General features: G+C 62.1%; 49 protein-coding genes and 1 pseudogene. 23 read left to right on the top strand and 27 right to left on the bottom strand.

Annotated features, from left to right (window positions below; all coding sequences use genetic code 11):
* Together H7C86_RS30050 and H7C86_RS30055 are read left to right on the top strand one after the other, a co-directional pair.
* A partial coding sequence (locus tag H7C86_RS30050; protein ID WP_182262773.1) for a hypothetical protein occupies positions 1 to 330 on the top strand: 330 nt, incomplete at its 5' end.
* A 46-nt stretch (positions 331 to 376) separates the two neighbouring features.
* The gene (locus H7C86_RS30055) at positions 377 to 1,288 is read left to right on the top strand and encodes a nucleotidyl transferase AbiEii/AbiGii toxin family protein (protein ID WP_021334574.1); all 912 of its coding nucleotides are present in this window, start codon (positions 377 to 379) and stop codon (positions 1,286 to 1,288) included.
* Positions 1,289 to 1,422: 134 nt separating this feature from the next.
* On the opposite strand, the gene H7C86_RS30060 is transcribed toward H7C86_RS30055, so the two are convergent.
* The 20 genes from H7C86_RS30060 to H7C86_RS30155 form a co-directional block, all read right to left on the bottom strand.
* A complete protein-coding gene (locus H7C86_RS30060; RefSeq protein ID WP_182262774.1) occupies positions 1,423 to 2,235 on the bottom strand; it encodes a hypothetical protein in 813 nt (270 codons plus the stop codon).
* Positions 2,235 to 3,008 (bottom strand): DUF4913 domain-containing protein, encoded by a 774-nt coding sequence (locus H7C86_RS30065; protein ID WP_182262775.1) that lies wholly within the window; start codon positions 3,006 to 3,008, stop codon positions 2,235 to 2,237. Before H7C86_RS30065 ends, H7C86_RS30060 begins: the two co-directional genes overlap by 1 nt.
* Positions 3,005 to 4,831: a type IV secretory system conjugative DNA transfer family protein gene (locus H7C86_RS30070; RefSeq protein WP_182262776.1), complete on the bottom strand. Its 1,827-nt coding sequence runs from the start codon at positions 4,829 to 4,831 to the stop codon at positions 3,005 to 3,007. The genes H7C86_RS30065 and H7C86_RS30070 overlap by 4 nt, the downstream gene beginning before the upstream one ends.
* Before the next feature lie 88 nt (positions 4,832 to 4,919).
* Positions 4,920 to 5,075 (bottom strand): hypothetical protein, encoded by a 156-nt coding sequence (locus H7C86_RS30075; RefSeq protein ID WP_182262777.1) that lies wholly within the window; start codon positions 5,073 to 5,075, stop codon positions 4,920 to 4,922.
* 130 nt (positions 5,076 to 5,205) lie between these two features.
* A complete protein-coding gene (locus tag H7C86_RS30080; RefSeq protein ID WP_182262778.1) occupies positions 5,206 to 5,457 on the bottom strand; it encodes a hypothetical protein in 252 nt (83 codons plus the stop codon).
* The gene (locus H7C86_RS30085) at positions 5,458 to 5,760 is read right to left on the bottom strand and encodes a hypothetical protein (RefSeq protein ID WP_182262779.1); all 303 of its coding nucleotides are present in this window, start codon (positions 5,758 to 5,760) and stop codon (positions 5,458 to 5,460) included.
* Positions 5,757 to 7,487: a hypothetical protein gene (locus tag H7C86_RS30090; RefSeq protein WP_051649727.1), complete on the bottom strand. Its 1,731-nt coding sequence runs from the start codon at positions 7,485 to 7,487 to the stop codon at positions 5,757 to 5,759. The genes H7C86_RS30085 and H7C86_RS30090 overlap by 4 nt, the downstream gene beginning before the upstream one ends.
* 32 nt (positions 7,488 to 7,519) lie before the next feature.
* Positions 7,520 to 9,010, bottom strand: coding sequence for an SCO6880 family protein (locus H7C86_RS30095; protein WP_182262780.1), 1,491 nt, complete (start codon positions 9,008 to 9,010; stop codon positions 7,520 to 7,522).
* Positions 9,011 to 9,065: 55 nt separating this feature from the next.
* A complete protein-coding gene (locus tag H7C86_RS30100) occupies positions 9,066 to 10,583 on the bottom strand; it encodes a hypothetical protein (protein WP_182262781.1) in 1,518 nt (505 codons plus the stop codon).
* Complete coding sequence (locus H7C86_RS30105) at positions 10,580 to 11,434, bottom strand: hypothetical protein (RefSeq protein WP_182262782.1); 855 nt, start codon at positions 11,432 to 11,434, stop codon at positions 10,580 to 10,582. The genes H7C86_RS30100 and H7C86_RS30105 overlap by 4 nt, the downstream gene beginning before the upstream one ends.
* A gap of 28 nt (positions 11,435 to 11,462) precedes the next feature.
* On the bottom strand, positions 11,463 to 12,116 hold the full coding sequence (locus H7C86_RS30110) for a hypothetical protein (protein ID WP_182262783.1): 654 nt from the start codon (positions 12,114 to 12,116) through the stop codon (positions 11,463 to 11,465).
* A gap of 44 nt (positions 12,117 to 12,160) precedes the next feature.
* Entirely contained in the window at positions 12,161 to 12,427 is a 267-nt protein-coding gene (locus H7C86_RS30115) for a hypothetical protein (RefSeq protein WP_019750044.1), read from the bottom strand.
* Positions 12,424 to 12,747 carry a hypothetical protein gene (locus tag H7C86_RS30120; protein WP_182262784.1) on the bottom strand — a complete coding sequence of 108 codons (324 nt, stop codon included), beginning with the start codon at positions 12,745 to 12,747 and terminating at the stop codon, positions 12,424 to 12,426. The genes H7C86_RS30115 and H7C86_RS30120 overlap by 4 nt, the downstream gene beginning before the upstream one ends.
* An 18-nt stretch (positions 12,748 to 12,765) precedes the next feature.
* Entirely contained in the window at positions 12,766 to 13,455 is a 690-nt protein-coding gene (locus H7C86_RS30125) for a hypothetical protein (RefSeq protein WP_182262785.1), read from the bottom strand.
* Positions 13,452 to 14,039 carry a hypothetical protein gene (locus tag H7C86_RS30130; RefSeq protein WP_259349328.1) on the bottom strand — a complete coding sequence of 196 codons (588 nt, stop codon included), beginning with the start codon at positions 14,037 to 14,039 and terminating at the stop codon, positions 13,452 to 13,454. Before H7C86_RS30130 ends, H7C86_RS30125 begins: the two co-directional genes overlap by 4 nt.
* Positions 14,036 to 15,733 (bottom strand): peptidoglycan DD-metalloendopeptidase family protein, encoded by a 1,698-nt coding sequence (locus tag H7C86_RS30135; protein WP_182262786.1) that lies wholly within the window; start codon positions 15,731 to 15,733, stop codon positions 14,036 to 14,038. The genes H7C86_RS30130 and H7C86_RS30135 overlap by 4 nt, the downstream gene beginning before the upstream one ends.
* Positions 15,734 to 15,827: 94 nt before the next feature.
* A complete protein-coding gene (locus H7C86_RS30140; RefSeq protein WP_182262787.1) occupies positions 15,828 to 17,441 on the bottom strand; it encodes a cutinase family protein in 1,614 nt (537 codons plus the stop codon).
* A gap of 26 nt (positions 17,442 to 17,467) precedes the next feature.
* A complete protein-coding gene (locus tag H7C86_RS30145) occupies positions 17,468 to 18,325 on the bottom strand; it encodes a hypothetical protein (protein WP_182262788.1) in 858 nt (285 codons plus the stop codon).
* The gene (locus H7C86_RS30150; protein WP_182262789.1) at positions 18,322 to 19,395 is read right to left on the bottom strand and encodes a hypothetical protein; all 1,074 of its coding nucleotides are present in this window, start codon (positions 19,393 to 19,395) and stop codon (positions 18,322 to 18,324) included. Before H7C86_RS30150 ends, H7C86_RS30145 begins: the two co-directional genes overlap by 4 nt.
* Before the next feature lie 83 nt (positions 19,396 to 19,478).
* The gene (locus H7C86_RS30155; RefSeq protein WP_182262790.1) at positions 19,479 to 20,690 is read right to left on the bottom strand and encodes an insoluble domain protein; all 1,212 of its coding nucleotides are present in this window, start codon (positions 20,688 to 20,690) and stop codon (positions 19,479 to 19,481) included.
* A 695-nt stretch (positions 20,691 to 21,385) separates the two neighbouring features.
* Between H7C86_RS30155 and H7C86_RS30160 the strand changes: the two genes are divergently transcribed.
* The 12 genes from H7C86_RS30160 (at position 21,386) to H7C86_RS30215 (ending at position 31,752) form a co-directional block, all read left to right on the top strand.
* Complete coding sequence (locus H7C86_RS30160; protein ID WP_099698589.1) at positions 21,386 to 21,832, top strand: helix-turn-helix transcriptional regulator; 447 nt, start codon at positions 21,386 to 21,388, stop codon at positions 21,830 to 21,832.
* A gap of 172 nt (positions 21,833 to 22,004) precedes the next feature.
* Positions 22,005 to 22,445 (top strand): helix-turn-helix domain-containing protein, encoded by a 441-nt coding sequence (locus H7C86_RS30165; RefSeq protein ID WP_182262791.1) that lies wholly within the window; start codon positions 22,005 to 22,007, stop codon positions 22,443 to 22,445.
* Positions 22,446 to 22,466: 21 nt separating this feature from the next.
* The gene (locus H7C86_RS30170; protein WP_099698587.1) at positions 22,467 to 23,006 is read left to right on the top strand and encodes a hypothetical protein; all 540 of its coding nucleotides are present in this window, start codon (positions 22,467 to 22,469) and stop codon (positions 23,004 to 23,006) included.
* Positions 23,003 to 24,115: an MAB_1171c family putative transporter gene (locus H7C86_RS30175; RefSeq protein ID WP_182262792.1), complete on the top strand. Its 1,113-nt coding sequence runs from the start codon at positions 23,003 to 23,005 to the stop codon at positions 24,113 to 24,115. Before H7C86_RS30170 ends, H7C86_RS30175 begins: the two co-directional genes overlap by 4 nt.
* On the top strand, positions 24,112 to 25,164 hold the full coding sequence (locus H7C86_RS30180) for an NAD(P)/FAD-dependent oxidoreductase (RefSeq protein ID WP_182262793.1): 1,053 nt from the start codon (positions 24,112 to 24,114) through the stop codon (positions 25,162 to 25,164). The genes H7C86_RS30175 and H7C86_RS30180 overlap by 4 nt, the downstream gene beginning before the upstream one ends.
* A 159-nt stretch (positions 25,165 to 25,323) precedes the next feature.
* Positions 25,324 to 25,518, top strand: a complete 195-nt coding sequence (locus H7C86_RS30185) for a hypothetical protein (RefSeq protein WP_042925531.1) — start codon at positions 25,324 to 25,326, stop codon at positions 25,516 to 25,518.
* Positions 25,519 to 25,710: 192 nt separating this feature from the next.
* The gene (locus H7C86_RS30190; protein ID WP_259349329.1) at positions 25,711 to 27,594 is read left to right on the top strand and encodes a hypothetical protein; all 1,884 of its coding nucleotides are present in this window, start codon (positions 25,711 to 25,713) and stop codon (positions 27,592 to 27,594) included.
* A gap of 313 nt (positions 27,595 to 27,907) precedes the next feature.
* Entirely contained in the window at positions 27,908 to 28,681 is a 774-nt protein-coding gene (locus tag H7C86_RS30195; RefSeq protein ID WP_182262794.1) for a ParA family protein, read from the top strand.
* A gap of 129 nt (positions 28,682 to 28,810) precedes the next feature.
* Positions 28,811 to 29,098 (top strand): hypothetical protein, encoded by a 288-nt coding sequence (locus H7C86_RS30200; RefSeq protein WP_099698583.1) that lies wholly within the window; start codon positions 28,811 to 28,813, stop codon positions 29,096 to 29,098.
* 97 nt (positions 29,099 to 29,195) lie between these two features.
* Complete coding sequence (locus H7C86_RS30205; RefSeq protein WP_182262795.1) at positions 29,196 to 30,290, top strand: DUF2637 domain-containing protein; 1,095 nt, start codon at positions 29,196 to 29,198, stop codon at positions 30,288 to 30,290.
* Positions 30,291 to 30,373: 83 nt separating this feature from the next.
* Positions 30,374 to 31,030: a TetR/AcrR family transcriptional regulator gene (locus H7C86_RS30210; RefSeq protein WP_182262796.1), complete on the top strand. Its 657-nt coding sequence runs from the start codon at positions 30,374 to 30,376 to the stop codon at positions 31,028 to 31,030.
* A complete protein-coding gene (locus H7C86_RS30215) occupies positions 31,027 to 31,752 on the top strand; it encodes a TetR/AcrR family transcriptional regulator (RefSeq protein ID WP_182262797.1) in 726 nt (241 codons plus the stop codon). Before H7C86_RS30210 ends, H7C86_RS30215 begins: the two co-directional genes overlap by 4 nt.
* Before the next feature lie 374 nt (positions 31,753 to 32,126).
* On the opposite strand, the gene H7C86_RS30220 is transcribed toward H7C86_RS30215, so the two are convergent.
* The gene (locus tag H7C86_RS30220; RefSeq protein ID WP_182262798.1) at positions 32,127 to 32,585 is read right to left on the bottom strand and encodes a hypothetical protein; all 459 of its coding nucleotides are present in this window, start codon (positions 32,583 to 32,585) and stop codon (positions 32,127 to 32,129) included.
* Positions 32,586 to 32,801: 216 nt separating this feature from the next.
* Entirely contained in the window at positions 32,802 to 33,083 is a 282-nt protein-coding gene (locus H7C86_RS30225; RefSeq protein ID WP_182262799.1) for a DUF6290 family protein, read from the bottom strand.
* Between the two features lie 351 nt (positions 33,084 to 33,434).
* Here H7C86_RS30225 and H7C86_RS30230 point away from each other — a divergent pair, with 351 nt between their 5' ends.
* The 6 genes from H7C86_RS30230 (at position 33,435) to H7C86_RS30255 (ending at position 37,790) form a co-directional block, all read left to right on the top strand.
* Positions 33,435 to 33,785 carry a hypothetical protein gene (locus H7C86_RS30230; RefSeq protein WP_182262800.1) on the top strand — a complete coding sequence of 117 codons (351 nt, stop codon included), beginning with the start codon at positions 33,435 to 33,437 and terminating at the stop codon, positions 33,783 to 33,785.
* A gap of 328 nt (positions 33,786 to 34,113) precedes the next feature.
* Positions 34,114 to 34,800 (top strand): transposase, encoded by a 687-nt coding sequence (locus H7C86_RS30235; RefSeq protein ID WP_182262801.1) that lies wholly within the window; start codon positions 34,114 to 34,116, stop codon positions 34,798 to 34,800.
* Between the two features lie 2 nt (positions 34,801 to 34,802).
* Positions 34,803 to 35,414, top strand: a complete 612-nt coding sequence (locus H7C86_RS30240; protein WP_182262802.1) for a hypothetical protein — start codon at positions 34,803 to 34,805, stop codon at positions 35,412 to 35,414.
* A gap of 483 nt (positions 35,415 to 35,897) precedes the next feature.
* Complete coding sequence (locus tag H7C86_RS30245) at positions 35,898 to 36,065, top strand: hypothetical protein (RefSeq protein ID WP_220463481.1); 168 nt, start codon at positions 35,898 to 35,900, stop codon at positions 36,063 to 36,065.
* Complete coding sequence (locus tag H7C86_RS30250) at positions 36,017 to 37,174, top strand: hypothetical protein (RefSeq protein ID WP_182262804.1); 1,158 nt, start codon at positions 36,017 to 36,019, stop codon at positions 37,172 to 37,174. Before H7C86_RS30245 ends, H7C86_RS30250 begins: the two co-directional genes overlap by 49 nt.
* A gap of 4 nt (positions 37,175 to 37,178) precedes the next feature.
* Positions 37,179 to 37,790, top strand: coding sequence for a class F sortase (locus H7C86_RS30255; protein WP_182262805.1), 612 nt, complete (start codon positions 37,179 to 37,181; stop codon positions 37,788 to 37,790).
* Positions 37,791 to 38,019: 229 nt separating this feature from the next.
* Here H7C86_RS30255 and H7C86_RS30260 read toward each other — a convergent pair whose 3' ends face one another.
* Complete coding sequence (locus tag H7C86_RS30260; protein ID WP_182262806.1) at positions 38,020 to 38,316, bottom strand: hypothetical protein; 297 nt, start codon at positions 38,314 to 38,316, stop codon at positions 38,020 to 38,022.
* A 35-nt stretch (positions 38,317 to 38,351) separates the two neighbouring features.
* On the opposite strand from H7C86_RS30260, the gene H7C86_RS30265 reads away from it, so the two are divergent.
* Positions 38,352 to 38,636 carry a Fic family protein gene (locus tag H7C86_RS30265; RefSeq protein WP_259349330.1) on the top strand — a complete coding sequence of 95 codons (285 nt, stop codon included), beginning with the start codon at positions 38,352 to 38,354 and terminating at the stop codon, positions 38,634 to 38,636.
* A 124-nt stretch (positions 38,637 to 38,760) separates the two neighbouring features.
* On the opposite strand, the gene H7C86_RS30270 is transcribed toward H7C86_RS30265, so the two are convergent.
* The 3 genes and pseudogenes from H7C86_RS30270 to H7C86_RS30280 all read right to left on the bottom strand — a co-directional run bounded on the left by H7C86_RS30270 (position 38,761) and on the right by H7C86_RS30280 (position 40,431).
* A complete protein-coding gene (locus H7C86_RS30270; RefSeq protein ID WP_182262808.1) occupies positions 38,761 to 39,117 on the bottom strand; it encodes a hypothetical protein in 357 nt (118 codons plus the stop codon).
* A 77-nt stretch (positions 39,118 to 39,194) separates the two neighbouring features.
* A pseudogene (locus H7C86_RS30275) lies at positions 39,195 to 39,742 on the bottom strand (recombinase family protein).
* A 92-nt stretch (positions 39,743 to 39,834) separates the two neighbouring features.
* Complete coding sequence (locus H7C86_RS30280) at positions 39,835 to 40,431, bottom strand: recombinase family protein (RefSeq protein ID WP_182262809.1); 597 nt, start codon at positions 40,429 to 40,431, stop codon at positions 39,835 to 39,837.
* Positions 40,432 to 40,777: 346 nt separating this feature from the next.
* Between H7C86_RS30280 and H7C86_RS30285 the strand changes: the two genes are divergently transcribed.
* Positions 40,778 to 41,386 carry an HNH endonuclease gene (locus H7C86_RS30285; RefSeq protein WP_259349331.1) on the top strand — a complete coding sequence of 203 codons (609 nt, stop codon included), beginning with the start codon at positions 40,778 to 40,780 and terminating at the stop codon, positions 41,384 to 41,386.
* Between the two features lie 800 nt (positions 41,387 to 42,186).
* Positions 42,187 to 42,546: an Lsr2 family protein gene (locus H7C86_RS30290; protein WP_182262810.1), complete on the top strand. Its 360-nt coding sequence runs from the start codon at positions 42,187 to 42,189 to the stop codon at positions 42,544 to 42,546.
* Positions 42,547 to 42,577: 31 nt separating this feature from the next.
* Here H7C86_RS30290 and H7C86_RS30295 read toward each other — a convergent pair whose 3' ends face one another.
* Positions 42,578 to 42,826, bottom strand: coding sequence for a hypothetical protein (locus H7C86_RS30295; RefSeq protein ID WP_182262811.1), 249 nt, complete (start codon positions 42,824 to 42,826; stop codon positions 42,578 to 42,580).
* Positions 42,827 to 42,951: the final 125 nt, after the last annotated feature.

Raw genomic sequence — 42,951 nt, forward strand, 5'->3', positions numbered from 1 at the left:
GTCAACCAGAGTGCGGCGTTCCGGGAAACTAAAGATGTCCTCGCCCGACTCAGTGGGAGCACGGCGTTCAGGGAGGCACTGGTCAACCAGAGTGCGGCGTTCCGGGAAACTAAAGATGTCCTCGCCCGACTCAGTGAGAACACGGCGTTCAGGGAGGCACTGGCCAGCCAGAACGTGTTCGCTCAAGATGCCCTAGTCGGCCCTGTGCAGTCTATGCAGAAGATCGCCCCCGAAAGGGTCAACTGCGGTGGCGAGGAGAAGCAACTTGAAGACTCGGATCTCAACAGTAAGGTCAACCCGCTCAACGGTGACAGCGACAGTCTCAGTTAATCGGGGCGAGATCAATGTCCACTTCACCGGCTGATCGGAAGGCACTATGACCAACGACAGACCCTCGCCAAACAACACGGCCGCGTTCATTCGCTCCTTCAAGGATCGTCTCCGAAACCAGTCCACGCTGCGCGGCCGAACGATCGAACAACTGCGTCGTGAGTTTTTCCTACAACGATTCCTCGCGCGAGTTTTTTCCGCTCCAGGGGATCGGTGGATGCTCAAGGGTGGGGCTTCGCTACTGGTGCGACGACCGGATGCACGGTACAGCCAGGACATCGACCTTCTACACACCTCAGCATCTGTCGCCGATGCGCTCAAGGAACTTGAAGCAATCGCGCAGATCCCCACCGACCTCGACTTCTTCCGGTTTGTATTTGACCCTCCTCGGCTGATGACAGGCGGTGTCGCGGGAGCCAGCGTGAAAGTGAGGGTCTACCTCGGCGTCACAGAACTCGCCGACTTTCCGATTGATCTGTCCACGGAACTTGATCCAGTAGGAATCGTGGATTACCACCCTCCGCTCCCAGTCCTTGAGTGGGAGGGGCTGGGGGCGATGCCTAAGTTTGCGTTATACCCACTACCGCAACAGATCTCAGACAAAACCTGTGCGATGTACGAACGGTATGGCGAGCTGAGACAACCCTCGACGCGCTACCACGACCTCGTCGACCTCACACTTATCGTCACTGCCTGGTCGATCGATGCCGCCATAACCCGTACCGCGCTTGAATGCGAGGCCGCTCGACGCTCGTTGGAACTGCCATTCGCACTGACGTCGCCTGCTCCGCCCTGGCCTGTCGGGTACAACAAAATCGCCAAGACGGTTGCTGGGCTGCCAGAGGAAGCGAAGAGTATTGATGGCGCCCTCAGCATTGTTGGCGCATGCCTTAATCCACTGCTCAGTAAGCATCTCGATGCTGGATCGTGGGATCCGATCGAGGCGAGATGGTCGTAACGGCGGGCACAGATTAACTCTCTGGCTCGGCTCGGTTCGGCTCCGCTTGGTTCGTCATTGACTTGTTCTGGGAGGATCTGAAACGCAGTTGAGTGTTCGGGCAATTAACACGGTTGCGATGATCCGATGCACTGCTAACGGCCAGTGTGTTGGCGTTCTTGGCTGCGGCCTTTGCCCGGACGTCCTTTCCTTGCGGCCGGTGGTTTACCTGTCCCGGTCTGCACCGCTCCTCGGGGATGCTTGGCCTGGTCGAGGTCGGCCGTCATCCGGGCCCCGATCGTTTCCTTGTCCACTCCTCCGGCGTTCATGTCGGCGGCGAGTGCATCGCGCCGTTCAGCCGAGTCGTACTCGGCTTCCGCGGCCGCCCGATGAGCGTCTGCGTCTTCGGCGATTTCAGTTTCGGCCGGCGTGCCTTCGGCTTCTGTTGCCGTCTTGTCGAGCCGATCGGCTTCGGCCATCAGCTCGGAGGCCTTCACGTTCTCGCGTTCGGCGAGTTCCTGTTCGTCGGTAGCGGCCCGCTTGGCTTCTTCGGCTGCCTGGAGCAGGTTCTCGATTTCTCGCGGGTCGATCCCGGGGGCGGCCGCATCTATTCCGTACCGTGTCTGGACTTGCGTGCGGATGCGATCTGCGGCGTCGGCTGCGGGCTGCGAGTGGTCTTGCCAGCCGCGGGCCTGCTGCCAGCTGTCGGCGATCTGCGCGTGGGAGGCGTCCTCCCACCAGCGGTCCGTCATCACCGGACGTAGCTGTGCCTCGATCACGCTGCGCTCGGCGACGAGCCGTTCGCGCAGTTCCCGGGCCGCTTGCACGCTTTTGGCTTCGGCGTCGCGGATCTGCTTCTCCCGTGCGCGGCCCATCTGTTCTGCGAGACGGGACGCAGACTGCAAGCCGACCCGGAACATGCGCGTGAGTTCTTGATTGACCTCACCGATTTCGTCGTGCTCTGACATCAGTTGTTGCCTTCCTTGTGGGGTGACGCCTCTGTGGGCGTGGGTTCGGGGGAAAGACGCATGTCGGGGAACATCGACGACGGTGCGGGTTCAATCGGCAAGGGCACGATCGCGAAGTCGCCGCCGGCATGACCGCTGCGGACCGAGCACGCTTTGAACGTGCCCTCTGGATCGAAAAGCTGTGCCATGTGGTGGTCAGCGTGATCGCGCCACCACACACTCATCCCGGTCGAAGGATCCAGGCGCAGCCGCTCCCATGCTCGCCACAGGGCTTCCAACCGGGAGATAGCTTCGGCGTGTTTCCACCACTGCGTGCACCAGTTCCTTGACGTCCCCTCGATCACCTCACGCCGATAGACAGGGGCGATGCGTTCGCGCACGAACTCTTCTACCGATCCGAACACCAGTTCCGGTTCTGCCGGCTGCTCCGGCTCCGGCTCCGGTTCCGGATTGGCGAGTGAAATCTCGAGCTGCGCCAGCAACCGGGCCGCCGCCGCGGCTTCGAGTCGCGCGTACAGCTCTGGAGTGAGGATTTCCGCCCACTTCGCTTCGGCGATCGCGTCGGCTTCCTTCTGGATGCGTTTGAGAACTGCCTTGCCGACCATCGCCTCGAGGTTCTCGCTCAGCGGCGCTTCGACGTTCGGTTCATCTCCTCCGCTGAGGGGCGTGTACGCGGATGGGGGTGGATAGTCCTCATCATCATCGGGCGGCAGATAGTCAGCCTCACCCGGATCGAAATCGCCGGCCGGTGGTGGCTCGAACGGCGCGGTCACAGCGGCACCGCCTCACGCGCAGCCCCCGCGTGGTCTGGCTTGAGCCATTCGGACAGGCCTTCTTCTGCTTCCGCCAACGTCGCCGGGGCTGCCGGATCGTGGGCTTCGATTGACGCCCTGATCTGGTCGGCGTGCGGGCCGGCCATCCACGGCGCCGTCCGTACGATCACAGGCCGGTTACCAGAGGAACGTACGATCGCCCGGCCACGTGGCAGTGCTTCGAGTTCGGATTCGGTGAACGTACGAACTTTGGTGCGCTGCTTGGAAGTGGATCGGCCTTGCGAGGAGGCTGTGACCGACCCGGTGATCTCCCAATGGTCACCGATCGCGGTGGACATGTCCCGAAGGAACACCCCGTCATCGACGGCGACACCACCGCCGTAGACCTTGACGTTCGCCGCCGACCACAGTTTCTTCATCCCGCGTTCGCCCCACACCTCCACACCCTGTGACCAGGACTGCAAGATCGCCATGATGATGATTCCGCGTGAACCGTAGTGGCTGTAGAGGCTAGGCAGCTTGGACCAGCGCACGACGTTGGCCACCTCGTCGAGAGGAGCGACGAGAGGAACAGGCAGACGTCCCTTCGGCGAGGTGGTCGCGATTTCTTCGGCTGCGTCGATCACGGCGACGGTCAACGCCGTAACCAGTGGGCCGGCCGAACCGTTGCCCTCGCGGGAGAGGCTGTAGAGCGTGCCTCCGGAACGGACGAATTCGCGAGGATCGAAATGCGGCCGCGGATCGGACGAACCGTCCGACGTCACCCAGGGATGAATCGTCCTGATCTTGAGCGAGCGGATCATCTTCTTGGCAGTACCGAACACACCGCCGCGTTGTTTGTCGGGTGCGTTGTACTGCCCGGCCAGGCCGTCGGCCTGCAATCCGTACCCATGTTGGCGAAGGATCTTCACCGCTTCCTGGTTCTGCACGTCCGTGACCCACGTATATGCCTGTGTGATCGGGCGGCGATCGAGGGCGGCAGCCAGGAACAGTGCCGCCAACAGGTCCTTTCCTTCCGGATCGAAGAATGCGTCCGTCTTCGCTTCGAGTCCGTCGTCACCGGAGGCGAAATGATCGGCCAGGTCGGCGGCCCTGACTTCGTCGGTCACCCACGTGAGCGGATTCCACCACCAGCTCGGTTCCTCATTGGCGACCCTCTGCGGATCGAACACCCAGACTTGCGAGCCCATTGCCGCTCGAACGTCGCGGGTCGCGTCGACGACATCGCGCTTGTTCGAGGTGGTCAGGACTGCGCCGGGAGCATCGAGAACTGCGGGGATGACGCGACTGGTCGACTTACCGGTGCGAGGACCCCAAATATCGACGTGCAGGTCCTCCCAGCTGCCGCGCAACATCGGGGCCGACCCGAACACCGGCTTGCTCGGCAGCAACAGGTACCCGAGCTGGATGCCGACAACGTCGTCGGGACGGAGCCGCACCTGCAAGGATTCGGCTTTCGCCCGGCATGCCTGTTCCGTCAACGAAGCGATGTCGCGACCGCGGCCCATGTACTTGGCCAGCTCGTCGACGCGGGTGCTGTCCCGCTTGCGCAGGATCAACAACCACATGCCTACCGCAACCAACACGATCAACGCCAAGGCGAAGGCAATCGCCACTACGCTCGCGCCGGACTCCCACACGAGATCGCCCTTGATCAGGCCCGCGACCATCGCCATCGGATTGACCGGAACATCCTGCTCGGTGCCGAACTGCATCGCGACGGAGGCGCCGACGACGCCGGCAACCGCGATCCCGGCGCACACACCGAGCACCTCGAACGCCACGTCACCTTGACTGGGATCACGCACGGAACCCTTACTCATGATTTACCTCCTGCGGTGTCGGAAACTGTTTACAGAGAAGAACTTCGGCGGAAAATTGTTGGGCACAGCTGTGGGTTGATTACTTCGGTCAGGACATGAGGCGCAGAAGGACGACGAGGGCGACTGCGGTCAGTGAAAAGACGATCAGGCGGAGGCCGTTGACGTTCGGTGATATGCGCGGTTTCCGGCCGGTCTTGCGGACGTACGCGGCGTCGGTGATCGCGGCTAGTCCGAACCAGCACACTGACTGCTGCGATCACGAAAACGGCTATGGTCAGGCCGGTGATGACGCTCTCCAAATGCACACCAGCTTGCCCGTCACTCGGGCCACTCGCGGATCGTCCAAACATGATGTTGTTTCCCAACTGTCGGATTTACGTGTTGTCCGTCGGTATCTCGACGACGGTGGTCAACGTGACGGCGTAACCGGCACGTGGTCTGCTTGTCAACGATGTTCCCGTTACTTGAGCGGGGATGACGGTGTGTGAATGTCCTTGTACTGCAACGAATCGGTGTTTCGTTTCGAGGTCGGCGACCAGGTCGTGCATCTTCTGTACTGCACTCTGCAATGCGGCCGACGGCTCACCGGCTTCGGTGGCGGTGCTGTAGAGGAAGATATGCGTCATTTACAGGCCTCTGTTCGCGGCGATCAGTTCACGGTTCACTTCGCGTAGTGCTTCGAGTTCGACGCGGAGGGAATGTATTTCGGAATTCGGGGCGCACGGTTGTGGTTTCACGGCGTCCGCGCCTTCCCGCTGCCGTAGCCACGCCCGCACGGTGGAGGTGTGGATTCCGGTATCGGCGGAGACACGCTCGATAGTTGCCCACAGAGACGGATACTGAGGGCGCAGCTTGTCGACCAAAATTACTGTGGCACTGCGCACCTCTGCTCCGTAGCGGTTGCCGCGGGTGCTGCGTTTGCCGCTCATGCCGCGTTGTCCTTCGCTGTCTGTGCCGCGTGTCCGGCGTCGGTGGCGTCGACGAACCGGCTGTCGGTGTCGTGCCACTGGTATTTCAGTTCCGTGGGGGTCAGGACGGTCTCGAAACGGTGCCCCGGGATGCGTTCGGTGCCCTGTTTGAGCAGGAAAAACCCTCGGCCTGGGGGTGGGCCGGGCTTTTCGAGTTGGGCGTCGTACCCGGCTGGGGACGACAGCGCGGAGACCCATGCCTTGTCTGCGCGGGTGAACGGAATGATGGAGTCGAGTTTGTCCATTTCGTCCGAGGTCAGGGCTCCCACGATCAACGCTCCGGCGCGTTCGATGAAGCCCTTGGCTTTCATGATGTCGAAGTCCATTTCGAGCGATTCGAGGTCCTTGACGGTGTGGGTGATCATCACCAGCGCCGTTCCGACGGTGCGGGTCAGGCGGGTGAGGGCGTCGACGCGGCTGACCATTCCGGGGCCGGCGAGGACTCGCCAGAATTCGTCGAGCACGGCCAGGAAGAGCAACCGGTCGCGAAGTCCGCAATCGGCGAGGACGTGTGCGGCTTCGATGGCGCCGAAGCCGTCCTCCCAGCATGCGGCCATCACCGCAGCTTCGAGCTTGGTGTCACCGTGGCTGAGCGCTGAAATGTCCACGCACACACCGGTCGGTCGATCCTCGCCGGTGAAGTCGATCGGGGTGGTCGTCTGCTGGGAGAACACCTCACCGAGATCGCCGTCGAGCAGCGCGGACAATGTCTCGAGGAGGGATTCGACCTTGGCGAGGTACTTGTCTTTGTCGCGGGTGTACGCCTTGCGCATCAACTCTTCCGGCGGGTTCTCGATCAACGTGAGCAGGTCGGAGATCAGCGGCGGGTTGTCGTATCCGAAACGGGGGTCCTTTTCGAGTAGGCGCAGCGCCGCGGTGATGATGTTGCGTTCGGCCTGTGTCAGCGCTGTTCCGCGCTCGATTTCGCACAGCGACTGCATCACGCGCTTGCGGCGTTGGTGAACCTGTTTGATCACTTTCTTCTGCAAGTCGGGGAAGTCCGCGAGCAGCGGAATCACCGATCCGAGAGCTCCGATCGCGAGCGGGTTGAGGTACCCCTCGCCGTGTCCCAGGCGCACGATCTTGCCGCGATCGCCGCAGATGATTTCGATTTCTTTGGTGAAGTCGGGTTTGGTGTCGGCGAACACGAACGGGATGTGACCTTGGGCGATGCCGCCGCTGACGAGTTTGCGGCCCACCGTGGACTTGCCGTTACTGGGGAGGGCGAGCATGAACACGCTGGGGGTGTTCTGTCGGCGTGAACGGTAGGTGGCGGTGATCGGGTCGTAGTGGAACGAGATGCCGTCGGGATCTTTCCCGAGCGGGGTTCCGACCATTGGATAGGTGCTGCCTACTACCCACGGGGAGAGCCCACATGCCTGCACACTGGTGCCGCGGAACTCCGGCGGCTTGGGTACGACGCCCATCTTGCCGCCGCCGTGGCCGGCGAAACCGCGGTCGGTGAGTTTGGGGGCGCGGCGCCATTTCGGTTCGGTTCGGGAAGGGTCGCGTGCGAGTTCGGCGGCTTTCGCTGCTGCCTTCTCGTCTGCGATGCGTTGTTTTTCCTCTGCCTGGCGGCGTTTGCGTGCCGCTGCCATCGGATCGCGTAGGGAAGCATTCTGCTTCTTGCGTCCGGGTTCGTACGTGCCGGTCAGGTCTGCGATACGGCGGCGCAACATCAAACTCATCGTTTTCTCCTTCTCGGTGGTGGTCGGCCGGTTCAGGCCTGCAAGGTTTTCGCCGTCGTTGCGTGGTCTTGGAGATAGACCCCGACTCCGACGCCGGAGAGAAATGCCGCTGCCTGGTATCGCCATGCGGGCCGTACTTTCGTCGAGCACCCGGCGACCAGGGATTCGATCGTGTCGGCCTGAATGTCGAGCTGGGCTTCGGTACTTGCCGACGCGGTGACGATCAGCGAGACCGCTGTCGCGCCGGCACCGTTGCCGACCTCGACGCGAGTACGGTCTGCTGCCTTGACCTTGAGGTCTGCGCGGACCGACCCGATACCGCGTTGGGCATTGCGTTCACCGACTGCGTAGACGTAGCCGCTCTCGACTGCGTTCACGGCGTCGGCCGGGGACATCGGCCGGTGAATCAGTGTCACGCGCTTGCGCGGGACGTCGCCGTGACCTTCGAGAAGTGCTTTGAGAATCCGTTCGTTGCGGGCACCGGACGGGGGTGCGTTCATCACCCAGGTCCGCGAGGCCGCGCCTTCGTGGAAGTAGGTGTTTTTGGTTTCCTCGGCCGTCATCGGGCCGGCATCGAGCCAGTCGACGTACATCTCTCCGCTGCGCAGTGACGATTCCACCTCGGCTTCGACAACCGGGCGGGGATCGTATGCGCGGCGCACGACTGCGGAGATTTCGTGATCGGACATCGGGACAGCGGTCACGCGGAAGGTGCCGAGGTTCGCGCAGATCGACGGAAGACGTTCTGCTAGATCGGCAATCATCGCCATCGGATCCTTGCGTTTGGCTTCCGTGTTCGCGGTGAAGGTGAGCGCCATGTGGGTGTGCAACTGGATTCCGTGACGTACGCCGGTGCCCGATTCGCGGACCACCGCTTGTGCGAGTTCCGAGGTGCCGGGTTTGCACAGTCGCGTGATTTCCGCGTCTTGCCGCGCGCCTGTCTCTGGGAGGGTTTCGATGATGGTGGCGATCGCTTCGATGTCCGGCGTCTGTCCGCTGAGGTTGATGAACTCGCCCCAGTTGGCGACGTCGAGGTCGACCTGCCCCTGTTCGACACCTTTGTATCCGGGCGCAGAGCAGCGCAGCCTGATCGTGTACTGATGCAGTTTCGGTAGATGACTCATTCCGAATCGTCGGCCCAGTTTGTCTATGCCCCACCACATTTCGATCGGAGCGCCGATTCCCGGGACTCGGGTTCGGCCTCCGGGCGCGTTCGAGAGAGAACCAGCGCGCAGGATGTGCTGGCCGCGCCGACGCTGCTTGCTCCACCCGGTGAGTTCAGTGGCGAATTCGTACCCTGACTTGCCGCCGATGCGTGCAGCGAGCGGCGCCCAGGTCAGCACCACTACGCCGAGGATCACCGCTCCGGAGATGAAGAACCCGGCGAGCAGTGCAACGATGCCGGCCACGATGCCCGAGGCGAAGACGTGGAACATTTTCTTCGACACACCGAACAGGTACGTCGAAGGGGCTTCGTGAAGACCGCCGTAGGTGTTGGGGCGGGCCGGTGCTTCGGTGCTCATAGCTGCTCCTTGAGGATGGAATCAATGAGGTCAAACGGTGCGGTGCGGTGTGCGCTCATCCGGACCGCCCACCTTGCGGCTCGTCCGGAACGTCCGCTCCCCCACTTGCTCCGGAGGCGCTGTCGCCGATCGTCGATGCGACGGCGCCCATAGCGCTGCCGATCCGGTCGGAGACTTCCTGCCCGACGGCGACGGCCGCGCCGACCGGACCAGCGGCCGCGGCCGCGCCGGAAGCTGCACCGCCGGATGCTGCTCCGGACGCGCCGCCGGACGCTGCTCCGGACGAACCGCTCGATGCGGCTTCTGTGCCACCGCCCGAGGGCGCCGGTGAGCTCGATCCCGATGAGGGCGTGCTGGAGCCGGTCGGTTCCGTACTCGGGCCGCCTTGAACGCTCGACGACGAGGAGGACCCGGAATCCTGTTCAGCCGAGGAGGACATCGACTGGATCATCGAAGCGCCCATACTCGCGCCGGTCGCGGCGAGCATGCCGCCCAGCACCGCGCCGCCGTTGCCGCCGGCCATCGAACCCATCGCCGGAACGATCAGTCTCGCCAACGCCGGCATCGTCAGGCACGAGAGTGTCAGCAGGATCATTCCGGCGAAGACACCTTGTGCGTCGGTAGCACCGGCGGCCGAGAGGAAAGCGATCCCGTACACGCTGGAAGCGACGAACGGGAACAGTGCGAACACCACCGCCCAATTCCGTAGCTTGGTCCAGGCCTGCATTCCGGCGCTGCCGATTCCTGATGCGGCGGCCGCGATCGGTGCCCATCCGAGGACGAGGCGCAGCATCGCGATCTGCATCATGATGAACACCGCTTGCACGGCGGTTCCGACGATGCCCAAGATTGCGAAGACGAAAATCAAGCCCGGACCCAGGAGAGGGCCGACTTCGGCGACGGCGAGGAGTTTGTTCGCTGCTTCGTCGATGTTCTCTCCGACCATCGCCTGAACCAGCCACACACCCGCTGCTCGGGAGAGTTCGTCGCCGGCGAGGATGAGCGGAACCAGAGTCCAGGACGCGAACACTGTGCGGGTCAACATCATTGCCGTTTCTTCGGCATGTTGCTGTGCCAGACGCGATTTGGCCCAGGCGAGTTTGAGTGCGGAGATCCCGACCGAGATCATGAACGCCGCTATCTGGAATATTCGCAAGAATTGGTGCACTTGCCAGACTGTGTTCTCGGTGTCACTGTTTCCGACCGCGCCGGTGACCGAGTTGGTCATCCACCACGTCAGCATGAAAGTGATGCCCTTTTTCCAACCGTCGAGGAACACTTCGGCGGCCTTGCCGACGCCCGATTTCCACATCCCGTCGGCGAACTCGCCGGCCGCGTCCTGTGGATTGGCAACAGCAGTGCCCAAGTCGCAGAACCGCTCGAGGAACCCACCGACGACCGGTACGGAATCACCGACGTCGCGGCAACCGGCATACATGTCGTCGTCAGCCGGCGGTTGTCCGGTTTCCGAAGTGCCCGGATCATCTGCCGGGGGCTGGGCATGCCCGAGCGCGACCGGCCCGAAGACCAGCACAGCCAGGAGCAGAGCCGCGATCGCAGACAGACGCTTCACCACCCCGTCCACCCCGTCAGCGAAGTGATTGTCTGCGGCGGAAGCTGGGTGGACGGTCGGCGGATCTTCCAGTCACCGTCCTGCCAGACGACCTCGAAGCGAGTGGTGAACCAGGAGCCGGGTGTCTTGTCGCGGGCCGCGACCTCCACGACTGCGAACGAGTTGTCAGCGCTCCAACCGGAAATCTTGAATGCCGCCGGGATGTACTGAGGGGGCAACTGGCTCCAGTCGATCCACTTCTTCGGCGCCCACGACGCCTTGTTCCCCCGTGTCGAGGGTTCGATCTGGTTGTCGAAGACCGCATCGAGTGATTCCTGGTCGATGACCGTCCGCATGCTGATCTGCCAGGCAGCGAGCGCAGCGCCCTGAGGGGTGCGAGCGAAACCCGTGGCCAATGGGCCATCTACTCGAGTGGGACCGTCGGAGGTCGAGAACGGCAGGATGAACGGACCAACTTGCTGCCACATCAACCCCTCCGGAGCGGGGACCGGGTCACCTTCCTTGAACGAGGGGCGATCTGCCGACGACTGCGGCAACGCCTGACCACGCGGGTTGACGGGGTTGGCGATCACGCGGCCGAACAGATCCGCCGACGGAACGCCGAATGCAGTGCCGCTGTCGGGTTTTGCTGGTGCCGTCGCGGGCGGCTGGGTGGCAGTGGGGGCGCCGCTGCCGGCGGAATCGTCGTCGCGGGTGACGGCGATGAACACGGCGACGGCCACGACCACCGCGAGAAGCGCGCAGAACACGGCAGCGGCGATCCCGGTCGTGCGGCTGGTCGCCAACCACTCGCCGGTGCGGCGAAGGCGCGATCCTTCTGTGGTCTCGCGGGGTTCGGTGCGGTTACTCACGGATGGCTCCTGAAAAGTCGGGGGAAGATCAGTCGGCGTAGGAGAAGGCGGTGTATCCGTCGAGCGAGGTCAACGGCACTGGATCGGTGGGCGCAGCTTCGGAGGTCTCGGGCTGCGGATCAGGGAGAGTGATCTTCCAATCGCCGTTTTGCCAGATCAGCGAGGTCGGCGACGCGGACAGCGCAGCGTCCGGCATCCGTGTGGCCAGCCACACCACGGCTTGGTCTGGGCTGTAGTCCTCGATGCGGAATCCGGCGAACTGGGCTGTCTGAGCAGGATCGGCTTCGGTGGTGATGGAGGTCATCACCCGAGCCACGGCGTACGCGTCGCGGCCCCGGCCAGGGGCGGTCAGCAGTTGTGCGGTCTGCGCCCAGGTCTCGTCCGGTGCGAGTGCGAGACGGCTCTGGCCCTGAATGGCGGCCATCACCACCCCTTGGGGTGTTCGGCTGTATCCGAACGGGATCTTCGCCGAAACGCTCGTCGGTCCGTCGACAGCGGAGACAGGGACAGCGACACCGCGGTAGCTCTCCCACGTCACCTGCTGCGGCGCTGCGCTGGTGTCGACCGCCGCGGCGGTGCCGGTTCCGGGGTCCTCCTCCGGCGATCCGCACGCGGTGGCCACCGACAGCGCGAGAGCTGCGGCGACGAGAGCGCCGACGAGGCGGTAACGGTGAATTGCCATGATTTCCTTCTTTTTCGCAAAGTGACTAGTGGAATCGAGACGGATTAGATGAGGAGCCATCCCGCCCACGTGATTGCGGAGGCGGTGACGATGGCGCCGATGGCGATCGAGATCAACCGCCGGATTCCGGGGCCGGTGACTTCGCCGTCGTCGAAGCGGTGCGCGACTTCGACACCGGCGCGCATCGCGGCGACGATCAGACCGGCTGCGACGAACCAGAGGAACACCCCGAGCATCTGCCCGAGCGGGACCAGGACGTCTTCGCCGGGCATCTTGATGCCGCCGCCCGCGGCCAGTATCGAAGTACTCACTCCATGAACCAGGTGACGTACGAGGCGGCGGAGGACGTGATGATCGCGCCGACGGCGACGCCGACCACCATCATCTTTTCGCCGCGTCCAGCGGTGCCGTCGGCGAACGACTGGGCGAACTTGACGCCGGCCATCATTCCCAGTCCGATCAGGAAAGCTGTCGCCGCCCACAGGCCGACGCCGAGCAGGATCTGAAACTTGTCGCCTGACGGCGGAGTGGTCATCTGAACGTCGATCACGTCCCCGCCCTGTCCAGGCGAGGGGAAGGGCGCGGGCTGCTGAGCGAGGATGTAGGTGTTGAGGGTGTGGAGTGCGTTCATGAGAAAGTGCCTTTCGAGTTATGTTGCGGAAGAACTGATTTCCTTCACCCGAGCTGCTGCTGCGACTCGGATCTGGTCGTGGAGAGCGATCACCGGGGCGACGGGGTATCTCGTCGGGTCACGCGCCGCTTTCTTGTCGGCCGGCAACGTCGAGGACGGAGACCACTCGGGAAGTTCGCGAGGAGGCATGACCCGCCAGGGCTCGAGCCACGGCACGTCCCAGCAGTGACCGGCCAGCGAGCGCGCCAGCGACTCGACGACGGCCAGACGGTTCCGGACCGGCTTGGACAGTGGGCGATCACTGTCGGCGACGGACACGACGCCGAGGATGTGTGTTCCTTCCGGCGTGCCACCGGCGGCGTGTTGCAGAAGCAGTGAATGAGCACGCTCTGCGCCGTGCATCGTCGTGCGAAAAACGAGCACCACCAGCGGTGAGTCCGCGCCCGGTAGGTCACCGATGTATCCGGGCCAGCCGCGCTGGCAGTCCCCCGCGTACGCGAGGGAACGCGTCAGCGAGGAGACTCCGGCGCCGCCGGTAGCTCCGAGAAGCCAGACAAGCGGCCGGGCGGGGGTCAGAGCCTCACGTTCGATCGGGCCTTCCCAGATCGGAGCGGATTCATCGGTCCCGGGCATCACAGCCCCCGCGATGCGTGGACCGCTCGGCATCGGAGCACCGCGACGCGGGACATCGGCATATGCGCTGGTCATCGGACCATCACCGCGCTCACGCGCCACACACCGAGCTTGGTGGCGGTCATGTACGCCGCGAACGGAACCCGATCAATCTCCCGGCCGCCGGCATCGACGGCGGTCACCGTCACGGCCACGACTCGCGAGACCTTCGCAGGCTTGTCCTCGGGGTGATTGTCGGCGGTCACCGTCGCCGTGGCCGTGGCCACCGCGCTGCGCTCACGCCAGGACTCCCATTGGCGACCGGTGATCGGTGCCAAAGTAATGAAGGACGACGCGTTGTCGGTGTAGTACCGCTCGTCGAGCAACGGTGCTGCCCGGTTCGCTGCGTCGATCTGGTTGGTGTCCGCCCCGGGGTTGTACGAGAACAGAGCTTGCGCGGCCGCAACCATCACGGCTTCCGGATCGCTTTGATCGACCGAGGAAAACGGTTCCGGCAGAGTGGGATCGGCGGGAACAGTCAAAGATTGGGTGGGGCCGCCCTCATCCATCGGGTGGTCGTGGTCATCGCTGCGCCCGCATCCGACAAGTGCGAGAACAGCGAAGGTCATGGCGGCGAACGCGGTCAACCTCATCGGTCTGCGGTCAGTCCGGTGTGTCATCGTGCCTCCTGCGGTTGCGGTTGTGATGCGCCGAAGCGGCGGACGTGCATTTGTTCTCCCGACATCCCCGACAGCGGAGCGATGGTGACGGTCTGGCCTTCGGTCGGAGCGTGAAGCAACATCTCTTCGCCGTTCTCGAGGCCGTAGTAGATGCCGACGTGGTGCGTGTTCGAGGCGGGGCCGAAGAAGATCAGGTCGCCGGGCTGTTTCTGGTCGATGGGGACCTCTGCGCCGCGTGAGTCGTAGAGCTGTCCGGGATCTGCGGTCGATCCGGTGAAGTGCGGCAGGCTGATTCGTCCGCCGGATGCCTGGTAGACCGCGTACAGCGTCAGACCTGAGCAGTCGAATCCGCCGCCGGTGGGGCCGTTCGTGTCGCCACCGCCCCAGACGTACGGGGTACCGATCCAGCGCGAGGCAGCCAGGATGATGGCTCGTCCGAACTCGCTGGCCGGACCCTCGCCGCCGCCGCTACCGGGTGCGGGCTGCTGATCGTTGCAGGCAGCGCTGCCGCCGTCGGCGACGGCGATGGCTCCACCAGCTGCGATGGATGCGAGGTCGGCTTCGGACATGTTCGCCCCGGCGCCCTTGAACTTGGCCGCCAACGTGGTGGCGATCGGCTCGTCGTCGGCGTACGCGTCCGGGTACAGCGATCCCTGAACGTTCTGTGCTGCGACGGTAATCGGTAGCGATTCCCACCCGCTCTGCTTGGCCAACGCTTCGTAGAATTTGCGTGATGCAGTGGCAGAGTTCATCAGTTCTTCGAGCGTTCCCCACCACGGGTACTGCTGCTGAAACTGATTGACGGAGCCGTGATCTCGTCCGACAGCATCGTGCGGGAAGTCCAGGGATCGGCCCACGTCCTTCTGATCGGCTTCGAGGCGAGGATCGGTGCCGTCATTGGCGTACATGCGAAAGCCGGATTCCTGGCTTGCGGTTGCGAGCGCGACGACGACACCGCGATCGGGAATGCCCATGACTTCACCGACCGCGACGATCTGCTTCGCGATCGCCAACTGTCGGCCGTCCAAACCTCCGAACCCGGAACCTTCATCACCCGCATCACCCGAGCCCGGGGAAGTCGGTGCCGGCGCAGCGGGAGCCTCGCCGGGCTCGGCGGCCTTGTCGATCCACGGCCCTGGATCCACCGCGGTACCGGCGCCGTCGGGTAGACGACCCCCGTCCCACACCTCGAAATGAAGGTGCGGCCCGGTCGAGCCGCCGGCATTGCCGATCGCCCCGATCTGCTGACCGCCACGGACCTGCTCTCCAGCGCGGACCATCACACCGTCGTCGAACATGTGCCCGTAAACGCTGCTGTATACGTGGCCCTCGATTTCATGATCGACGATGATCCAGTTCCCGAAGCCGTCAGCGGGACCGGCTTCACGAACGCGGCCGTCGGTGAACGCGTAGATCGGGGTACCGACAGGACCCGCACGGTCGAGACCTTTGTGTTCGGTGCCCCATCGCGGACCGAACGGAGAGGTGTCCGTTGTCTCGGACGACTTGGTGGGCTTGACCAGCGAACCAGCAGCGGCAACCTGCCCGCCCCCGTTTTCGACGGGAGCGCACTCTTCGTCCTCGGAAACGAGAACGACCACCACGGCCATGATCATCAGAAGGAACGCGACGGCTGCGGCACCGACAACGACGATGGCACCGCCGACGCCTCCGCTGCTGCTGTCATCTGACACGAGATGGTCCCTTCGGTTGGAGTGGAACGTCAGTGCGCCGGCGGGGTTTGCTGGGCGGCGGCGCAGCAGAGGAGTTCCGTGCGCCGCCGACCGATCACTGCGCGGGCGGTGCGGCGGCTGGCGCCTGAGTAGGAGTCGGGATCTGGGCAGGCGCGAACGCGCCGCCCGGCCCGACGATTTCAGGAGAAACCGCCGATGTCGTGGCGGATATCGAGCTGGTCAGCGGCGTCGACGACGAGGGGGCCGCAGAGGGCGTCCCGCTCGGACGAGTCGTCGGCGAGGCTGTTTTCGTGGTGCTCGCCCCGACCGACGTGGATCCGGACGAGAGTTCTTTCGCGAGGGTGGAGAACCACTCGACGGTGAACTTCGCCGGGGTCTGCCCTTTTCCTCCCACGGGAATCGAGTCGTAGGTGCCGTGGTTGCGGGCCGTGTCCCAGTACTTGACCTGCGTTGCCATCTTCAGCAGGTCCTTGTTGTCGGAAATGCCGCGCTGGACTTCGTTGTAGATGTACTTCTGGATCTGGGTGCCGGTGGACGGCGGGAACAAACTCATTGCCGCGTCCCCGACTTTCGCTGCCAAGATGCCCAGTGCAGCAGGGGGATTGGCCATGCCGACGGTGGCGAGGGTGCCGATCGTGTCCAGTGTGAGGACTTTCTTCGCGACCGCGATGCCCGCTTGCAATCCCATGACACCGGTTTTGATGACTGCCCGGATGACATCGGCGTCCGCGTCCGGAGTGGCGGAGCGCGGATCGGAATTCGTGGACAGGCGCCCGAGGATGGTCTTTCCGGACGACTGCACGGTGAACCGGCCGCCTGAGAAGTTGATGTCGTCGTTGACGACGTCGGCGGCGGTACGAATTGTCGCCCCACCCAATGCGCCCGCGAGGTCGAGGAGAGTTTTCTGCGGATCCTGTTGCTCGAGGTGCAGCTGCCCAGCGATGTTGGTGACCGTGCGGGCCAGCGTCGCATCTTGTGGTGTCGCGCATGCGAGGTCGCCGTCGGTGCAGAACGAGGCGACGCGGCCGGCAACAGAGCCGTACCCGGACGAGGCGGCGTAGTTCGGGGCTATGCCGCCGCCGTCAGCAGGGGTCGGGGTGGTCACCGTCAGATCCGACAAGGCAGAGGTGGCAACGCCCTTGGGCGGTGTCGGTGAACTCTGTCCGGACGAGCCGCCGGGGAAGGTACTGGCACCTTGCGGGCGATTCGGGGACGAGAACAAGGCGCCGGCGGCGAGCTTGTCCGCTGTGATCGGGCCTTTGCCGCTGCCGATGTTGCGGATGACGGTGTCCGCTATCTGCGCGCCTTGCGAATATCCGGTCACCGCGATCATCGACGAGGGGCACCGATCGGCGTAATCGGCGATCGCTTGGCTGGTCTTGTCGACCCCCTCGGTCATCGACTGCTCGTACGTCGCTCCTCGCCAACCGAAGTCGGCGGCGTACGGGACGAGCATCCGTGAGACCTCACCGGCAGCGGACTGGAGCAACGGCACCATCACCGACATGCCGAGGAAGCCGCTGTCGATGGTGGGGTCGGCATCCGGAGCGGACTGGTTGGTCCCCTGAACGCCGAAAACTCCCAGGGCGGTGCAGGGCATCGGTGCGGAGTCGCCTGAGGTGGGTGCGGCGTTCGCCAGACTGGTTCCTGCCAGCGCGAGGACGACCGTGGCCGTCACCGCTGTGGTGATCCCTCTCGTATATCTCATGCGGATTTCCCTTCGGATGTGTTTGTTCACTGCGTCGGCGCGGCTGCACCGAGGTTTCGTACGTCGGCGGCGAGAGCGGTGAAGTCCTGCTCGACACCGCTGCCCATCGCCGAGGTCACGATCGGTCCTCCTGCGGCCAACGACCGGTCGTGACCGATCAGGCGCACCGCTCCGATCCGGCCCGCCATATGGGCACTGAGGTGATCGGCCACCGGCGTCGAACCGGGACGGACCTCGACGACGGCCACCACAACCGATGCCAACGTGTGTGCGCCGAGGGTGCTCTCGATCCATTCCAGGACGGAGGGAAGACGGTTCACGGAGTCGCCGCGACTGGACACCACCAGGACGATCACGACCGACGCATCGGCCAGTAGCGGAGCGAGATGCTGTGCACGCACAGGGTTTCCGGCGTCGTAGATCGGAAAATGACCGGACGCGGTCAGGAGTGAGTGAACGGACGCGAGCGCCGCAGCGTCGCCGCGCAGCTCCCCGAGCGTGCGGCGACCCCACAGCACCCCGTGCTCGGAGACCCATTGGCCGGGGTTCAGCTCGCGCCCGCAGCCACGGCCTGACAGGTCGCCACCGGCGGGGGTCGTATCCACGGCGGCAGCGGTGACGAGTTCGGTGTGCAGTGCACTCGCCAGGCCGACCGCTGTCGTGGTGGCTCCGACTCCACCGGCAACCCCGGCGATCAGCACAGCAGAAGGCGGTGCCAGCGGAATCAGTGCATCTTCTGGCTCGGGCACCTCATCGACCGGGCCTTCTGCCTCGGACCCGGGCACGAGCGGCGGTGCGGTGTCGTCGACCGGTGCCGACGGCGTCTCGTCGGATTCGTTGTCTTCTGTCGGCTCGCCGCCCAGCCAGTCCCCCGCCCACGTCACGGCGTGCCTACGCTCTCGTTGATGGCCGCGATCAGTGTCTTTCCGTCACGCACGGTCGTGCTGATGGTTTGCGCGTATCGCACGATCGCGCCGTCCGCGGCTTTTTGGACCATCTCTACGGCGAAGACACCCGGCTGACCGGACGGGCGGATCAGAACGCAATGCTCGGTGCCGACCGGGACGCCGTCGTCGATGCCGGCTTGCAAGGTCGACAGTTGGGTGGCCGCAGCTTCCGGAGTGGCGAAGCCTCGCGCTTTGTCCGCGTTGCGATCGACGTAGAAGGCGTGCTGAAATCCGAGGATCGCATCAGGGCCAGATCCGGTACCGCCAGGGCCATTCCCGCTGATGACGTCACCCTTGACGCTGCTCGGGCACCAGGATGAGGCGGCCTGCGCCCCGGCGGCAGACGTCCCCGCCGCCGGCGGGGCCGTAGTGGTTCCGGGTACTTCGAGGGAGGCTGGAGCGTCCGGTTCGTCGGAACCGGAGGCCAGCGCGATTGCGGTTCCGCCGACGAGGACGGCCAGCACGGCCGCAGCGGCTCCCCCGACAGCGGCTTTCGTGCGGCGGCTCCGGCCACGCGCCCGGTCGGATCCTGGGAGGGGTTCGGGGATTCCGATCCGCTCTCCCGCATCCGGGGTGGTCGGTGTCGGTTCCGGATCGGTGGCGGGCAGCTCCCATTCCGATGCCCAATCCGGTTGTGTATTGAGGTCATTGACAGCGAGGGTGACGACCGGGAGCGTGCGGACAACACCGACGGACCCGGCGATCGGATCGGTCGCCGGTCCGGTCTCGTCCTCATCTGCGCGTTCGAATGTGGGAGTGAGGTGTTGGGTGGGTCGGCTCACCGCAGCGACAACGGTCTCGTCTGTCGAGGGAGCGTTGCCGGTGGAAACCGGTTCGCTCGTGGCAGTTTCGGCATGGTCGAGTAGGGTGTCGGGTTCTGATTCCTCATCGGGGTTTTCGGACTCGGGCTCGGAATGTACGTCGGTGTCTGGGGTTTGCTCTCCCGTGTCCACTTCGTCGGCGAACTCGGTCGGGTCCAACGGTGGAAACCAGTTCTGACCTGACATGTCGATATTTCCTCTCGTGCAAAGAAAAAGAACTTCGACTAACACCGCCGGGGCCGAAGCCCCGACCCCGGCGGCGGTAGTGATTACGCGGGGATCGCTCCAGCGGCAGCAGCGCCGAGGGCCTGGCCGATCAGATCGGCGGTAGGTCCGAAGGCGTAATTCGCTTCGACGGCCGCGTTGTCGAGTGCGGCGATGATCTGATCGCCACCGGGCTGAGCGAGGACGGTTTCACGTGCAGTAGTGAGCTGCGCGTTGACGTTCTCGGTGATCTGCGGAACGGACGCCACAGCGTCGGTGACGACCTGCGCGATCTGCGGGGCCTGCGCCGCCAGCGCGTCACTGGTCTGGGAGGTGATCGCAGGTGCGTCCGGCTCAGGGAGATTCGGCACGTCGATGTGGCGAGGCTCGGCATCGGTGTCACCGGCCCCGATTGCTCCCGCCGTCAGACCGCCCACCACAGCTCCAGCCGCGGCACTGGGAATCCCGAGAAGCAATCCACCTGCACCGGCACCGATCGCGGTGCCGACGACGCCTGTCGTCGCTTCCGGCAGTGGCGGCGGGAGCGGAACCAGACCGCCCATACCGGCCCCGATCAAACCGCCCACGGTGCCGCCACCCAATGCGCCCACTGTGAACCCTGCGGTTCCGGCAGCCAAGGCACCTGCTGCGGCTCCGCCGAAGGTTGCAGCCGAGACACGCTGTGAACGATCGACGTCGACGCCGACGCTGGACCAGAATGTCGCGAACTGTGAAACACCGACAGATGCAGTGTTATTGGTGCGTTCGAGATACTCGTCGGACATCCAATTGGGCTTCGGCCCGACGTAATCACCCAGCTGCAACATCTGGGGCGGTGCTTCGATCGGCGCGATGATTTCGACTTCGGTCGGGAGATGGAGTGTCCCCACGTCGATCGGGTCACCGTAATACGCCGGCGCAACGTAGTTCCCGCTGCTATCGCCTGCATTGTTCGGGGACGACTGCTGCGTCGACGGCGAAGGCTTCCACTGAATGTTGTCGTACTCAGCCGGCGGCGGAGTCCAGTACGAACGATCGGACGTCGGTGCAGGAACCTCAGGGGCAGTAGTAATGCCCGGCTGTTCCGACGCAGGCGGAGGCGTCGTAATGCCCGGCTGCGACGGAGCGGTAATGCCCGGCTGGGTCGGCGCTGCGATCGCAACTCCGGCATTGACGAAGGCGGCTCCGACCATCGCCGCCAACGTCACGGCTGCGACCGCACCCGTCGACGGTGACCGATGGCGGCCCCCGGACCGTGGTTTCTTGAACTGCTTCATGACATCCCTTCAAACTTGTTGTGGTTCAACAACTAACGGAACATTTGACGTGCTTGGCCGCAGAAAATGCGAGAGTTACGCGGCCTTCGATCCCGACGCAACAGCGCCGGGAAGTTCGAGGGAGCGTGAAAAATGCGCCATAACGAGGGAGCCCGCAGGAATCAATGAATGTCCGACCGGGCAGAGTCGTGCGCCGACCCCGAGGGCGGGTACACATGTGTGACCGACGGCCCGGCCTGCGCACGACACAGGTTCGATAACGCGATATGAGGCAACGACGAAGTATTCAGCCGAGGTCGGGCGATCGGAAATGGCGGCGGGAATTAAACCGCGGGGATCAGATTCAATGGAAAGGCTGGAGATCTTTTCCATGGTTGCCTCCGGATGGTTGCGTATTCAACGACGCCACCTAGACTCGAAGACCTGTGAAGTCATCCAGCTGGGTGATGCCGCAGTGGGACCCCGGGGAGTGTTCGGACGCCAATCAGAGTCACGCCCTGGGGTTTTCTTTGTTCAGCTACTTCGTTCAGCTACTTCGTTCGGTAACCACATGAATCACATGCGTTTTCATCCCCTAGCATAGCGCGTTATACCCGCGCAGCCAATGGGCGCATCGTGCCCGCTATAGAACTCCGCGCGTTGTGACTTCCGGTTACTAGGTTGGAAGAATGAACAACCGTGGACGAAGGCAAAGCGTGAGCAGGCGAATCCTGCGTAACTTCGTCCCTGACGCTCTCAAGAAGCGCAGGGAATCGCTGGGAATGTCCCGACCCGACCTTGCGCGATTCGCCGATGTCAGCGTGACTGCTATCGCGGACTGGGAGAAGGGGCGCCGAACTCCTGGGATCGACACGCTCGTGCAAGTTGCAAAGGCGCTGAAATGTGAAATCACGGACCTTGTCGATGTGCCGGACGGCGTTCGCAGTCTCGCTGATCTCCGGATACTTGCAGGCCTCACTCAGCCGCAGCTCGGGCGCGTCACCAACATCAGTACGACAGCGATCGGGGCGCTGGAGCGGGCGGAAGTGCGTCTGACCGACGAGCGTGCTGCTGTTTTGGCTGAAGCACTTGGGGTGGATGCTGAGGCCGTGAGGGCTGGCTACGACAAGGCGCGCAACCGCGGAATCGGGGAGAGCCCATGATTTCGTCTGAGGGTCCATGCTCGGTCCTTGTGGGGGTGTGGCGTCTTGTGTAACGCAAGTTCTCATCGTTTCGATAACTATCGTATGGTCCGGCAGTACGATAGCACTGGAACCCGACAGGTGTGTGCTCGAAATGTCGTGATCCCGAAAAACGGTGAGGAGTCGGTGCGCAATGGAGCAGCCTGCTGAAGATTCCAGCGTGTTCGCTGAGCGGCTCGAACAGCTCTTCGCTGGTGTGCCAAATGCAGACGGCAAGCGTTACACCTTGGGGCAACTGGCCCGCCGCTCTACCGAGATGGGGTACCCCATCAGTGAGACCTACCTATCCCACCTTCGAACTGGTCGGGCGAAGTCCCCCAGTTTGAAGACGGCAGCAGGTATAGCCGTAGCCTTCGGGGTGGATGTCCGCTATTTCCTCGACGAGGAAACTGCCACTCGAACCAAGGTAGAACTCGACTACGCGCGACTGCGGGCGGATACGAATGTCCATGCTGTCGCCTTCCGGCTGGCGGGGTTGGACAGCGGCGATCTTGAGGTCGTCAACGACCTGATCCGCTCCTTTCGTAAGCGGCGTGGTCTACCGCTCGATCCACCTGACCTGCCGGAAGAGTAGCTAGCAAATTACGCTCGCCCTATGAAGCCAGTTGCATACCCCGCGCTCATCGAAGTGCCACCGGAGGACGCAGCGTTCCGGCACCTCCGACTTGTGCACCGCACGCGAAAATTCCTGCGTGGCCTCGACGTCCAAGCTGTCGATCCCTATAAGCAAGCGCCACTGCTTCTTTCGGGGATTTCAGAGCTCATCGGATCCCCTATTGACCTTGAGGCTCGTTCGCTGTCGCCGCGTGGACCGTTTGCGGCCACGCTCCTCGATGACCAGGGAATCGTGATCTATTTCGAACAAGCCGCGACCCTGGTGCATCAGGTACACAACGTCGCACACGAGTTGGGTCACCTGGTCTGTGGCTCTCTGATGGAGAACCCCGACGAGGAACTCTTCGACGCACATCGGAGAGGGGACTACTCCAACGTCATCGAGCATGATGCAGAAGTCGTGGCGTCCCTCGTCATGAGCTGGGCAAACCTCGCATACGCGATCGCTCCAGTTGTTCAGAGCAGTGCACAGGGGCGTCGCCTCGCGGCGGCATTGCAGGACAGGATTCAGTCGATATGATCTGGTTTCTCATAATCGCACGTACTTTGATCATTTTCGGAGTGGCCCTATGGCGTGCGTGGGCATTGTGGCGCCGGCCCAGTAAGTCATCTGAATGGATGGTCGTATGGTCGATCGTACTGCTCGGCATCTCGGCTCTTCTGGAGATCGCGTCCAAAGTCGATGTGATAAATGGAGGAATGCACACCTATTTGTTTGCCTGGTTGCAGTCGATGTTCCTCATGCTCGCCATCCTCAGCACTGCTCTGTACTTCATTTACTATTGGGGGAATCCGAAGGCGCGACGTGCCTATGTAGCTGTAGCCGTAACGACCTTTCTGGCATCCGTCCTTGGTGGCCTGTACTTCACATGGGTAGTGCCCGCAGGGACGGAAGTATTCGAATTCGACTCCCCCGGCGTCGTCGGATTCTATTTCTCCTCCAAGATCTTCTTTCCAATCGGATTCCTCGTTATTTCGATGCTCTCGTTCCGCGCCGCCAAGATGTCCAAAGGAGCACTATCGCGGGGCCTGAAAGTGCTGTCGGTTGGATCATTTGTCCTCGTAGCAGCCGAACTAATTCTGACGCTGCAACTCGTTTACCTGGCCAAAGACGGATACATGCCGCACAGTTTGAGGGTGCTCGGTCGTGCCGGGATGGCGCTGGGGATACTGCTATTTATCCTGGGGATCTGTATTCCTGCAATATCACAGCGCAAGGCTCAGTTGGCGCTACGAAGAAAATACAAAAAGGATATTGCGGCGATGACCGCCCTCTGGTCCGATTTGTCCAACAAATTCCCTAGGCATGAGTTGAAGAAGCGGTCGGGCCCCCAGGATTCGATACTGCCTAGGCGCACGTCTTTGATGATTCGGCACTATAGAATGTTCATAGAGATCAGGGACGGGTTGATCCGTCTGAGTTCTAGTATCGTTCCCGAGGACTACGCCGCAGCTGGCGCAACCGCGAACGCTAGAGAAATTCGTAAACTTCTGGAAAGCCCTGACGAGTTAGAGATCATCTTCCCCGTTCACCTGATTGTTGCCCCGGATGGTGATTCCTTCGATGAAGATGTGAAATCCATCGTCGAATTCTCCCTGCTCTATTCCGCAGCTGAAGGAAAAGCGTGAATCAGATAGTCATCGTAGGTGCCGGAATCGCGGGACTAACTCTGGCCACAGCACTCAGACGGAGAAATATCGAAGTGCTTGTCTTGGAGAGACGGACCGACCTGAGTTCGCAGGGAGGGGCGTACCTGACAATCTCGGGACAGGCGATCGACCAGCTGATCTCGATCGGAGTCAGCGAAGAACTTCGTCACGTCGGCGTAGCCGTCAAGAAAATCGTTCGGGCGGGATCAGGAAAGTCCTCCGGCGCACCGCTGCCTGTCACGGATTCAGGCACTGAGTTCAGACACCTGTGGAGAGCCGACCTGATCGACTACCTGGCGCAATCAGCGACCGAGGCCGGCGCCAAGATCGAGACGGGTGTGGACGTTGTCTCGGTCGTATCCAATGGGGTCCGCGCAACAGTGTCCGCCGGTGGGCGAGACATTCACGCTCAATTCGTTTTCGGCTGTGACGGTGTCGGGTCGACGGTGCGCTTGAGCAACCCCCTGACCGGCCCTGACGCTTCTTATCAGGGGCAGACAGTGATCTACGCCTACATTCCAACCGCTGACGCAGTCGAAGAAGCAGGCGTTCTGTCCTTTTTGAAGGAGAAGTTCGACGGAGGCCTTGGCGACGACACCTTGGGATATCTGAACGGTGACGACGGTCAAGGGCTCTTCTGGTTCGCGAGGCTAGCCGCAGAGGGGGCACTCCCGAAGAGCGAATGCGGGCGGCAGCCCATCGAGAACTGGTCAGACGTTCTTACTCAGAGACTCGGTTTCGCAGAACTCACGCCATCATTGCTGGAGCGCACGAGCGAAGTGTTCGTAGCGAATGCGACAGCCCACGACAACATGCCTAGCTGGAGAAGTGGGCGGACGATGGTTATCGGGGACGCAGCACACGCAGCCTCCCCAGCATCTGGAAGCGGCGCCACGGAGGCGATCGGCGATGCGCTGGCTGTAGCAACCGCCCTCGCTGCTGGTCTGGAACGTGGAAGCTCGCCGGAGGCTTCTCTGGACGAAGTCGCGCAGGCGCGCACAGCCGCCTTGGCCAATCGCAGAAGATAGCGAATACTCAGCCCGCTGATCCTCAGATCGTGCAGCTAAAATCTACGATGATAGATTTTGTTGATACGTCTACGGCGTGTCGAACCCCCAGCGGGGTGTGAGTGCTGCACCATCGTAACTGTCCCAGAAAACGAAGTGTCTGGCGGAAGGAAGATTGCGATGGGTCGCAGAAGCAAGGGCGAGCGCGGTGAGTACAAAGCACGCGTCCCGGCTCGCGTTGACGTCGAGGCGCTCGCTGCCGCACGCGGTTGTTCCTCAGTGAGCGTCTACATATCCGATCTCATTTGCTTGGACGCTGGACGTCCCGAACTCGCCGAAGAGCTTCGCCAGGGGGTGCTGCCGATCTCTGCATAAAAGCGCCCGTGATCAGACCTCACCAAGTCTGACTCACTGACTGCCACAACCTCTGTGGTGCCGCTTATTAGCTGAGAATTGAAAAACCCCCGGCGAGCTAGGCCGAGGGTTGATCGAAGTTAGTGAGATTCGAGTTACCAGCTCGTTTCTCAGTGGTGCTGCTAATCCCCGGAGGGACTTGTCTTGGAGGACATGTCTCAGGGTAACTCATGCCCTGATCAAATTTCTACGATCAATCTGCGTGTCGTCGATCATGACGACGCGCTCCTGACGAACCTGTACGCGGCTGCGATGTGGATGTCACCGCGGACTCGCCTTCGTATCGACCCGACCAGCACCCACGACTACAGCGCAACAGTCGTCGCACCGACGGCGCCGCCGAATGTTCCATGGGCGCTTCACCTGGCCGATTCGAACAATCAATACAAGCTTCTGGCATTCGATTTCGATACCGCCACGCACGGTCCGGGCGTGGCACTTGCAGACGCCGACCGCCTGGCACACGAACTGACCGAACTCGGAGTACGACACCTCCGCACGACGTCGGGACCGACTGGCGGACAACATCTCTGGGTTTCCCTCAGCGAGGCGACCCAACCGGGCGACGTGAAGACGCTTGCCCACGCGCTGAGCGCGCACTATCCCAGTCTCGACATCAGCCCGCTGTGCAATCCGGTCACAGGTGCGGTCCGAGGACCAGGTGCTCCACACAGAGCAGGAGGGTATGCACTCCCCTCCCTACGTGGTCACGCGCTCTCCGAGGCGCTGGCAGCCATGCGCCCCGGAACCCCCTCCGATGTCATCAGTTGGCTCCTAGCCAGGCACCCCCACTCCACTGCTCTATCCGGCGCCGCTAACCGGTCGACACCGATCCGGATCATCGAGTCCGCCGATGGGCCTCGTCTGGACCGTCCAAGGCGCTCGCTGTCAGCGCGGACGAGGCTTCTCATGGCAACCCCGCTCAGCAACGACCGCGACCGCAGCACCGTTGCATTCAGCATTCTCCTCGGGATGGCTCGCGCCGGCCGCACCCTTAAAGACGTCGACGCAGCCCTGACCGCACCAGGGCTGATCCGCCTCCATGAAGACAAGAACGCCGGTCACAGCTTCACACTTGCCAAACATTGGTCCCGTGCAATCGAAGCGGCCGCGGTGTTCGCTCCTTCAGTGGTCAACGTCGATTCGGCCGCGTGGGACGAGCTCGATGCTCAGCTGGACACGATCGTGGACGCCCTGCACCGGCACTCGGCGGCGTTTGCGCGTCCAGGCGGCCCGAGCGACGAACGGATTCTCCATGCATTGGTTCAGCTCGCGCGCACAGCCCGGACCACGACCCTGGACATTGACTGCCGGCGACTAGCCCATGCCACAGGCTTGGACGCATCGACCATTTCCAGAAGGTTGAGGGCACTCGAAGCGGCAGCGTGGGTCAGTCAGGTCCAGGCAGGTTCTGGAACCGCCGGTGCAACATGGAAGCTCAATCCACCCCCCGCTGAGTACTGCACAGGTGCAACACAAGTGGAACACGCCCCCGGCCCGCCCCCGTCGGACACGCTCCTCGCTCACCACGCCCACGACCTCTGGACACCTGCCCCCGGATTAGGCCCTGCCTACGCTCGAATCCACCTGCACCTGATCTCTGGGATTGACGACACACCTGGTCTTGTGGCAGCTACCGGGTATTCACACAGGACAGTGGAAGCGGCAAAGAAGGCGTTTGCGCGGCTCCACCTACTCCCGACATCGCGGTCCACAGCCCAGACTCGTCGGCTTCAACTCCACACAGCGGCTCAGCAAATAGGCGTCTCAGGGGTGCTTGCAACCCGCGCCTTACGTCACGTGACGGAGCGCGAGCTATTCGCCTGGTGGACCGACGAGCTGGAGTGGCGGCGTAGCCGTGGAAAGAAACGTAGCGGTCCCCGAAGGTACGCATCCGGATCCGTCGCCCTACCAATCGAAACAACACCGCGAGGGCGCTACGGCCGCTTCCCCACCATCGGCGGCCGCGCCGACTACGCCGCAGCTCGACGCATCGTCACCGATTACCAGTCGCCGAGGAGTGCGCTTGCAGCTTGATTTCCTGGGTCTATGCGATGCTGAGTGGTCGGTGCTCAATGTCCCCTGGCGGCGGCTGGCGAGGACCGTCGTCCCTGTCGCGTGCAAGGCGAAATGTAGTGCGGGAAGACAAAGCTAGGGAACCTCGACATTTTGCGCTTTTTGCGTCTCTGCCTCGAATTGACAGTCTTGTGGGAACAGAAGTGCGGCGTGCCGCAAAACTCCCTCACCAGCGGCGTTGCCGTAATCGAACCAAGTTGACGACGATTCATTAGTTAATGCATGCATGCATTAACTAATGACGGAGTGAACGCATTAGTGCTAGCATTCATGCATGACGACAATCATGGTGTACAGCGAGGCCGGCGGCGTCACCAAGACGACAACCGCGGTCTCCCTTGCGATGGTGGCTGCCCTCTCCGGGGTCAAGACCACTCTCATCGACCTAGATCCCCGAGGTGCGGCCACTAAATGGATCGGCAGCTATCCCGAGGAATCGTGGCAGCACGTGGGCGCGATCCTGGCCGACGAAAACCCGGAAGGGTGGGCCGAAGATCTCGCCATCGACAGCGGGTGGGACGACAATCTGCGCATCATTCCGTCCTCGAGGTCACTGTCGAACCGTGAGAGGGACTATGAAGATCACGCCGAACTGAGGCTCGCAACGGCATTGGAAGGGCACACAGCGGAAATCCGCATCATCGACTGCCCTAACCGCCAAGGCGGAACGCTCACGCAAAATGCGCTCGCCGCCAGCGACAAGGTCATCTACGCGGCAACAGCGAATCAAGACGGCATCGACGGTGTCGAAGGCGCGCAAGAGTCCGTCGCAAAGTTCCGTAAAAGCCGCGAAGCGATTGGTGCCCCCTGCCGTCTCACCGAGGCAGGCATTGTCGTCGGCGCCGTCAAGGAGACGGTGATGACGAAAGTGTCAGTGAAAGCGCTGGAGCGACTGAGGGAAACGGGCCTCGTTCTCACACCAATCATTCCGAATCGCACCATCGTCGACCAGTCGCGAATGACCGGCGAGTGGTACGGAAAATTCGACAAGGGTGAGCCGGTTTTGGCCGCTTACCAGCAGATATTTTCCGCATTCATTAACGCATGAGTGCACGAGTTGGCTTAATTAATTCATGCACGCGTGCAATAATGAGTGAATGCACTAACTCATGCGTGAGTTACGTAACGAATGCAGCAATGCATGAACTCATGAGTTACCGAACGAAGGAATGAACTAATGAGCACAGAACCTGACCTCAGTGCCCCACGGAGAGGGCCGCGTCCGGCCGTCGACGAGGCTGTCGATTCGGCAGAGGTTCCAGCCGCACGCCGGCCGGTAGGGCGCCCGAAGAAGGAAAAGGCCGAACCCGTCATCCAGTTCTCGACCAGGCTCGGCTTGAGCTTCCGGGAAACTATCGATGCCGTCGAAGACGAAACTGGGCACAGCATCCGTTCGATCATCGAGCAGGCAATTCAGTCGACCTACCCCGAACACTACAAAAAGCACGGACGCAGCACCCGATAGCGAGCGCGCAGATTGATCTGAAACGCAAAGGGAGCCCCGCCGGATGCACCCGACGAGGCTCCAGACCGGGAACCCCGCTGAAAGGAAAAACCCGATCATGAACGACTTTAGCCTCCGAGCTGCCCGTGTTCAGCTAGGCGCATTGCTCGCCGCACTCGCACTCGCGATCGTCATTGCACTCGGTATCACCACCGGTGCATTCGTACTTTCCTTCGCCGTGCAACGCGACCTCGCACGGCAAGCACTGATCCCCGAACACCTGACTTGGATCTTCCCGGCGATCGTCGACAGCGCGATCCTCGGCGCCACCATCGCCATCGTCATCATCAGCAAGCTCAACATGAACAGGCGCGATCGAGGCTTCTACATCGCCCTCGCCGTCAGCGTCGTCGCGATCAGCATCCTCGGAAACGCCTACCACGCCTATCACGCAGCAACCGCCGCACAGGAGTCGATCGATGGCGGGGGAGACCTTGGGTTCATTCCACTCGCGCCCGCCATTGCAGCGGCCATAGCGATCATTCCGCCGGCCCTGGTCTTGGCGTTCACACACGGAATCACAATCCTGGTGAAGGCAGTCGGAATGGCCTACGCCGCTTACCGTTCGATCGTCGAAAATGCCACCGACAGTGAGGATGCAACGAGTATTGCGTCTGACCTCACCGTAGGCCGGGGACCGATCCGCGTCCCTCAGACCCGCGAGAATATCGCCCACAATATTGCGGAGCAGGAGGAAGAGGATCTAGACGTAGACACCACAACGGCGGATGCGAAGGCCGGCCACGAGGACGCTATTGCGGACTTTGCGGAACCTTTTTTCGTGGACGAAACGATGAACGACCTGGACGAGATCCTCGACTCCCAAGACACCGCTGCGGAGTTCCCAGCCCCCGGCGACGCCGAAGGCGCACAGGCCGACACGGATGCCGACATCGACGATCTCATGGCCTTCATCGCCCGGTCGAATCTCGCGAAGAACGTGAAAGATACAGCAGTCCGCAAGCTCACAAACCCGAACCTCACGTGGGAGACCATCGCTTTGGAATCGAAGCCGCCTGTCGCGACATCGACCGCATGGCGCCGGTACGAGAAGTTCGATACCGCAGCCAGAGAAGCAGGCTTCGACAGTCCGCCATTGCCCGACCTGCGAGCCGCCGAGAACCCGATGCGGAGCGAACTCACCACCGTTTGACCCGCACGCACCAATAAAAGGAGTGGCCCTGGCGGTGCTGTAACACCGTCAGGGCCGATGACCACAGAAAGCATCTGTGACCAATGAACGATCATAACGAGCTCTCCGAAGGCATCGACCACGGCAAAACCGGCCGACCACCGATGCAGCCACGAGCGAAAATCACCCGCGAAGCGATCCTCGAGGCGTCCGCAATCCTGTTCAGCAAAACGGGATACGCGGGCACCACCATCGACGACATCGTCACACTCGCCCCGGTCACCAAGGGAGCGATGTACTTCCACTTCTCGAAGAAAGAATCCATCGCGAGGGAGATGCTTGGCCGCTGGTCCGACGCAGTCACCGCGACAGTCGGGAAAGCGATCGCAACCGGTCAACCCGCCGACCGGCAAGTACTGATGATCTACCGCGAACTCGCCCGCCGCACCCAAAACGAGGCGATCATCCGCGCCGGCCTCATCCTGTCCGTCGACAAGTCGCTCAGCGGCGCCCGAGCCACCTACGAAGCGTGGACCGCTGCGATCACACCGATCGTCGTCGACGCGAGTCGTTCCGGCGCCCTCGACTCCGCCGTGTCGCGTTTTGCCGATACTCTCTGCGCCGGTTTCGTCGGCGCTGTGCAGGTTGCCGCCAGCCTCGACGAGAACCACACCATCAGCAGGCGGATCGATGATCTACTGCTGATGTGGCGCGGAACCGACCCGGCCGCCGTCCGCATGGTCGAAGGAGCATCCCTGTGAACAGCCCCGTCGAATCTGCGAACGTCCCGGAAAACGCTGCCACCACGACAACCCACCGGATCGGTCGCGTCCCCGGCAGCAAGAACTCGGCAATGCAGGACCGTGCAGTGCGAACGCGGGAAGCGATCATCGCCGTCGCAGCCCGGCATTTCGACACCGACGGCTACGGCAACACCAGCATCAACACCATCAGCGGTACCGGAAAATTCGCCAAAGGCGCGATGTATTACCACTTCCCATCCAAAGAAGCGATCGCCGAACACCTCATCTCCGACTGGAACCACACCCTCGGCGAAACCATCAGCGAAGCGCTGACGTCAGGTTCGAGCAGCACGGCAGGGGAGAAGCTAACGGCGATCTTCACGTCCCTCGCTCGTCAGATCGCCGAGGACACCAACGTGCGGGCCGGCATGAAACTCACCCTCGAACCCACCATCGACAACGCGGCCGGGTTCGCACACTGGGTCGACGCCATCAGCGACATCATCGACACCGCCATCACCGACGGCGAACTCACCAACACCCCCACCACGCACCGACTCGCCTGGAACCTGTGCGCCGGCACCCTCGGAGCCGCCAACGCATCAGCAACCTTGAGAGAAGACGTCGACCTCGCAACCCGCATCGAAGACACCGTCACAGCCCACACAAAGGCTGCAACCCATCTTGATCGGGAATCTACAACAGCTCGGAGACAACCCGAAGGGCGCCATCCTGAATGAGATCGTCTTGAGGGAGTTCCGTGTGGCAGGAGAACCGTCCGGTTGAGTTCCTCAATACGGGCCCGTGCCGCAGCGGGAGCGACACGGCACCTGGCTCGACTTGTTAGAGCAGATCAAACAGCTCTTGCTGCTGAGCAGCGGTCGGTGGGTGCTGACCACATCACGCTCGACCGTGACCCTCATCGAAGGTCGAACTCGGCCAATTTAGCGCATGGCACGTAAACCGGCGGTGTACGTGTTCGACCTGCTTCTTCGCCGAGGCAAGGTGGGAAGCCGAAAACCACGAAGACCCGATCACCTGGTGGTGATCGGGTCTTCGTGCCGACGTAATGCCCAGTGGGATGGTGTCCGGGGCACCTAGACTGCGCGGTCGATCAGTACGTCCACGTCCATCCGCCAGCGGGCGGGGCGAAAGTCAATCCCGCCCACTTGCCTTGTGCCTTGGCGGTCTTCGCAGCGTCGATGACCATGCCGGTGCACCCAACCGCGGCGCCGCCGGCGCCGCCGACGCCGCCGACGCCGGCACCGGCGACGGTCGTACCGCCCAAGCTGGCCCAAGCCAGCGCAGTGCCGGCACCGCCGCCAATCGCCCCCCAAGTCGCGCCGTACTTCGCGATGATGTCCGAGCAGTACGAGAACGCGGCCCACACATCTCCGCTCGCGGCTCGTGCGGTTTCCTCGCCGTTCAGGAGCAGATCCGTCTGGCCGAACTTTGCGCCGGGATGAACCTCGACAGCGTTCGCGGTACCGGTACCCACTCCCAGAGCCGCGCCCGCTGCGATACCGCCCGTCAGTACTGCAGCAGCTACTCGTTGCTTCATCTTGGTGCCCATGACCGACCTTCCGTCCGGGCGCTGACCCGATCAACGCCTCACGAAAACTATGCAACCAACACACATCTGTAGTCAAGAGTTCAAAGAGTACGTTTTACAAAAACGTACTCGGCGAGTACGCCTGAGTCGCTAGGTTTGGACGCAGAAACCGGATCGGCGAGCGGCCTTTGGGGCCGCCCGCCGATCTATCAGTTCTTCAGCTACCTGTCGCGGTGCTCAGGGCCCCGAGTGCGAATCGACGCCATTCTTCGGCGTGGGATTCGTGGGCACCGGTGTCATTCCTGCCCTTTTGCGCACCTGAAGCGCCACATCCTTCAGGCGCGCACGCTCCTCCTCGATCAGTCGGTCGATTTCGTCGGGGTCAAGCATCCGGCCGATACCCTCCGAGATCAGCTGGCGAGCTAGCTCCGAGACCGACTGGTGCCGAAGCCCTGCGAGGTCGTTAAGAGTCTTGTGCTCCTCGGGTGAGATCCGAATTGTGAAGGTGGAGTTGGCCATCTAGAACGCCTCCTCCATGTGCCTAGGTATCGAGATGCCACCACCGCGGGTGCCGCTGTTCATCCGCAAGGAATTACTCATAACGTCTCACTCCCTTCATGCTTTCGCGTGCGCCAGACTCTCCAGCGCGTTCCTTGCGACTACAACCGAATGAAACCGGATGCAGACACCCGCTCGTAGTCGTGTGCTCGGTATATCACACGCAGCACACGAATACCGACTAGTATCGACTGTCCCCCCATTTGTTGTGCGAATGACTGTTGGTTGTGACGGCTTGATCTACCCGTTGCACGCCAGTCCTCTGGCTCACACTTCCGCTCTTGCGGAAGTCAAGGACGAGGAGGCGTGCCAGTGACTGACCAGACCGGTGAGACAGATGACCCCCAAAATTGCGACGGTTCCCGAGTTCCAGCGCAGTTCGGCGACACAGCCGAGCTTTCGTCGCGAGACCAGGACCAGGTTCGGATTCTGCTTGGGTTGGAGGCCTTGCGAGCAACATTGGACCGCGGGTACCTCGATCCCAACGATCGTCTGGAGCTTGAAATGACCGACATCGTTACTGCCGCGATCCTCGAGGGTCGCCGGGAGTTCGTGGACGAAACGAGTGAGATGACGCCGTATCCGTCCACCGAATTCACAGTCGAGTTGATCGTCGACGATCTCGATACGGCCTCGGATCTCCCGCCGGGCATTCCGGACTAGCGCACGCTTCATACCCGAAGCGCTGTTACATCGACAGTGCGTAGTCAGCCAGTGCATTCTTCGAGGCAGCAGGCGAGACACCGATTCGACAGCCCACCGTTATCTTCTTGATGGCCCCTTCACTGGGGCCGGTCGTCCGTTCCGGTATGGCTTACACGCCCACTGGCCGATTGCAGGTCTCGTCGAGTGACGCCGCCGGATCGGATGGCGCCGGTTCACCGCTGATAGAGGCATGGCCAGAACGAACACCGATGGGTCTGCATAAAACGTGGGTGACGGGGATCGGTGCCGTGACCATCAACGCTGGCAACCGAAATGGAGTGTCTACGTGAGCGAACCGATCTATGACGTCCGCTGCGGAATCGACGTCGGCAAAACATCTCATTATGCCGTTGCGCTGGCACCTGACGGCCAGCGGCTCTGCGGTACCGATCTGCCGCAGGACGAGAGCAGAATCCGCTGCCTGTTAGAGGATCTCGCACGGCACGGCCGAGTGTTGGTGGTTGTCGATCAACCACGCAACATCGGTGCCTTGCCGGTCGCTGTGGCTCGCGAGTGTGGAGTCGACATCGCCTACCTGCCTGGATTGCGGATGCGCCGCATTGCGGACTTGTACCCGGGCCGGTCGAAGACTGATGCGCGGGATGCGTTCGTGATCGCCGACGCGGCACGGACATTGCCGGATACCCTTCTGCGGATCGACGCACAGAACTCCGTGGTTGAAGGACTGCGACTGCTGGCGGGATTCGACGCGGACCTTGCCAGCGAAGAGAACCGCCTGGTCAACCGAATACGATCGGTCCTTCTCTGCGTTCATCCCGCTCTGGAACGCACAATCTGCCGGCAGATGCATCGGCCGGTCGGGGCCCTGGACTACTCGCCGAGTTCGGCGGCCCCGAAGGGTTTACAGCCGTTACACGGCAGGTCCTGGATGAGAGTGCCCGTGCTTTCGCGCCTCGGTTGTGGAAGAAGATCACCGATGAGATTGGCGATGCGCTCGGTCAACAGTCGGTGATCGTGGCTGGTACGGATAAGGCGGACTTCGTCATTCGTACGCTGGCACGGCATCTGCTCGAGGTGCGCCGCGCACGCGCCGAGCTCGCGGAACAGTTCGAAACCGAGCTGGGCAAGCACCCTGACGGGCCGATCTTGATGTCTCTGCCTGGTGTTGGTTGCCGCACCGCGGCTGCCACAGCTTCCGCAGAGGGCTCGGCCCTCTTCTTCGTCACGTCTTCCAGTGTCGTCATCACGGCACCTCCCTCGCCGAGCATTCACTCAGCGTCTCGGGCCGAAGCGCCGAATATCCCAGTGTCACGATTGATAGGTCGGTTGGTTCGCTCCACCGTTTATTCGCCTCCGTGGCTATGTCCCTACTGCGGCCAGCCGACACCGAAAGGACCGGACGATCTGGCCCCCGAGGAGCGTGGCGTCGCCACTGGCTGGGATATGCCGATCGACCGGCCCATGCCACGAACCCGCGCACCCGCCCGCGAGTTGCTCGACCGACGCCGAAAGAACGGTGACGGAGGTATGGAAGCATTTCGGGTTCTCAAGCGTCGACTTTCCGATGTCGTCTTCCGCGCCACGGTCGTAGACCAGTCACTGACGGTCATCGACGCAGCTGCTTGACAGAGGAGCTAGGGACAGTCCCTTTCGAGGACCTCCTAAAAGACAACGGGAGCGCATGCACTCCCCTCGCGTGCGGGAGGTAACTGGGCCACGTTTTTTATTTCCGAATGGACGGGTTTATGCGGTATCTCACGTTTTTTGATTTCCTTTACTTCGCTTTGGTAATGTTCCAGTTATCTTCAGGTTGAACGTCCAGTAGTTCATGTGGGATTCGGCCGGAGCTTGGTGACGGTGGTGAAAGTGTTTGAACTCCAGTATGTGTGAGTGATTCTGCTGGGTGATGCGGATGGGTGGGGTGTCACGCCTCATGTCGGCGCGAGCGCCGTGGCACCACAACCTTGTATGTGCGGTGTTGTGGCTATCACGAATTTCTCCGCAGGTGCAGCCAGTAGCCGCTTGTTTGCAGTGTGTTGTCTTCAGCCGGGGTGTGTTCGTCGACCCCGGGCTCCATGGTGGTAGTTGAATATTGAAGGGTTTTTTCTGATGTCGATGAATTCTCTGACTCGTGGTCGGCGTGCGGTGATGGGTGCGGCGATCACCGCGTCCGCGCTTCTGGGGGTGCCTGCAGTCGCGACCGCGGATGATGCCGAGGTCACCGCGCGGTGGTGGATGCTGTCGAGGACACGGATGCCGCAGATGACGCTGGCCTAGAGCAGGATGCGGCGTCCGAGGTGGGGGAGTCGGCTGCGCCGACGCCGAGCGGTGACATGGATGTCGCCGATGCGAGTGTGGGTGACGTTGGCGGTGAGGCGGGAGCGGAGTCTTCGACCGATGAGCCCGGTGATGTTGGGTCGGATGGTGGTGGCCGTGACGGGGCGGACGAGGGGTCCGGGGCAAGCCTCGGTCCGGTCGTCGAGTCCGAGGCCAGTAGTGAGATGGATACCGATGCCGAGTCAGCGGCCGGTGTTGACGGTGCCGGTGATGTCGCGGAAGGGCCCGTTGATGTGGTGGTGAAGGCGGAATCTGCGCCGCCGGTGTGGATGTCGCCGGATGACGGTATCGCTGCGGGCGGCCCGAAGTACTCGGTATCCGGTGAGGGTGTGACGGTGTACTACCCGCAGGGCGAGTCGGCACAGATCGGTGAACACGTGAACCTGACGATTCGTAACCCCGAGACGGGGGAGACGATGCAGCTCGGTACGCAGATCGACGGTAACGGGCAGTGGTCGGAGAAGTATGTGGGGCAGTCACCGTGGGTGGTGAGTATCCGTGATCATCCGAACTACCCGGGCTGGGGTGGCTACGAGATCGTCTGGGTGCAGGTGTACGACCAGAATCATCACTTCGGTGAGCACGGGGAGCCCCCGGTTCCCTCGACTCCGGTGGTTCCGACCGATCCCACGGTTCCGACCGATCCCACGGTTCCGACCGATCCCACGGTTCCGACCGATCCGACCGATCCGACCGATCCGGGTAAGCCTGTGACGCCGAATCCGGGTGTTCCGGTGGTGGTTGTTCCGGTGGTCAACGTTCCGCAGATCACGATCGAGAATCCCGTGGTGCCGACGGCGGGGCCGTCGGGGGAGCCGGTTCGGGTGGTGACCTCGCATGAGGGGCATCGGGTGTACGGGTACGACACCCCGGTCGGGACGTTCGTGCCGTTGGCGTACGAGGATGCGTTGGTCTTCGAAACCGGCGCCACAGCGAGTCCATCGTCCCGGTTCGCGGCTGTGGCGGGTGTATCGGTGGCGTTGACCGCGGTGGCCGGGGCCCTCGCGGGCGGTGTGATGATGGTGCGCCGCTCCCTGCGCAGAAACTGATGGCGTGCGCCGTTCTCCGGTTACCGCGTTGGCGGTGTGGTGTGCGGCAGTGATGATCACCGCAGGGTGTGCCGATGAGGGAGCGCCGGCACACCCCGAGGTGTCGCCGCCGGCGTACGTCAGCTCTGCTCAAGCATCTGAAGCGGAGTCCGGTGCGGGTAGTGTCGTTGCTGCTCCGCCGCAGCGTCTCGACATTGCGTCGCTGGGGCTTTCGAGCACTGTCGGGGTGATGGAGTCAGGGCAGTGTCCGGTGTTGAATCCGCCGACCAGTGATCGCGCTTATTGGGTGCAGTGTCGGGCGCAGCCGGGAACGGATTCGGATGGGACAGTGTTCGTGATCGGGCATGCGGTCGCGGGTGGGGACGCGATCTTCAACATGCTGCCCGATATCACGGTCGGAGCAGATATCGTCCTCGAGACCGTCAACGGGACTATGGTCTACCGGGTCGAGGATACCGCCGTGTACGTCAAGCATGGTGAGGCGCAACAGTCACCACAATTGCGTGCTCGTGTTCCGGGCCGGTTGGTGGTGGTGACGTGTTTCCTCGACGAGGGAATGTTGACGGACAAGAATTTCGTCGTGTACGCCACCCTCGCCGCAGCGTATCCACGTTGATCGAGACTGCCGCGCTAAGCGGTAGCCGTGATGAATCATGTTCCCTTACAGGACACTTAGCGCCGTAGAGGGTCGGTCGGTGCGGCAGGGTCGGTCGGTGCCGATGATGTGTAAGGGGTGTGTCGGCGGAGGGAGTGTGGTGACCGCGCGGCGAAAGAAATTTTCAGCACTGGTGTTGGAGTTTATGAGATTTTCTCGTTCGGTGTGACCGCGCGGGTGCGGCCTGTCGTCATCTAGATGCTTCGGCGGGGCTGCGGCGATGCCGCGAACGTGCGGGTGAATCATCGGGGTTGCCGATGAGTACCGGTCGATCTCCGCGAGCGATGTAGCCGGCGAATCCGTCGATGTTGTCCTTCGAGAAGCTTCCCCGGCCGGCGCGTCGGAGGATCGCTTCGATGTCGGACTGCATGTGTCCAGCGTGTGTGCGGTACACACTGTCGAGGACGGGTTGCAGGGCTGTGCGGACAATCCGACATATCGGCATGTGCGCTGTCGAACCTATCGAGAAGGCCGACGAGTCGTTCATGACACCTGACGACATCGGTCGTCCTGTCGGATACATTGCCGTGCAGATCGCCGAGACACGACAAACTGCGTACAATTTCGAACGAGGACCTGCCGGCCCGGCTCGCGCAGATGTACGACTACATCAACTTCGCTCATCCTTTCCGTGAGGGAAATGGTCGAACGCAGCGGGAGTTCTTCGATCAGCTCCTCGCTGAGTCCGGTCGCGGTCTGGCGTGGGACCTGATCGAATTACCCGAACTTCACGGGGCATGCCATCGCGCTCGCGCCGACAGCGACATCGCTCCGCTCGAAGGTGATGTTCGCGCGGATCATCGATGATGATACTGCCTACTTGTACGGCGACAGCTCATACTGACCTGTGACCGTGATTTTTCGTGCGTTGCGACCTTTGGAAATTCTACTGGCACAACGCAAATCGACCCGAGGCGAATGATCGGTGTTCTCAGTGGTGAGATAGTTGGCCTTGGCCTGGTTGCAGGAACGCGGCCTGGACCCGTAGCAGATGGTCGTCGGGGCTGCGTTCTTCGTACCGCTGCAGTACTGCCGCCCAGCGCCCTGCCGCGAACAGTTCCGTGCACTGACGGTCCTCGTCCATGCCGCATTCCATTGCCAGGACGGCGCCGGCCCGAAGCGCGTCAGCTTGTGTGCGGTACACCCAGATGTCGAGGCGGCCGGACCCGCTGTATCCGCGGTGGGCCAGTGTCCATACTGCGGGGTCTCGCCTCGTCTCTACCGTTCCGTCCGGGCGGTAGAGCGTGGAGGAGACCACCTGCTTGATGAAATCTGCTGCGCGCACCACGGTACGAGCTTAGATCCATCCCCGGCGGTAGTGCCGGGTTCCGTTGATGCTGCCGGGCTTACAGATTCCATCCCACTTCACTTTAGGTGCCGGTACAGAGTGGTTCGGCCGACGCCGATGATTTCGGCGATGTCGGTCAGATGCATGCCGTTCTTCCGCATCCGTTGTGCCTGAGCGAGTTTCGTCGACGTCGTCTTCGGTGGCCGGTACGGCCACGTGCTCGGGCTGCGGCGAGACCGACCTGAGTCCGCTCTCTGATCAGATTTCGTTCGAATTCAGCGAGAGCGCCGAAGATGGAAAAGATGAGTTTGCCGCCGGAGGTGGTGGTGTCGATCGCTTCGGTCAACGATTTGAATCCGACTCCGCGGTCGGCGAGATCTTCGACGGTTTGCAACAGGTGGGGGAGTGAGCGACCGAGCCGGTCGAGGCGCCAGACGACAAGGGTGTCTCCGTCACGAAGATGAGAGAGAAGGTCACTCAGTTGCGGGCGGGTCGTCGTTGCGCCGGACGCGGTTTCGGTCCAGACCTTGAAACAGCCGGCAGCGCTCAGAGCGTCGCTCTGAGCATCGAGCGTCTGATCGGTAGTCGAGACCCTCGCATAGCCCAAAAGTGTGACTCTCGGAATTATTTGGCACGTTTTTCCCCGAATTATTTGGCACGGAGAAACGCGACGAGATCTGTCGAGCGTTGACGTGACGGATTGACTTCCGGCTAGTTTCAGAGTGCTGGGAGCATTCCGGCTTCCCGTTCGGTGCGCGCCAACTCGATATTCGCGTACAACGCCGACCGCTTCAAACCTGTGTTCCTGCAGAGCGTTTCGATCTTGAACTGTCCCGTCTCGTACGTTTGCAACAGGTACGCACGCTCTTCCGGAGTGAGCTTGTGCTGACGTCCTTTCATCTTGCCGGCCGCTGCTGCTGCCGCTACGGCGTCCCTTGTCCTGCTCCGGATGAGGTCTGACTCGAATTCGGCCATTAGTCCGAGGACGCCGATGAACATCTTGCCCATCGGGTCAATGGGGTCGTAAATCTTCCCGTCGATCGACAATGCCACACCCTTGTCCGCCAGCCTCCCTACCGTTTCGTGAAGATCGCCCGCTGACCGAGAGAGCCGATCGAGTTTGGTGACGCAGAAGATGTCGCCTTCGCGGGCAGCGTTGATCGCGTTGTCGAGTCCGGGCCGCCTAGTCTGCCGGCCGCTGATTCCGTGGTCGACATACACCCGATTGCGTGCGATACCTTCTTTGACGAGAAGGTCGACCTGAATCGACGAATCTTGAGCCGCCGTACTCACCCGTGCGTAGCCGATCTTCATTCCGCTCCCGATTTTCGCCGTTCAGACGTCCCGCAGCCAAACTGTCCGCTGGAAACTATGCCATACCGGACGAATCCAGCGGACGCATAAACCGGACGAAATCGCGAGAATTTCCCCACGTCAAATTCACACAGAAGCCCGTTTCCGATCGTCCGGTATGACGATGGTCAAAACGCACACCCAAACCCGCAGAAGGGAGCTCAGCCAGCCCTCGGCTTCGCGGTCCACTCCGGAAAGCATGCGAGCGCTTCGTGGGCGACTCGACCTATGGGCTGCTGGGTCTCTTACCTGCGCGGCGTTGACCGCATGCCGACCACCCCAAGCAATCGGTGGCAGGCTGAGCCGTGTGCAGACATCTACGCCCGATAAGGAAAAAACCAACACCTTGGCTCAGGTATGTGAGTCGCTCAAGAACGACGACCTAGACGATGCACGCGAAATATTGCGCAGTCGGTATCCGTTCACTCCTGTGGCTAAAGTGACTCGCCGCTACAACCCGAGAGACTGCATGAGGGTCTTCTTCCGAGATGGGTTCGTTGACCGTTATGCCGGAACTCAGCTCATCCATCCAGGTGCACTGCGCCTCCTGTCGGTCTTGCTGCCCGATGAGTTCCCGTTCCATCCGAACTGGGCTACGAGCAAGACTCACTTCGCCTTTTGGGAATTGTTCCCCACAATCGACCATGTTGTCCCGGTAACTCGCGGCGGACTCGATAACCAATCGAACTGGGTGACGACCTCCATGTTGCGGAACTCCGCCAAATCGCAGTGGACGCTCGACGAGTTGGGTTGGTCTCTCATCCCAGCCAGCAACCTGTCGACCTGGGATGGGATGACCGATTGGTTCGTCAACTATCTAACTGGACATCCGACACTGCAGCGCGACCACGAGTATCTGCGCAAGTGGTTTTCAGCCACGCTCGCCGTCCGGGCAGAGTGGGGAAACCCGGCTTGACGAGGGGTCAGTGCCGACCGGCTCCCGCCCTCGTCTTGCGCACCAGCTTCGAGGACAGGCAGTACGCCTTGCAGTTGGGTCCATGTTCAAAATCATGCGTTTTATCGATGGTCAAAACGCCCCCGCCGTCGCTCTGGTGTCAGTCGACCGGCACGCCGAGTAGGGAAAGAATGTAGACGAGCGGCGCGTATGGTCCCCAAGAAGCCCAAGCCGTTGCTCCCATTTGGACTCACCTCCAATCAGGGGCAGTCTGCGCCGAGGTCGCACGGGATCACGGCCCAGATCGGGTGCCGCCACTCCCACGGCAATGGGAGTCCCCGCATCCAGCCGCTAAGGATTAATACGTCTCCCAGAGTGGGCCCCGATCGTCCGACCCTGTCAGGGCAGGCTAGACCCCGGAAGTGGCCGAACGGAACCGGCTCGAACTTCCGACACCAAATACTCGCCATCAGACGAGCAAGATCGCCGAAGCACCCGGTGTCAGCCGATCAACCGTTTACAACCGGCACCTCAACTCGTCTGAGGGGCACCGCCATGCCACATAATTCCGTGAAAAACGTGCCAAATTATTCCGAGAGTCACAATCGCTTCCTATGTTTCAAATACGAACGTTTATGAAACGTCGTTCGATGACGCCGAAAATCGGAGCCGATCGACTGCCGTACCCGACACGAGTGTGTGCTTGAGGTCACCGGCGCGGTTGCTGACCCGCGCGGCGACAGCAGGGTGTCCAATATTATTTGATAATTCGGATAACATGAACGTGATATTCATTCGGCATGCAACGAAGAGGAATCCCTGTGGCTGAAATATTTATTCGTCAACTTATCGACGATCGCGACGGGAAACCTATCGACACGGGATTAGGGCACGAGGTCACCTTCTCCTATCAGGGTGCTGATTATCGAATTGATCTTCGGCCCACCAATGCCGACAAGATCGAAGCTGCCTTCGCCCCGTATATCAAGGTCGCCGAGAAAGTCTCCTCTGCCGGAAAAGCCCGTGCGAAAGTCTCCGCTGCGACCAAGCCGTCAGGCTCCGGTCGATCAGCCGAACAGCTCAAAGCGATCCGGGAATGGGCTGGCAAGAACGGCTTCGACATCTCCCCACGAGAAAGAGTCAGAGCCGACGTCATCGATGCTCTCGACGCCGCACACTGAGGCTTGTGAACCGCATCGTCGTTTGCTGATATCAGGCTAGTTCGAGACCGCCCTCGGCGGCGAAGACCAATCGACCGTCGTCGAGGGCGATCGCCCACCGTTTCACCGGTGCCCAATCCCGACCCAGGTCAGTGTCGTCGATGACGGTATCGGCGAAGTCCTCGACCACGGTACCGACCTGCGGTTTGGTATCGCGAGACCGTGATCCGGAGGTCCGGATCACGGTGACCCTGGAACCGACTGCGATGGGATCGGTAGGTCGAGCGTCAGAGTCGGGCATAGATCTGATTCTGGCAGAGACGCCGCCAGACCGCCTCCTCAGCCAACGATCACTGGTGTTTCAAAAAAGGTCTTGGTCTCAACACGTCAACGCATCACTACTGGTGACATGATGCGTGATCGTGG

Origin of the sequence: Rhodococcus sp. UFZ-B548, from assembly GCF_903819475.1 — a bacterium.
Classification (GTDB): Bacteria; Actinomycetota; Actinomycetes; order Mycobacteriales; family Mycobacteriaceae; genus Rhodococcus_F; species Rhodococcus_F erythropolis.

Excerpts from the sequence above, each read along its gene's own strand:
- H7C86_RS30055 (WP_021334574.1), top strand. The coding sequence starts at position 377 with ATGACCAACGACAGACCCTCGCCAAACAACACGGCCGCGTTCATTCGC.
- H7C86_RS30060 (WP_182262774.1), bottom strand. The coding sequence starts at position 2,235 with ATGTCAGAGCACGACGAAATCGGTGAGGTCAATCAAGAACTCACGCGC.
- H7C86_RS30070 (WP_182262776.1), bottom strand. The coding sequence starts at position 4,831 with ATGAGTAAGGGTTCCGTGCGTGATCCCAGTCAAGGTGACGTGGCGTTC.
- H7C86_RS30080 (WP_182262778.1), bottom strand. The coding sequence starts at position 5,457 with ATGACGCATATCTTCCTCTACAGCACCGCCACCGAAGCCGGTGAGCCG.
- H7C86_RS30085 (WP_182262779.1), bottom strand. The coding sequence starts at position 5,760 with ATGAGCGGCAAACGCAGCACCCGCGGCAACCGCTACGGAGCAGAGGTG.
- H7C86_RS30090 (WP_051649727.1), bottom strand. The coding sequence starts at position 7,487 with ATGAGTTTGATGTTGCGCCGCCGTATCGCAGACCTGACCGGCACGTAC.
- H7C86_RS30095 (WP_182262780.1), bottom strand. The coding sequence starts at position 9,010 with ATGAGCACCGAAGCACCGGCCCGCCCCAACACCTACGGCGGTCTTCAC.
- H7C86_RS30110 (WP_182262783.1), bottom strand. The coding sequence starts at position 12,116 with ATGGCAATTCACCGTTACCGCCTCGTCGGCGCTCTCGTCGCCGCAGCT.
- H7C86_RS30120 (WP_182262784.1), bottom strand. The coding sequence starts at position 12,747 with ATGAACGCACTCCACACCCTCAACACCTACATCCTCGCTCAGCAGCCC.
- H7C86_RS30125 (WP_182262785.1), bottom strand. The coding sequence starts at position 13,455 with ATGACCAGCGCATATGCCGATGTCCCGCGTCGCGGTGCTCCGATGCCG.
- H7C86_RS30130 (WP_259349328.1), bottom strand. The coding sequence starts at position 14,039 with ATGACACACCGGACTGACCGCAGACCGATGAGGTTGACCGCGTTCGCC.
- H7C86_RS30140 (WP_182262787.1), bottom strand. The coding sequence starts at position 17,441 with ATGAGATATACGAGAGGGATCACCACAGCGGTGACGGCCACGGTCGTC.
- H7C86_RS30150 (WP_182262789.1), bottom strand. The coding sequence starts at position 19,395 with ATGTCAGGTCAGAACTGGTTTCCACCGTTGGACCCGACCGAGTTCGCC.
- H7C86_RS30155 (WP_182262790.1), bottom strand. The coding sequence starts at position 20,690 with ATGAAGCAGTTCAAGAAACCACGGTCCGGGGGCCGCCATCGGTCACCG.
- H7C86_RS30165 (WP_182262791.1), top strand. The coding sequence starts at position 22,005 with ATGGAGCAGCCTGCTGAAGATTCCAGCGTGTTCGCTGAGCGGCTCGAA.
- H7C86_RS30170 (WP_099698587.1), top strand. The coding sequence starts at position 22,467 with ATGAAGCCAGTTGCATACCCCGCGCTCATCGAAGTGCCACCGGAGGAC.
- H7C86_RS30175 (WP_182262792.1), top strand. The coding sequence starts at position 23,003 with ATGATCTGGTTTCTCATAATCGCACGTACTTTGATCATTTTCGGAGTG.
- H7C86_RS30185 (WP_042925531.1), top strand. The coding sequence starts at position 25,324 with ATGGGTCGCAGAAGCAAGGGCGAGCGCGGTGAGTACAAAGCACGCGTC.
- H7C86_RS30190 (WP_259349329.1), top strand. The coding sequence starts at position 25,711 with ATGTCTCAGGGTAACTCATGCCCTGATCAAATTTCTACGATCAATCTG.
- H7C86_RS30195 (WP_182262794.1), top strand. The coding sequence starts at position 27,908 with ATGACGACAATCATGGTGTACAGCGAGGCCGGCGGCGTCACCAAGACG.
- H7C86_RS30200 (WP_099698583.1), top strand. The coding sequence starts at position 28,811 with ATGAGCACAGAACCTGACCTCAGTGCCCCACGGAGAGGGCCGCGTCCG.
- H7C86_RS30205 (WP_182262795.1), top strand. The coding sequence starts at position 29,196 with ATGAACGACTTTAGCCTCCGAGCTGCCCGTGTTCAGCTAGGCGCATTG.
- H7C86_RS30210 (WP_182262796.1), top strand. The coding sequence starts at position 30,374 with ATGAACGATCATAACGAGCTCTCCGAAGGCATCGACCACGGCAAAACC.
- H7C86_RS30220 (WP_182262798.1), bottom strand. The coding sequence starts at position 32,585 with ATGGGCACCAAGATGAAGCAACGAGTAGCTGCTGCAGTACTGACGGGC.
- H7C86_RS30225 (WP_182262799.1), bottom strand. The coding sequence starts at position 33,083 with ATGGCCAACTCCACCTTCACAATTCGGATCTCACCCGAGGAGCACAAG.
- H7C86_RS30245 (WP_220463481.1), top strand. The coding sequence starts at position 35,898 with ATGTCGATGAATTCTCTGACTCGTGGTCGGCGTGCGGTGATGGGTGCG.
- H7C86_RS30260 (WP_182262806.1), bottom strand. The coding sequence starts at position 38,316 with ATGAACGACTCGTCGGCCTTCTCGATAGGTTCGACAGCGCACATGCCG.
- H7C86_RS30280 (WP_182262809.1), bottom strand. The coding sequence starts at position 40,431 with ATGAAGATCGGCTACGCACGGGTGAGTACGGCGGCTCAAGATTCGTCG.
- H7C86_RS30295 (WP_182262811.1), bottom strand. The coding sequence starts at position 42,826 with ATGCCCGACTCTGACGCTCGACCTACCGATCCCATCGCAGTCGGTTCC.